Source organism: Phaeovulum vinaykumarii (assembly GCF_900156695.1).
Classification (GTDB): domain Bacteria; phylum Pseudomonadota; class Alphaproteobacteria; order Rhodobacterales; family Rhodobacteraceae; genus Bieblia_A; species Bieblia_A vinaykumarii.
The window spans coordinates 672,789-729,367 of the sequence record NZ_FTOM01000002.1; the positions used below are offsets into that span (position 1 = coordinate 672,789).

Annotated in this window: 48 protein-coding genes, 2 tRNA genes and 1 pseudogene (2 of these 51 cut by a window edge); 34 read left to right on the forward strand and 17 right to left on the reverse strand. The window is 68.6% G+C overall.

Annotated features, from left to right (window positions below; translation table 11 throughout):
- Positions 1 to 680 carry the 3' portion of an NAD(P)H-hydrate dehydratase gene (locus BW949_RS17655; protein ID WP_076364539.1) on the forward strand. Its footprint begins 184 nt before the window's first position, so only the last 680 of its 864 coding nucleotides appear in the window; its start codon lies beyond the left edge, outside the window; its stop codon occupies positions 678 to 680.
- A 24-nt stretch (positions 681 to 704) separates the two neighbouring features.
- Here the strand turns inward: BW949_RS17655 and BW949_RS07440 are convergent, their stop codons facing one another.
- Positions 705 to 1,232: a Hint domain-containing protein gene (locus BW949_RS07440; RefSeq protein ID WP_076364541.1), complete on the reverse strand. Its 528-nt coding sequence runs from the start codon at positions 1,230 to 1,232 to the stop codon at positions 705 to 707.
- Between the two features lie 195 nt (positions 1,233 to 1,427).
- Between BW949_RS07440 and BW949_RS07445 the strand changes: the two genes are divergently transcribed.
- The 18 genes and pseudogenes from BW949_RS07445 (at position 1,428) to BW949_RS07530 (ending at position 21,110) form a co-directional block, all read left to right on the forward strand.
- Positions 1,428 to 1,512, forward strand: a tRNA-Leu gene (locus BW949_RS07445).
- A 313-nt stretch (positions 1,513 to 1,825) separates the two neighbouring features.
- Positions 1,826 to 5,194, forward strand: a complete 3,369-nt coding sequence (locus BW949_RS07450) for an EAL domain-containing protein (protein ID WP_159440048.1) — start codon at positions 1,826 to 1,828, stop codon at positions 5,192 to 5,194.
- A 147-nt stretch (positions 5,195 to 5,341) separates the two neighbouring features.
- Positions 5,342 to 6,676 carry a trigger factor gene (gene tig / locus BW949_RS07455; RefSeq protein WP_076364545.1) on the forward strand — a complete coding sequence of 445 codons (1,335 nt, stop codon included), beginning with the start codon at positions 5,342 to 5,344 and terminating at the stop codon, positions 6,674 to 6,676.
- A gap of 313 nt (positions 6,677 to 6,989) precedes the next feature.
- On the forward strand, positions 6,990 to 7,517 hold the full coding sequence (locus tag BW949_RS07460) for an HD domain-containing protein (RefSeq protein ID WP_076364547.1): 528 nt from the start codon (positions 6,990 to 6,992) through the stop codon (positions 7,515 to 7,517).
- A gap of 217 nt (positions 7,518 to 7,734) precedes the next feature.
- Entirely contained in the window at positions 7,735 to 9,015 is a 1,281-nt protein-coding gene (locus BW949_RS07465) for a lipoprotein-releasing ABC transporter permease subunit (protein WP_076364549.1), read from the forward strand.
- Positions 9,008 to 9,538: pseudogene (locus tag BW949_RS07470) on the forward strand (ABC transporter ATP-binding protein); the annotation flags it as partial. The gene BW949_RS07465 and the pseudogene BW949_RS07470, both read left to right, overlap by 8 nt.
- 286 nt (positions 9,539 to 9,824) lie before the next feature.
- Positions 9,825 to 10,262 (forward strand): c-type cytochrome, encoded by a 438-nt coding sequence (locus BW949_RS07475; RefSeq protein ID WP_076364553.1) that lies wholly within the window; start codon positions 9,825 to 9,827, stop codon positions 10,260 to 10,262.
- 246 nt (positions 10,263 to 10,508) lie between these two features.
- Complete coding sequence (locus BW949_RS07480) at positions 10,509 to 11,135, forward strand: hypothetical protein (RefSeq protein ID WP_143524421.1); 627 nt, start codon at positions 10,509 to 10,511, stop codon at positions 11,133 to 11,135.
- 191 nt (positions 11,136 to 11,326) lie between these two features.
- Positions 11,327 to 11,827, forward strand: coding sequence for a type III secretion system chaperone family protein (locus BW949_RS07485; protein WP_076364555.1), 501 nt, complete (start codon positions 11,327 to 11,329; stop codon positions 11,825 to 11,827).
- Positions 11,828 to 11,849: 22 nt separating this feature from the next.
- The gene (gene proC / locus BW949_RS07490; protein WP_076364557.1) at positions 11,850 to 12,668 is read left to right on the forward strand and encodes a pyrroline-5-carboxylate reductase; all 819 of its coding nucleotides are present in this window, start codon (positions 11,850 to 11,852) and stop codon (positions 12,666 to 12,668) included.
- A 38-nt stretch (positions 12,669 to 12,706) separates the two neighbouring features.
- On the forward strand, positions 12,707 to 13,042 hold the full coding sequence (locus tag BW949_RS07495; RefSeq protein WP_076364559.1) for a tRNA-binding protein: 336 nt from the start codon (positions 12,707 to 12,709) through the stop codon (positions 13,040 to 13,042).
- On the forward strand, positions 13,042 to 13,980 hold the full coding sequence (locus BW949_RS07500; protein WP_076364561.1) for a 2-hydroxyacid dehydrogenase: 939 nt from the start codon (positions 13,042 to 13,044) through the stop codon (positions 13,978 to 13,980). The genes BW949_RS07495 and BW949_RS07500 overlap by 1 nt, the downstream gene beginning before the upstream one ends.
- Positions 13,981 to 14,097: 117 nt before the next feature.
- On the forward strand, positions 14,098 to 15,261 hold the full coding sequence (locus tag BW949_RS07505) for an acyl-CoA dehydrogenase family protein (RefSeq protein ID WP_076364563.1): 1,164 nt from the start codon (positions 14,098 to 14,100) through the stop codon (positions 15,259 to 15,261).
- A 34-nt stretch (positions 15,262 to 15,295) separates the two neighbouring features.
- On the forward strand, positions 15,296 to 15,808 hold the full coding sequence (locus BW949_RS07510; RefSeq protein WP_076364565.1) for a lysozyme inhibitor LprI family protein: 513 nt from the start codon (positions 15,296 to 15,298) through the stop codon (positions 15,806 to 15,808).
- Between the two features lie 119 nt (positions 15,809 to 15,927).
- Positions 15,928 to 17,532 (forward strand): carboxyl transferase domain-containing protein, encoded by a 1,605-nt coding sequence (locus BW949_RS07515; protein ID WP_076364567.1) that lies wholly within the window; start codon positions 15,928 to 15,930, stop codon positions 17,530 to 17,532.
- Positions 17,533 to 17,542: 10 nt separating this feature from the next.
- Positions 17,543 to 19,480, forward strand: coding sequence for an acetyl/propionyl/methylcrotonyl-CoA carboxylase subunit alpha (locus tag BW949_RS07520; RefSeq protein ID WP_076364569.1), 1,938 nt, complete (start codon positions 17,543 to 17,545; stop codon positions 19,478 to 19,480).
- Positions 19,477 to 20,343, forward strand: coding sequence for a hydroxymethylglutaryl-CoA lyase (locus BW949_RS07525; RefSeq protein WP_076364571.1), 867 nt, complete (start codon positions 19,477 to 19,479; stop codon positions 20,341 to 20,343). Before BW949_RS07520 ends, BW949_RS07525 begins: the two co-directional genes overlap by 4 nt.
- Positions 20,340 to 21,110, forward strand: a complete 771-nt coding sequence (locus BW949_RS07530) for a crotonase/enoyl-CoA hydratase family protein (protein ID WP_076364573.1) — start codon at positions 20,340 to 20,342, stop codon at positions 21,108 to 21,110. The genes BW949_RS07525 and BW949_RS07530 overlap by 4 nt, the downstream gene beginning before the upstream one ends.
- Before the next feature lie 239 nt (positions 21,111 to 21,349).
- On the opposite strand, the gene BW949_RS07535 is transcribed toward BW949_RS07530, so the two are convergent.
- The 4 genes from BW949_RS07535 to BW949_RS07550 form a co-directional block, all read right to left on the reverse strand.
- The gene (locus BW949_RS07535; RefSeq protein WP_083947633.1) at positions 21,350 to 23,617 is read right to left on the reverse strand and encodes a methyl-accepting chemotaxis protein; all 2,268 of its coding nucleotides are present in this window, start codon (positions 23,615 to 23,617) and stop codon (positions 21,350 to 21,352) included.
- Between the two features lie 170 nt (positions 23,618 to 23,787).
- The gene (locus BW949_RS17025; RefSeq protein ID WP_076364577.1) at positions 23,788 to 24,243 is read right to left on the reverse strand and encodes a hypothetical protein; all 456 of its coding nucleotides are present in this window, start codon (positions 24,241 to 24,243) and stop codon (positions 23,788 to 23,790) included.
- Positions 24,152 to 25,573 carry a zinc metalloprotease gene (locus BW949_RS07545; RefSeq protein WP_076364579.1) on the reverse strand — a complete coding sequence of 474 codons (1,422 nt, stop codon included), beginning with the start codon at positions 25,571 to 25,573 and terminating at the stop codon, positions 24,152 to 24,154. Before BW949_RS07545 ends, BW949_RS17025 begins: the two co-directional genes overlap by 92 nt.
- 195 nt (positions 25,574 to 25,768) lie before the next feature.
- Positions 25,769 to 25,843, reverse strand: a tRNA-Gln gene (locus BW949_RS07550).
- A gap of 217 nt (positions 25,844 to 26,060) precedes the next feature.
- On the opposite strand from BW949_RS07550, the gene BW949_RS07555 reads away from it, so the two are divergent.
- From BW949_RS07555 to BW949_RS07565, 3 genes are all read left to right on the forward strand, one after another.
- The gene (locus tag BW949_RS07555) at positions 26,061 to 27,260 is read left to right on the forward strand and encodes a FliM/FliN family flagellar motor switch protein (protein ID WP_076364581.1); all 1,200 of its coding nucleotides are present in this window, start codon (positions 26,061 to 26,063) and stop codon (positions 27,258 to 27,260) included.
- Between the two features lie 107 nt (positions 27,261 to 27,367).
- Positions 27,368 to 27,700: a TraR/DksA family transcriptional regulator gene (locus BW949_RS07560; RefSeq protein WP_076364583.1), complete on the forward strand. Its 333-nt coding sequence runs from the start codon at positions 27,368 to 27,370 to the stop codon at positions 27,698 to 27,700.
- A gap of 89 nt (positions 27,701 to 27,789) precedes the next feature.
- Entirely contained in the window at positions 27,790 to 29,919 is a 2,130-nt protein-coding gene (locus BW949_RS07565) for an enoyl-CoA hydratase-related protein (RefSeq protein ID WP_076364585.1), read from the forward strand.
- Positions 29,920 to 29,924: 5 nt separating this feature from the next.
- Here BW949_RS07565 and BW949_RS07570 read toward each other — a convergent pair whose 3' ends face one another.
- A complete protein-coding gene (locus tag BW949_RS07570; protein WP_076364587.1) occupies positions 29,925 to 30,140 on the reverse strand; it encodes a hypothetical protein in 216 nt (71 codons plus the stop codon).
- 127 nt (positions 30,141 to 30,267) lie between these two features.
- Between BW949_RS07570 and BW949_RS07575 the strand changes: the two genes are divergently transcribed.
- From BW949_RS07575 to BW949_RS07605, 7 genes are all read left to right on the forward strand, one after another.
- Positions 30,268 to 30,516, forward strand: a complete 249-nt coding sequence (locus BW949_RS07575) for a DUF2312 domain-containing protein (RefSeq protein ID WP_076364589.1) — start codon at positions 30,268 to 30,270, stop codon at positions 30,514 to 30,516.
- A complete protein-coding gene (locus tag BW949_RS07580; protein ID WP_076364591.1) occupies positions 30,516 to 31,931 on the forward strand; it encodes a cryptochrome/photolyase family protein in 1,416 nt (471 codons plus the stop codon). Before BW949_RS07575 ends, BW949_RS07580 begins: the two co-directional genes overlap by 1 nt.
- A 53-nt stretch (positions 31,932 to 31,984) precedes the next feature.
- Positions 31,985 to 33,202: an SAM-dependent methyltransferase gene (locus tag BW949_RS07585; protein WP_083947635.1), complete on the forward strand. Its 1,218-nt coding sequence runs from the start codon at positions 31,985 to 31,987 to the stop codon at positions 33,200 to 33,202.
- Positions 33,203 to 33,206: 4 nt separating this feature from the next.
- Positions 33,207 to 33,647 (forward strand): TrgA family protein, encoded by a 441-nt coding sequence (locus BW949_RS07590; RefSeq protein WP_076364593.1) that lies wholly within the window; start codon positions 33,207 to 33,209, stop codon positions 33,645 to 33,647.
- On the forward strand, positions 33,623 to 34,804 hold the full coding sequence (locus tag BW949_RS07595) for an NUDIX domain-containing protein (protein WP_076364595.1): 1,182 nt from the start codon (positions 33,623 to 33,625) through the stop codon (positions 34,802 to 34,804). Before BW949_RS07590 ends, BW949_RS07595 begins: the two co-directional genes overlap by 25 nt.
- 79 nt (positions 34,805 to 34,883) lie before the next feature.
- Entirely contained in the window at positions 34,884 to 35,912 is a 1,029-nt protein-coding gene (locus tag BW949_RS07600; RefSeq protein WP_076364597.1) for a cysteine synthase A, read from the forward strand.
- A gap of 143 nt (positions 35,913 to 36,055) precedes the next feature.
- Positions 36,056 to 38,500 carry a DUF3772 domain-containing protein gene (locus BW949_RS07605; protein WP_159440050.1) on the forward strand — a complete coding sequence of 815 codons (2,445 nt, stop codon included), beginning with the start codon at positions 36,056 to 36,058 and terminating at the stop codon, positions 38,498 to 38,500.
- A 29-nt stretch (positions 38,501 to 38,529) separates the two neighbouring features.
- On the opposite strand, the gene BW949_RS07610 is transcribed toward BW949_RS07605, so the two are convergent.
- A complete protein-coding gene (locus BW949_RS07610; protein ID WP_328585812.1) occupies positions 38,530 to 39,861 on the reverse strand; it encodes an AI-2E family transporter in 1,332 nt (443 codons plus the stop codon).
- Positions 39,862 to 40,094: 233 nt separating this feature from the next.
- The gene (infC, locus tag BW949_RS07615; RefSeq protein ID WP_328585813.1) at positions 40,095 to 40,697 is read right to left on the reverse strand and encodes a translation initiation factor IF-3; all 603 of its coding nucleotides are present in this window, start codon (positions 40,695 to 40,697) and stop codon (positions 40,095 to 40,097) included.
- Between the two features lie 192 nt (positions 40,698 to 40,889).
- On the opposite strand from infC, the gene fumC reads away from it, so the two are divergent.
- The 4 genes from fumC (at position 40,890) to BW949_RS07635 (ending at position 44,129) form a co-directional block, all read left to right on the forward strand.
- Positions 40,890 to 42,296, forward strand: a complete 1,407-nt coding sequence (gene fumC / locus BW949_RS07620; RefSeq protein WP_076364603.1) for a class II fumarate hydratase — start codon at positions 40,890 to 40,892, stop codon at positions 42,294 to 42,296.
- A gap of 4 nt (positions 42,297 to 42,300) precedes the next feature.
- Positions 42,301 to 42,522, forward strand: a complete 222-nt coding sequence (locus BW949_RS07625; protein WP_076364605.1) for a DUF4169 family protein — start codon at positions 42,301 to 42,303, stop codon at positions 42,520 to 42,522.
- A 69-nt stretch (positions 42,523 to 42,591) separates the two neighbouring features.
- Positions 42,592 to 42,822 (forward strand): ribbon-helix-helix domain-containing protein, encoded by a 231-nt coding sequence (locus BW949_RS07630; RefSeq protein ID WP_076364607.1) that lies wholly within the window; start codon positions 42,592 to 42,594, stop codon positions 42,820 to 42,822.
- A gap of 443 nt (positions 42,823 to 43,265) precedes the next feature.
- Positions 43,266 to 44,129: a DUF502 domain-containing protein gene (locus tag BW949_RS07635; RefSeq protein WP_076364609.1), complete on the forward strand. Its 864-nt coding sequence runs from the start codon at positions 43,266 to 43,268 to the stop codon at positions 44,127 to 44,129.
- Positions 44,130 to 44,207: 78 nt separating this feature from the next.
- On the opposite strand, the gene BW949_RS07640 is transcribed toward BW949_RS07635, so the two are convergent.
- A complete protein-coding gene (locus BW949_RS07640) occupies positions 44,208 to 44,522 on the reverse strand; it encodes a hypothetical protein (RefSeq protein ID WP_076364611.1) in 315 nt (104 codons plus the stop codon).
- 233 nt (positions 44,523 to 44,755) lie between these two features.
- Entirely contained in the window at positions 44,756 to 46,471 is a 1,716-nt protein-coding gene (locus tag BW949_RS07645; RefSeq protein ID WP_076364613.1) for an extracellular solute-binding protein, read from the reverse strand.
- A 436-nt stretch (positions 46,472 to 46,907) separates the two neighbouring features.
- Between BW949_RS07645 and BW949_RS07650 the strand changes: the two genes are divergently transcribed.
- Complete coding sequence (locus BW949_RS07650) at positions 46,908 to 47,711, forward strand: 3-hydroxybutyrate dehydrogenase (RefSeq protein ID WP_076364615.1); 804 nt, start codon at positions 46,908 to 46,910, stop codon at positions 47,709 to 47,711.
- A gap of 127 nt (positions 47,712 to 47,838) precedes the next feature.
- On the opposite strand, the gene BW949_RS07655 is transcribed toward BW949_RS07650, so the two are convergent.
- The 7 genes from BW949_RS07655 to BW949_RS07685 form a co-directional block, all read right to left on the reverse strand.
- The gene (locus tag BW949_RS07655) at positions 47,839 to 48,822 is read right to left on the reverse strand and encodes an endonuclease/exonuclease/phosphatase family protein (RefSeq protein WP_076364617.1); all 984 of its coding nucleotides are present in this window, start codon (positions 48,820 to 48,822) and stop codon (positions 47,839 to 47,841) included.
- On the reverse strand, positions 48,819 to 49,895 hold the full coding sequence (locus BW949_RS07660; RefSeq protein WP_076364619.1) for a sn-glycerol-3-phosphate import ATP-binding protein UgpC: 1,077 nt from the start codon (positions 49,893 to 49,895) through the stop codon (positions 48,819 to 48,821). The genes BW949_RS07655 and BW949_RS07660 overlap by 4 nt, the downstream gene beginning before the upstream one ends.
- The gene (ugpE, locus tag BW949_RS07665) at positions 49,895 to 50,737 is read right to left on the reverse strand and encodes a sn-glycerol-3-phosphate ABC transporter permease UgpE (protein WP_076364621.1); all 843 of its coding nucleotides are present in this window, start codon (positions 50,735 to 50,737) and stop codon (positions 49,895 to 49,897) included. Before ugpE ends, BW949_RS07660 begins: the two co-directional genes overlap by 1 nt.
- Positions 50,738 to 50,741: 4 nt before the next feature.
- Positions 50,742 to 51,707, reverse strand: a complete 966-nt coding sequence (locus BW949_RS07670; protein WP_076364623.1) for an ABC transporter permease subunit — start codon at positions 51,705 to 51,707, stop codon at positions 50,742 to 50,744.
- Positions 51,708 to 51,819: 112 nt separating this feature from the next.
- Positions 51,820 to 53,118: an extracellular solute-binding protein gene (locus tag BW949_RS07675; protein ID WP_076364625.1), complete on the reverse strand. Its 1,299-nt coding sequence runs from the start codon at positions 53,116 to 53,118 to the stop codon at positions 51,820 to 51,822.
- 217 nt (positions 53,119 to 53,335) lie between these two features.
- Positions 53,336 to 56,191, reverse strand: coding sequence for an ammonium transporter (amt, locus tag BW949_RS07680; protein ID WP_083947636.1), 2,856 nt, complete (start codon positions 56,189 to 56,191; stop codon positions 53,336 to 53,338).
- A 50-nt stretch (positions 56,192 to 56,241) separates the two neighbouring features.
- A protein-coding gene (locus BW949_RS07685) for an ABC transporter ATP-binding protein (protein ID WP_083947637.1) crosses the window boundary here: on the reverse strand, positions 56,242 to 56,579 show its 3' portion. It continues 424 nt past the right edge of the window; only the last 338 of its 762 coding nucleotides appear in the window; the start codon falls outside the window, past its right edge; its stop codon occupies positions 56,242 to 56,244.

A 56,579-nucleotide genomic window follows, 5' to 3' on the forward strand; every position in this document is an offset into this window, starting at 1 on the left:
CGCCGGTCGCGGTGGCCGAGAATGCCGCGCGGCTGGATGCGGTGATGCTGGCACCTGTGCCCGATGGCTATTCCCTGCGCGGCATGCTGGCCGATCCGCGCATCAGCGCGGTGGCGCTGGGGCCGGGCCTCGGGCTGCCGCGGGCGCGCGAGATGGTGCCGGCCGCGCTCTGGGCCAAGCGGCCGGTGGTGCTCGATGCCGATGCGCTGAGCGCCTTTGAAGAGGACACCGAGCTGCTTTTCGGCCAGCTGCGCCCCGATTGCGTGCTGACCCCGCATATGGGCGAATTCGCCCGGCTTTTCCCCGATCTGGCCGCGGCGATCCGTGCAGGCGGCGACGCTATCGCCGGACGCGCCGATGCGGTGGCCGCGGCCGCGGCGCGCAGCGGGGCGGTGGTGCTTCTGAAGGGGGCGCAGACGATCGTGGCCACCCCCGACGGTGATCTGGCGGTGAACGACGCCACCGGCGCGCAGGCTTCCCCCTGGTTGGCCACGGCCGGGGCGGGCGATGTGCTGGCGGGGATGATCGCAGGGCTTCTGGCGCGCGGCTTCGCGCCCGTTGACGCGGCCTGCGCGGGCGTCTGGCTGCATGCCGAGGCCGGGCGCAGCCTCGGCCCCGGTCTGATCGCCGAGGATCTGCCCGAGGCGCTGCCGGGGGTGTTCCGCGCGCTGGGGATCTAGAGCCGGGCGCGCCGGCTTGCGGGCTCAGGCGGCCAGCGTGTCGGCCGTCTCGATCAGGCAGCCGATCTCGACCCCGTCGGCATAGATCACCTGATCGCTGTCGAAGATCAGCCGGAACAGACGGGTCGGCGCGTCGCATTCTGTGACGAATTCGCCGTCGATCAGCCGTTCGGCGGGAACGCAGCCCTGCGCCGCGCCGCACAGCGCCTGGGCGCGCCAGTCGCGCACGAAGACCGGGGTGTCGGCGGCCAGGATCAGCGCGCGGTCGGGGCGGTTGTGCCCCAGCGCGCCCGGCGCCACGCGGACCTGGCGCCGGCTGGCGGTGCGCGTCGACAGGGCCTCGACCGCCACGACGCGGCGCATGCCGGCACGGGTGATCACCCGGTCGCACGGCACCAGATGTTCGACCGGAAGCGCGCCGTCCAGGGTCAGGATCAATGTCCCCTGCGCCAGCCCTCCGGGCAAAGACGCCACCGCCCCGCGTGCCGCCCGATGGGAAACGGGGGCATCATGGGGCGCCGGAGCGCCCGCATTCGTCATCCACACGTTCATGCTGAACCGCCTGTGAAGTTATGTCTGCTCTTTTATTGTTACCGAAAGATTAGGGCAGAAGTCGGCTCCGGGCGAGCGGAAATTTCGTCACGCAGTGCCGCCCCGCGCGACCTGTGGCCGCCGTGCCGATGGCCCGCGACGCGCGCGTCTCGGCGCTGGATTGCCCGGGGCCAAGGTGCTAAAGGCGCGGGCATCGGGGGCGTGGCGGAACTGGCAGACGCAGCGGCTTTAGGTGCCGTCTCCTTCGGGATTGTGGGTTCGAGTCCCACCGCCCCCACCAGCCTTGCGCGCCCCCTTCCGGCCCTGGGGGCCCGTCCGGAAGCCTTCGCATGCATTCTTCTCCCGGGCTTTGGCCCCTGGCTGCGCGTGTTGACTTCGCTACGTCGCCGGCCGCGATGGCGCCGCGGCTATTTACGCCGTTTTCCCCAAACCCTATGGTTACCTGACGCGAAGTTGCGTCTGTTTCATGGTCAGGAGTTGCGGTTGCGCCGATGGGCTTCCTTCGGACCCGCGAATGCGCCGTCGAGGTGTGGTTTCGCCAAGGGCGCGGCAGGTGCTGCCGGCATATCGGCGGTTTCGCCGGGGGGGCGGGGATGAGCACGCTCCCGCGCGATTTGCAGACCCTTCTCGCCGGGCTGGGCAGCCCGGCCTGGCTGTTCTCGCTCGAGGGGCGGACGCTGGGCGCCAATGCCGCGGCGCTGGCGGCGCTGGGTCTGCGCGGTGCCGGGCTGCACGCGCCGATGGTGCCCGAAGATGCGCTGCGCCTGGCCGGTGCCCTGCGCGAAGGTGGGCGGCTTGCCGGGCGCTTCCGCGGGCGCTTTCGCACCGCGGCGGGGGCGCTGCGGATGTTCGATCTGGCGCTGAGCCCGATCCGCGCGAGCGGCGGCGCCCAGGCGGTTCTGGGGCTGGCCACCGAAAGCGCCCCCGCCGGGGAGCGCGCGCCCGCCGACCGCGCGGAGGGGGCTCTTGGCGGCGGGGGGGACGACATCTTCCGCGCCGCCGCCGAGACGGCCGATTTCGGCCAGTGGTTCATGGATATCTCGACCCGCCGCCTGTGGGCCACCGACACCTATTTCCGGATGCTGGGCTTTGCCCCCGACGAGGTGGATCTGGATTCGGTCTGGATACGCGCCCGCATCCACCCCGAGGACCGCGACGCCTCGATCGGGGCGATGGAACGGCTGGTGCGCGGGGTGTCGGATCAGTTCGACATGGATTACCGCCTGCTGTGCCGCGACGGCAACTGGCGCTGGTTCCATGCCTCGGGGCGCAAGTATCACGGCGCGGGCAGCGGGCTGTCACCGATCATCTGCGGCAGCCTGATCGACATCGAGGCCCGCAAGGCCGCCGAGCAACGCGTGGCCGATGCGCTGGCCGAGGCCGAGACCGCGCGGCTGCGCGCCGAGGAGCGCGAGGAGATGTTGCGCACCTCGGCCATCTCGGGGCGGGTGGCGCATTGGAACATCTGTCCGGCAACCGAGGCGGGCTGGACGCCCGAGGAAACCTGCCGCCTGATGGGCTATGCGCCCGAGGAATTCGACAGCTCGATCTCCGGCTGGCGCCGTCTTGTCCACCCCGACGATCTTGCCGCTACCACCACCGCCCTGCGCGCGCTGGCCGTGGGCGCGATCAGCGCGCTGCATCACGAATTGCGCCTGCGCCACGGGGACGGCCGATATCACTGGTACCGCACCGTGGGGCGCAGGATCGATCGGTCGGACCGCAACCTGCCCTTCATTCTGACCGGCGCGCATATCAACATCGACGACCTGAAGGAAAACGAGCGCGGTCTGGCCGAGATGGCGCGGGCCGCGCAGACCGCGCATGAGCGTCTGGACAAGGTCACGCGCAACGTGCCGGGGGGGCTGTTCGAATACCGGGTCGAACGCAGTGGGGCGAGCGGGTTCTCGTTTTTCAACAGCAAGTTGCCCGAGATGCTGGGGGTGCCCGCCAAGACCATTGCGGCCGACGGCCAGGCCTTCCTGACCCATGTCCCGCCCGAGGATGCGCGGATGATCCGCACGCGCCTCGCGCGCGCCCGCCGGGCCGGTGCGCAGGTGGAATTCCGCCATCGGGTGAACCACCCGCAGACCGGGCTGCGCTGGGTCAATGTCTGGGCCTCGCCCCAGATCGAGCCCGACGGCGCCGTGATCTGGTTCGGCGAGGCGCTCGACATCACCGACCGGCTGCGCATCGAACAGCGCGCGCAGGAGGCCGCCGAGGAGGTGCGCCGCGCCCATGATCAGCTGAGCATGATCTCGACCGTGGCGCCGGTGGGCCTGCTCGAGGCGCGCCAGCATGCCGACGGGCGCATCGAATTCACCTACATGAACGACCATTTCTGCAAGCTGGTCGGGCTGGACCGTGACGCCATCTGCGGGCTGCCGCGCGGCCTTGTCGACATGGTCGCGCCCGAGGATCGCGCCGCCTATGCCGCCGGCCGCGCCGAAAGCGCGCGCAAGATGAAGCCCTGGACCATCCGCTTCCGGCTGATGAACCCGCAACTCGGCACGATCTGGCTGTCGGGCTCGGCGATCCCGCGGCCCGCCCCAGATGGCGCGATCATCTGGACCGGGGCGGTTTCGGATGTCACAGGCGACATGCGCCGCGAGGCCGAATTGCGCCACGCCCATCAGGTTTCGGAGGCGATGCGCGCCGAAAACGAATGGCTTGCGCTTCACGACGGGCTGACCGGCCTGCCCAACCGGCGCTATTACGACCGCGCATTGCGCGAACGGCTCGAGGAATGCGCCGCGCTGGGGGCCAAATGCGGCGCGGCGCTGATCCGCATCGACCTGGATCATTTCAAGCAGGTCAACGACACCTGGGGGCATGAGGCGGGCGACCGGGTGCTGATGCGGGTCGCCGACGTCCTGCGCGAGAGCCTGTGCGCCGATGATTTCGCCGCGCGCATCGGAGGGGATGAATTCTCGGTGATGCTGGGGGTCGATTCGCCGCGCGAGGAGGCCTGCGCGACCGTCGCGCGCATCCGCGAGGGGCTGGCGCTGCCCTTCCTCTACGACGGCCGGCCCGTGCGGCTGAGCGCCAGCTTCGGCATCGCCCATGTGGCCGACACCGACGACCCCGGCCGCGAGGTGCAGGTTTTCGCCGATGCCGCGCTCTACCGCGCCAAGGAGGCCGGGCGGAACCGGATCGAGGTGCATTCCGACACGCTGGGCTCGGATATCCGGTCGTTGCGCCGTCTGGCCGGGGAATTGCAGCAGGCGTTGACCGAGGGCGATCAGCTGGTGCCCTTCTTCCAGCCGCAGGTCGATGCGCAAAGCGGCCGGCTGGTCGGGGTCGAGGCCGTGGTGCGCTGGCGCCACCCGGTCCTGGGCCTGTTGCGCCCCGATGCCTTCATGCGGCTGGCCGAGCAGATGCGGGTGGTCGCCGATATCGACCGCATCGTGATGGACCGATCCCTGGATGCGGTGGAGCGTTGGCGCGCGCAGGGCGTGCATGTCCCCAAGATCAGCTTCAACGTCTGTTCCGGCCGGCTGCACGACCCCGGCGTGGTCACCGCGGTCGAACGTGTGGCAAAGGGGCCGACGCGGGTCACCTTCGAATTGCTCGAGACGATCCTGGTCGAGCGCGAAAGCGAGGTCTTCTGGCAGCATCTCGCCGCGATCCGGGCGGCCGGCATCGGCATCGAGATCGACGATTTCGGCGCCGGGCATGCCTCGATCCTGTCGCTGATGGAGATCGCGCCCGCGTCGATCAAGATCGACCGGCGCCTGATCGCCCCCATCGCCGGGAATTTCCGCGTCCGCGAGCTGGTGCGCAAGATCGTCGAACTGGCCCAGGTCTTCGAGATCGAGACCGTGGCCGAGGGCGTCGAGACCCCCAAGCAGGCCGAGATCCTGCGCGCGATGGGCTGTGACCTGCTTCAGGGCTATCTGTTCTCGCCACCCCTGTGCGAACGCGATCTGGCGGCCCATGTGATGGGGCTGGCCGAGGCCTGAGACCGGCCGCGGCGACGGGGCGGCGACGGGTGCGGGAAGGCCTGAAATCCCCGTTTTCACCTTGCCAGCCGCGTTTGTGGCCAATAGAAGGGCGGCTGATTTCGCATATCTGCCGCGCGGCGGCACCCAGAGGACAGAGGATCACCCATGCAGGTCACCGAGACCCTGAACGAAGGCCTCAAGCGCGGCTACACCCTGACGCTTGCTGCGGCGGAACTCGACGAGCTGGTGAACGCCAAGCTGACCGAATATGCGCCCCAGATCGAGCTGAAGGGCTTCCGCAAGGGCAAGGTGCCGATGGCGCTCCTGCGCAAGCAGTTCGGCGCGCGCGTGATGGGCGATGTGCTTCAGGAATCGATCGACAACGCGCTGCGCGATCATCTGGAAAGCACCGGCGACCGTCCGGCGATGCAGCCCAAGGTCGAGATGCAGAACGGCGAGAACTGGAAGGAAGGCGACGATGTCGTCGTGTCGGTCAGCTATGAGAAGCTGCCCGAGATCCCGGATTTCGACGCCTCGGTCGTGGAACTGGAACGCCTGGTGGTGAAAGCCGAGGAGGCCTCGGTGACCGAGGCGCTCGAGAACCTGGCCAAGGGCGCGCAGGTCTTCGAGGCCCGTCGCAAGGGCTCGAAGGCCAAGGACGGCGATCAGGTCGTGATCGACTTCGTGGGCCGCGTGGACGGCGAGGAATTCGAGGGCGGCGCCGGCGAGGATTACCCGCTGGTGCTGGGCTCGGGCTCGTTCATTCCGGGCTTCGAAGAACAGCTGGTCGGCGCCAAGGTCGGCGATGAGGTTCTGGTCAAGGTGGCCTTCCCCGAATCCTATGGAGCCAAGCATCTGGCCGGCAAGGACGCCGAATTCACCTGCACCCTCAAGGAGATCAAGGCGCCGAAAGCGGCCGAGATCGACGACGAGATGGCCAAGCGCTATGGCGCCGAGGATCTGGAGGCGCTCAAGGCCCAGGTCGCCGAACGTCTCGAGGCCGAATATGCCGGTGCCGCGCGTGCGGTGCTGAAACGCGCGCTGCTCGATCAGATCGACGCGCAGGTGCAATTCGAGCTGCCGCCGACCCTGGTCGAGGCCGAGGCCCAGCAGATTGCGCATCAGCTGTGGCACGAGGAGCACCCCGAGGTGCACGATCACAACCACGATGCGATCGAGCCCACCGACGAGCACAAGACCCTGGCCGAGCGCCGCGTGCGTCTGGGCCTGCTGCTGGCCGAGATCGGCCGCAAGCAGAAGATCGAGGTCACCGACAACGAGATGACCCGCGCGGTCATGGCGCAGGCGCGCCAGTATCCGGGTCAGGAGCAGGCGTTCTTCGAATTCGTGAAGAACAACATGGAAGTGCAGCAGCAGATCCGCGCGCCGCTCTTCGAGGACAAGGTGATCGACTACATCGTGGGCATCGCCAAGGTGACCGACAAGGACATCACCAAGGACGAGCTTCAGGCCGCGCTGGACAAGCTCGAAGAGGCGTGATCGCCCGCCCCCTCCCGGGGTGATGAAGATGCAAGGGCCGTGCCGCAAGGCGCGGCCCTTTTGCGTGCGGTGGCCCGTGGTGCGGTGTGCCCGTGGTGCGATGCGCTGAAGGGGCGGGGACGGTTGACGTCGGCGTGCAAGCGGGGCATCGTGTTCGTGCAGGGTCTGACGGCTGTGTCCGGGGCGCTGTTTTCCTGAAAATCATGATCCGTCCCGCATCGGGCGCGGCGCCGCAACGTGGTTGCCGCCGTCCGATGGGCGGTGGTGCCGGTCCCGTGGCGGACCCGATCCCGGCCGGGACAAGGAGGGCTGAATGACCGATCTCATCACCGCCGCCCGCGCCTTTGCCGAGGCGGCCCATGCCGGCCAGACCCGAAAGGGGGCCGCGCGCGAACCTTATGTCGTGCATCTCGAGGAGGTGGCGGGATATGTCGCGGGCCATGGCGGGTCCGATGTGGCGGTCGCGGCGGCCTGGCTGCACGACACGGTCGAGGATTGCGGCGTGACGCCGGATGAGATCGCGGCGCGGTTCGGTCCCGAGGTGGCGGCCGTCGTGGCCGAACTGACCGATGACAAGGCGCGCCCCAAGGCCGAACGCAAGCGCTTGCAGGAGATCAATGCGCCGGGCAAGTCCGCGGATGCGGCGCTGGTGAAGGCTTGCGACAAGCTGTCGAACCTGCGCGCGCTGGTGGAAAGCCCGCCCGTTCACTGGGACCGGGCGCGCAGGCACGCCTATGTGGATTGGGCCGAACGGGTTGTCGCGGCGCTGCCCGCGGCGGCCGATCCGGTGCGCCCGGCATTGGCCGCGGCGGTGGCCCGTGCGCGGGCGGCGCTGGGCTGAGATGCGCGGCGTTCGGGGCAGGGGGAGCCCGTCGTGCCCCCATCGAGGGGGCCCGACGGGCCGGGTCTTCCGGGGGCTCGATGCCCCCGAAGACCCGAACCCCGCGCCGTGACGCCCGCGCGCTTTTGCCGATGACGGTCCCCCGGGGCGGCGAATGCTTGACCTTCGCCGCGCTTGCCCCGAGGGTGCCCGCACCCCTCTCCAAGGACATGAGGCCATGGCCCGCACCGCCCCCTTCTCGCGTTTCGAGTTCATGATCGCCTGGCGCTATCTGCGCGCCCGCCGCGCCGAAGGCGGCGTCAGCGTGATGACCTGGATCTCGCTGATCGGCATCGCGCTGGGGGTGATGGCGCTGATCGCCACGCTGGCGGTGCGCGCAGGCTTCCGCGCCGAATTCGTCGACACGATCCTGGGCTCGAACGCCCATATCAGCGTCTATGTCTCGGGCACCGTGGATGAAAACGGCCATGCCTCGCGGCTGATCACCGACTACCCCGAACGTGTCGCCGCCATCCGCGCGCTGCCCGGCATCACCCGCGCCGCGCCGCTCGTGCGCGGGCAGGCGATGATCACCTTCGGCGACCGCTCGAACGTGGCCGAGGTCTATGGCATCTCGGCCGAGGATCTGGCCACCATCCCGCGCGTGGCCCATCCGCAGGACCACCTGGGCGACATCGCCCGCTTTGGCGCGGGCGTCGCCATCGGCTCGGGCGTCGCGCGTGACCTCGGCGTGAGCGTGGGCGACCGGGTCAAGCTCATCAACCCCAACGGCGCGCGCACCCCCTTCGGCATCACCCCGCGCGTCAACGCCTACGAGGTGGTCTATATCTTCACCGCCGGGCGCTGGGACATCGACCGCACCCGCGTCTACATGCCCTTCGCCGAGGCGCAGACCTTCTTCAACCGCGAGGGCGGCGCCGACGAGATCGAGATCTATGTCGCCGACCCCGAGCGCGTCGACGACTGGGCGATCCCGCTCTTCGGGACCGGGCCCAACACGCTTTTGTGGACCTGGCGCGACGCTTCGGGCGCCTTCCTGCGCGCGCTCGACGTCGAGGACAACGTGATGTTCGTGATCTTGTCGATCCTGGTGCTGATCGCGTCCATGAACATCACCTCGGGGCTGATCATGCTGGTCAAGAACAAGGGCCGCGACATCGGCATCTTGCGCACCATGGGCCTGACCGAAGGCGCGATCCTGCGCGTCTTCTTCCTGTGCGGCGCCTTCACCGGGGTCATCGGCACGGCCGTGGGCGTGCTCCTGGGCTGTCTCTTCGCGCTCTACATCGACCAGATCATGTCGCTGGTGAACTGGATCGCGGGCGGCGGCGTCTGGGATCCGTCGATCCGCGGCATCTACGAATTGCCGGCCGAATTGCGCGCCGCCGATGTCGGGCGCGCGGTGGGCCTGTCGCTGGGGCTGTCGTTCCTGGTCACGATCCTGCCCGCGCGGCGCGCCGCCCGCATGAACCCGGTGGAGGCCCTGCGCTATGAATGACGTGCTGAGCCTTCGCGGCATCGAGAAACGCTACAACCGCGGCACCCCGGCCGAGATCACCGTGCTGCGCGGGGTGGATCTGCGCATCGCCCGCGGCGAGGTCGTGGCGCTGGTCGCGCCTTCGGGTGCGGGCAAGTCCACGCTCCTGCATGTCGCGGGGCTTCTCGACACGCCCGATGCCGGGCAGGTGGTGCTGGGCGGGCAGGATCTGACCGGGGCGTCGGACCGGCGCCGGACCGCGGCGCGGCGGATGGACCTGGGCTTTGTCTACCAGTTCCACCACCTGCTGCCGGAATTCACCGCCGCCGAGAATATCGTCCTGCCGCAGCTGGCCAATGCCGTGCCCGCGGCCCAGGCCGAGGCCCGCGCGGCCGCACTTCTGGACCGTGTCGGCCTGGCGGCGCGGGCGAATCATCGCCCCGCCGCGCTGTCGGGGGGCGAACAGCAGCGCGTGGCCTTCTGCCGGGCGCTGGCCAATGGCCCGCAGCTTCTGCTGGCCGACGAGCCGACCGGCAATCTCGATCCCGCCACTTCGGATCAGGTCTTCGGCGTGCTGATGGAGCTGGTGCGCGAGACCGGCCTGTCGGCGCTGATCGCCACGCATAACCTCGATCTGGCGCGGCGCATGGACCGGGTGCTGCGCCTTGATGCCGGGCGGCTGGCCTGAGACCGGCCGCGGCCGGGCCGTTCGCACGGGGGGCAGGTGGGGGCGTTAAGGTGGGGCGGGCATTCCGGGTTCCCCTTGCCGGCCCGCGCGGCAGGTGGCACCTTGGGGCGGCGCAATCGGCGCCTTTGGGGGAAGACAGATCATGACCCGCGCGATCCCGCTTTCGCATCTGGTGCTTTCGGTCGTGCCGCTGGCCGTCGCGGCCGGGCTGGCCGGCTGTGCCGCGCTGGCGCCGGTGCCCAGCGGGCGGGCGGATTTCCAGAGCTTCTGCGTCTCGTGCCACGGGGCCTCGGGGCAGGGCGACGGGGCGGCCGGCGCGCTTCTCGATACCCGTCCGGCCGATCTGACCCGCATCGCGGCGCGCCGCGGCGGCGCCTTCCCCCGCGCCGAGGTGATGAGCAAGATCTGGGGCTATGCCCGCGGCTCGGCAACGCATCCCGGCATGCCCGCCTTTGGGGCGCTGCTCGAGGGGCGCACGGTGCTTTACGATTCGGGGGACGGCATCGAAACGCCCACCCCCCTGCGTCTGGTGCAATTGGCCGAATATCTCGAGACGATCCAGACGCCTGCGCAACCCTGAGATGTGCGGACGCGGCCTGGGGGCGCGGCGCATCACGGCGTCTGATATTTCATGGCATTATTTCAGTGACTTGCGGGGTGTTTGAGCCCGCCTCCGACCGGCATTCGACTCGAATTCGATAGAAATGCCCTGCCGCTGCTAACCCCTCGTTAGGGGGCTGCGTGGCTTCATCCTTCGCAGGAACGGGTGGGGTGCCCGTCCGGGGGGCCGCCAGAAGGCGGCGGAGAAATCCAGGGGTGGGTTCTCATGAAATTGAACGATTGTGGCGTGCCGGGGGCGCGCCGTGACCGTGCCATATCTGGCGCGGGGAAGGGGTCGCGTCTTGTCATGGCGGTCTCGGTGGCCGCCGCGTTGGAACTTGGCGGCCTTGGGGGGGATGCGCAGGCGCAAGCGGGGGATTATGCCAGCCCCTATGCGGTGGATGCGGTGGGCACCAACCTTGTCTTCGGCCGCGCCTCGCCGCCCGGCGGCAACCGTGTGGCCACCAATGCCGCCTCGGCGCGGCGCGTGGTGATCAGCAATGACCGCGGCGGCGTCATCGCCAACCGCGTCAAGCAGATCAACGACCTGGCCGCCAGCGGCGTGCCGGTCGAGGTGAAGGGACAGGTCTGCCTGTCCACCTGCACCATGTTCGTGGGCCTGCCCAATGCCTGCATTCACCGCTACACGACCTTCGGCTTCCACGGGCCCAGCTCCTATGGCCGCCCGCTGCCGCCCGAATCCTTCGAATACTGGTCGCAGGTGATCGCCAGCTATTATCCCGCGCCGCTGCGCGACTGGTATCTGCGCGAGGCTCGCTACGAGATCAACGATCTCTACCGCATCCGCGGCGCGGAACTGATCCGCATGGGCGTGCCCGAGTGCGGCAGCTGATCTGCGCCCAAGGGCCGGGTTTTCCCCAGCTTTCTGCCCCGCAGCCCCGGTTGCGGGGCGAAAACGGCTTGCGTTGAGGGCGCTTTCGCCCCACCATATCTTGTAAGCCCCCACGCAAGCTGCGGCGCGTGGGCGGGATGGGGCTAGGTCTGGTGGACGGGTCTGCGCCAAATGGCAGGTCAGGAGGCGGCATGGCGCTCAGCGAAGATTATCTGCACGAGGACCGTCATCCGATCGACGTGGCCGAGAGCCTGGCCGAGCGGCATGACTGGGACTTCGATCGCGTCACCGACGATCAGATCGCGCTGGTGGTCGAAGGCCAATGGCGCGGCTATTCGATCAATCTGGCCTGGTCGGATGCCGACGAGACCTTGCGCGTGATCCTGACCTTCGAGATGGAACCGCCGGCCGATCGGCGCACGGAATTCCTGGATCTGCTCAACCGCGTCAATGACGAGATGTGGACCGGCGCCTTCACCTATTGGCCCGAACAGCGGATGATGGTCTGGCGCTATGGGCTGGTGCTGGCGGGTGGCCAGCCGGCCGGGTTCGAGCAGATCGACCGCATGGTCGGTGCGGGCGTGGCCGCGGCCGAACGGTTCTATCCCGCGCTTCAGCTTTGTGCCTGGGGCGGGGAAACCCCCGAAGAGGCGCTGCGCGTCGCCATCCGCGACGCCTACGGACGCGCCTGAGCATCTGCGCAAGAGGCAATTCATGACGGATCTGGCGGTTCTGGAGCAAGGCGGGCTGGTGCTCGTCGGCTGCGGAAAGATGGGCTCGGCACTGCTGGCGGGCTGGCTCAAGGGCGGCGTGCGGCCCGCCGATGTCTGGGTGATCGAGCCCAACCCCTCGGACTGGCTGCGTGCGCAGGGCGTGCATCTGAACGCGGGTCTGCCCGACGCGCCGAAGGTCGTGGTGCTGGCGGTCAAGCCGCAGATGATGGGCGCGGCGCTGCCCGATCTGGCTGCGCGCGGCATGGGGGGCGCGCTGGTCGTGTCGATCGCGGCGGGAACGACGCTCGCCACCTTCGAGGCGGCGCTGGGCGCAGGCACGCGGCTGGTGCGCGCCATGCCCAACACGCCCGCCGCCATCGGCCGGGGCATCACCGCGATCTGTGCCAACGCGCAGGCCACACCCGCCGATCTGGACCTGGCCGAGGCGTTGCTTTGCGCCGTGGGGCAGGTGGTGCGTCTTGAGGGCGAGCATCAGATGGATGCGGTCACCGCCGTTTCGGGCTCGGGGCCGGCCTATGTCTTTCACCTGATCGAGACGCTGGCCGCCGCTGCCGAGGCCGAGGGCCTGCCCCCCGATCTGGCCGCGCAACTGGCGCAGGCCACCGTGGCCGGCGCCGGCGCGCTGGCCGAGACGGCGCAGGAAAGCCCCGCGCAGCTGCGCGTCAATGTCACCTCGCCGGGGGGGACCACCGCGGCGGGGCTGGCGGTGCTGATGGACCCTGACACGGGCTTTCCCGCGCTTGTGCGCCGTGCGGTCCATGCCGCCGCCGAACGCGGGCGCGAACTGGGCCGCGGCTAGGCCCGCGCGCGCCCCGATCCCCCTTCAGAGAGGCCGCCATGACCCTCAGCTTCGACGAATTCCTCAAGGTTGACATCCGCGCCGGTCGCGTGACCCGCGCCGAACCCTTCCCCGAGGCGCGCAAGCCCGCGATCAAGCTGTGGATCGATTTCGGGCCCGAGATCGGCGAGAAACGCTCCTCGGCGCAGATCACCGCGCATTACACCCCCGAGGATCTGGTCGGGCGCATGGTCATGGCGGTGGTGAACTTTCCGCCGCGCCAGATCGGCCCGATGATGTCCGAGGTGCTGACGCTGGGCGTGCCCGATGCGCAGGGCGAGGTGGTTTTGCTGCGCCCCGATCAGGACGTGGCCCCCGGCGCGCGGATGTTCTGATGCGCCTGCTGGTCACCCGCGCGCTGCCCCCTCGGGTCGAGACCGCGCTGGCCGCCCGGTTCGAGACCACCTTCCGCCACGCCGAGGCTCCGCTGACCCCAGATGGGGCGCGCGCTGCGCTGGCCGAATATGACGTGATCCTGCCCACGCTGGGCGACGCCTTTCGCGCCGCGGCCTTTGTTGGCCCGGTCCGGGCGCGGCTTCTGGCCAATTTCGGCGTCGGCACCGACCATATCGACGTGGCCGCGGCCCGTGCGGCCGGCGTGGCGGTCACCAACACCCCCGGCGCCGTGACCGATGCCACCGCCGATATCGCGTTGACGCTTCTGCTGATGAGCGCGCGCCGCGCCGCCGAGGGCGAACGTCTGGTCCGCCGCGGTGCCTGGGCCGGCTGGCAGCCCACGCAGATGCTGGGCGCGCATGTGACCGGCAAGCACCTGGGCGTGATCGGCATGGGCCGGATCGGGCAGGCCATCGCCCGGCGCGCGCATTTCGGCTTTGGCATGCGGGTGTCCTATTTCAACCGCTCGGAAAAGACGCTGGATTTCCCCGCTGTGCGCGTCGATCTGCCGAGCGCGATGGGCGCCGATTTCGTGGTGATCGCCGTGCCCGGTGGTCCGGCCACGCGCGGGCTGATCGGCGCGGCCGAGCTGGCCGCGATGGCGCCGCATGGGCATCTGATCAACATCGCCCGCGGGGATGTGCTGGACGAGGCGGCATTGATCGCCGCCCTCGAGGCGCGCCGGATCGGGGGCGCGGGGCTTGATGTCTATGCCCGCGAGCCCGAGGTTCCCGCAGCCCTGCGCGCGCTCGACAATGTGACGCTGCTGCCGCATCTGGGCACGGCCGCGCTCGAGGTGCGCGAGGCCATGGGCATGATGGCCCATGACAACCTGATCGCCCATCTCGAGGGCCGCCCGCTTCCCAATCCCGTCTGACCCGCCCCCCTCCGTCTGACGTGCCGTTTCGGCACGCGGGGCTTGACGGGTGCCGTTTTGTCGAATTAAATGAACGCATGTTCAAATAACGTCAACCGCCAGGGAGGAGGGCGCGCGATGTTCACGGCTTCGATGCAGTTCGATCTTGACGAGGATACCGCGGCGCTGCGCGACATGGTGCACCGCTGGGCGCAGGAGCGGGTCAAGCCGCTGGCCGCGCAGACCGACCGCGACAACAGCTTTCCCAACGAACTGTGGCCCGAGATGGGCGAGCTGGGTCTTCTGGGGATCACCGTGCCCGAGGAATTCGGCGGCGCGGGAATGGGCTATGCCGCCCATGTCGTGGCGACCGAGGAAATCAGCCGCGCCTCGGCCTCGATCGGGCTGTCCTATGGCGCGCATTCCAATCTTTGCGTCAACCAGATCAAGCTCAACGGCAGCGACGATCAGAAGCGCCGCTATCTGCCCGACCTGATCGCGGGCCGCAAGATCGGCGCCCTGGCGATGAGCGAATCCGGCGCCGGTTCGGATGTGGTGGGCATGAAGCTGCGCGCCGAGAAGAAGGGCGATCGCTACATCCTGAACGGGCACAAATACTGGATCACCAACGCGCCCGATGCCGACACGCTGGTCGTCTATGCCAAGACCGACCCCGAAGCCGGCCCCAAGGGGATCACCGCCTTCATCGTGGAACGCGGCTTTCCCGGCTTTTCGTCGGGGCCGCATTTCGACAAGCTGGGGATGCGCGGCTCGAACACGGGCGAGCTGATCTTCGACAATTGCGAAGTGCCCGCCGAGAACGTGCTGGGCGCCGAGGGGCGGGGCGTTGCCGTGCTGATGTCGGGGCTGGATTACGAACGTGTGGTCCTGTCGGGCATCGGCACCGGCATCATGGCCGCCTGTCTCGACGAGATCATGCCCTATCTGCGCGACCGCCAGCAATTCGGCCAGCCGATCGGCAGCTTCCAGTTGATGCAGGCCAAGATCGCCGACATGTATACCGCGCTGAATTCCGCGCGCGCCTATACCTATGCCGTCGCACGCGCTTGTGAGCGCGGCGCGGTGACGCGGGCGGATGCGGCGGCCTGCGTTCTCTATGCTTCGGAACAGGCGATGGTTCAGGCGCATCAGGCCGTGCAAGCCATGGGCGGCGCAGGATTTTTGAACGACAGCGTGGTCAGCCGGCTGTTCCGCGACGCCAAGCTGATGGAGATCGGCGCGGGCACCTCCGAGATCCGGCGCATGCTGGTGGGACGTGAACTCATGAAGGCGATGTCCTAAATGTGCATCAGAAAATCATCAAATAGGTGCACTCATGAGACTGACACTCGCTCTCGTTGCCACCCTGTTCGCGGCGCCGGCTCTGGCCCAGGGCTATGATTTCTCGCCCGATGCGACGCTCGAATGCATGGAAAAGCAAACCATGTATGGCGCCGACATCGCCTGCGTGGGGGAATCGGCGCGGGCCTGCTTTGGCAAGATCAAGGGCCGCACGGTGACCGATATCGCCGCCTGCCAGCAGGCCGAGGCCGAATATTGGAAGACGCGGATGGATGCGGCTTTCGAGAAGCTGGTCGAGATGGCGAAGGTGGCCGACGAGAAATTCGCCGGCAATCCCGACGAGCCGCCGCGCGCGAAGATGGCCGACGATCTGGCGCATGAACAGGACAATTGGAACAAGTGGCGCGAGACGCGCTGCTGGGTCGAGGCGATGATGCGCCGGGGCACGCCCTATCGCATGACCGCCGCCGCGAACTGCACGATGAAACATACCGCCGAGCGGGCGATGTTCCTCGAAAGCGCGGTCAAATACATGGAAAAGCACTGAACTTTCCCGTCGCAGCGCGTCTGGGGAGGGGGGCTGCGACGGGTTGAGCCGACAGGGAGGGGCGTGACGATGTGCGGGAGGGGAGAGGCGGTCCTGGGGCCGCGCGCGGGGGTGTGGGCATGCGCCTGACCTCGGGGGTTCTGGTCAATTCGGACGCGGGCCGCGCCAATCGCGCCGCCCATCTCGAGGCCCTGCGCGTGGTCGAGGAGGCCGCCGCCCTGGCTGCGGCGGGCGGCGGTGCGGCCGCGCTCGAGCGCCATCTGGCGCGCGGCAAGCTGGCGCCGCGGGCGCGGGTGGCGGGCCTTCTCGATCCCGGCGCGCCCTTCCTCGAGATCGGGGCCACCGCCGCGCATGGTCTTTATGACGGCGCGGCCCCCTGTGCCGGGGTGATTGCCGGCATCGGCCGCGTCGCCGGCACCGAGGTCATGGTGGTGGCCAACGACGCCACCGTGAAGGGCGGCAGCTATTACCCGATGACGGTCAAGAAGCATCTGCGCGCGCAGGAAATCGCCGCGGAATGCCGTCTGCCCTGCATCTATCTGGTGGATTCGGGCGGCGCCAACCTGCCCAGCCAGGACGAGGTCTTTCCCGACCGCGACCATTTCGGGCGTATCTTCTACAACCAGGCGCGCATGTCGGCCGCGGGCATTCCCCAGATTGCCGTGGTCATGGGCAGCTGCACCGCGGGCGGCGCCTATGTGCCCGCCATGTCGGATGTGACGATCATCGTGCGCGACCAGGGCACGATCTTCCTGGCCGGCCCGCCGCTGGTCAAGGCCGCCACCGGCGAGGTGGTCAGCGCCGAGGATCTGGGCGGGGGCGACGTGCACACCCGCCTTTCGGGCGTCGCCGATTACCTGGCCGAGGACGACACCCACGCCCTGGCGCTGGCGCGGCGCGCGGTCGGGGCGCTCAACTGGCGCAAGCCCCAGACCGTGGTCTGGCAAAGCCCCGAGGAGCCCGCCTATGACCCCGAGGAGATCCTATCGGTTGTGCCGGCCGATCTGCGCACGCCCTATGACATCCGCGAGCTGATCGCGCGGGTCGTGGATGGCTCGCGCTTCGACGAGTTCAAGCCCCGCTTCGGCGAGACGCTGGTGACCGGATTTGCCCATGTGATGGGCTGTCCGGTGGGGATCGTGGCCAACAACGGCGTGCTGTTCTCGGAGGCGGCGGTCAAGGGCGCCCATTTCGTCGAATTGTGCAGTCAGCGGTCCATCCCACTGATCTTCTTGCAAAATGTCACCGGCTTCATGGTCGGACGCAAATATGAAAACGAGGGTATCGCCCGGCATGGCGCCAAGATGGTGACCGCCGTCGCCACGACCGCGGTGCCCAAGATCACGATGATCGTGGGCGGCAGTTTCGGCGCGGGCAATTACGGCATGTCCGGGCGCGCCTATTCGCCCCGTTTCCTGTGGAGCTGGCCCAATTCGCGCATCTCGGTGATGGGGGGCGAACAGGCCGCGGGCGTTCTGGCCACCGTCCGGCGCGACGCGATCGAGCGCAAGGGCGGGGAATGGTCGGCCGAGGACGAGGCCGCCTTCAAGCGCCCCACCATCGAGATGTTCGAGCGTCAGAGCCACCCGCTCTATGCCTCGGCGCGGCTCTGGGATGATGGCATCGTCGATCCCCGCCGCGCGCGCCAGGTGCTGGCGCTGTCGCTTTCGGCGGCGCTGTCGGCACCCATCGACGCCACGCGCTTTGGCGTCTTTCGGATGTAAGGGGGCGGAGATGTTCAGAAAGATCCTGATCGCCAACCGCGGCGAGATCGCCTGCCGGATCATCGACACCGCCCGCCGCATGGGGGTGGCGACGGTCGCGGTCTATTCGGATGCCGATGCGGGCGCCGCGCATGTCGCCGCCGCCGATGTGGCCGTGCCGATTGGCGGGCCGGCGCCTGCCGACAGTTATCTGCGCGGCGATGTCATCATCCGCGCGGCGCTGGAGACCGGCGCCGAGGCGATCCATCCGGGCTATGGCTTTTTGTCCGAGAACCCCGATTTCGTGGATGCGGTGCGCGCGGCGGGGCTGGTGTTCATCGGTCCCTCGGCCGATGCGATCCGCGCGATGGGCCTCAAGGACGCGGCCAAGCGGCTGATGCAGGAAGCGGGCGTGCCGGTGGTGCCGGGCTATCACGGCACCGACCAGAGCCCCGCGCGCCTGGCCGCCGAGGCTGCCGCGATCGGCTATCCGGTGCTGATCAAGGCGGTGGCGGGCGGCGGCGGCAAGGGCATGCGCCGGGTCGAACGCGCCGAGGATTTCGCCGACAGCCTGCGCGCCGCCCAGGCCGAGGCCCGCAACGCCTTCGGCAATGCCGACGTGCTGATCGAGAAATACGTCGAAAAGCCCCGCCACATCGAGGTGCAGGTCTTCGGCGACGGTCAGGACGCGGTGCATCTGTTCGAACGCGACTGCTCGCTCCAGCGCCGCCACCAGAAGGTGATCGAGGAAGCCCCGGCCCCCGGCATGACCGCCGAGATGCGCGCCGCGATGGGGGCGGCGGCCGTGCGCGCGGCCCGCGCCATCGGCTATTCCGGCGCCGGCACGATCGAATTCATCGTCGACGCCAGCGCCGGGCTGCGCCCCGACCGGTTCTGGTTCATGGAGATGAACACCCGGCTTCAGGTCGAGCATCCCGTGACCGAGGCCGTGACCGGCGTGGACCTGGTGGAATGGCAGCTGCGCGTGGCCTCGGGCGAGGGGCTTCCTTGCGCGCAGGAGGCCATCGCGCTTCAGGGCCACGCCTTCGAGGCGCGCCTTTATGCCGAGGACGTGCCCGCGGGCTTCCTGCCGGCCACGGGCCAGCTGGGGCATCTGGTCTTCCCGCCCGAGGCGCGCGCCGATACCGGCGTGCGGGCCGGCGACACGATCAGCCCCTGGTATGATCCGATGATCGCCAAGATCATCGTGCACGGGCCCACGCGGGCGGTGGCGCTGGCGCGGCTGCGCCGGGCGCTGGCGCAGACCCAGGTGGCGGGCACGGTGACCAACCTCGCGTTCCTGTCGGCGCTGGCGGGGCACGCGGGCTTTGCCGCGGGCGACGTGGACACCGGGCTGATCGCGCGCGATCTTGATGCGCTGGCGCATCCGCCTGCGCCCGAACCGATGGATATCGCGCTGGCGCTGATCGCCGCCGCCGGGCTTTGGGAAGGGGCGGGCCCCTTGGGCGGGTTTGCGCTCTGGGCGCCGCTGCGCCGTCCCGTGGCGATCGCCGAGACGCGCGCCGATCTCGAGGTGCTGGCCCCCGATCATCTGCGCCTGACCCTTGCGCAGGGGGCGCATGAGTGCCGCCTGCGCCCCGATGGCTGGTGGATCGACGGCCGGCCCACGCGGGCGCGGATGCGCGTTCTGGGTGACAGCGTGACCATCTTCCGCGACGGCGCGCAGGTCTTCGCGCTTGAGGATCCGTTGGCGCGCGCGGCGGGCGGCGGGGTGGCCGAAGGGGTGACGCTTGCCCCCATGCCGGGGCTGGTGCGCGCGGTCTTCGTGGCGCCGGGCGACATGGTGGCGTCGGGCGACCGGCTGGCCCTGCTCGAGGCGATGAAGATGGAACACACGCTGGGCGCGGCGCGCGCGGGCCGCGTGGCCGAGGTGCTGGTGGCCGCCGGCGATCAGGTCGAGGCGGGCGCGGCGCTGATCCGGCTCGAGGACGAGGAGGCCCCGGCATGAGCGGTCCGGTCGAGATCGTCGAGATGGGCCCGCGCGACGGGCTCCAGAACGAGGCCCGCCTGATCCCCGCCGCCGAGAAGATCGCGCTGGTCGATGCGCTGTCCGGGGTGGGGTTCCGGCGGATCGAGGTGACCAGCTTCGTCAGCCCGCGCTGGGTGCCGCAGATGGGCGATGCGGCCGAGGTCATGGCCGGGATCACCCGGCGGGCGGGCGTGGGCTACATGGCGCTGACCCCCAATCTCAAGGGCTACGAGGCCGCGCGCGCGGCCGGCGCCGATTGGATTGCGGTCTTTGCCTCGGCCTCCGAAGGGTTTTCGCGCGCCAACCTCAATTGTTCGATTTCGGAAAGTCTTGAGCGGTTTGCCCCGATCATGGCGGCTGCGCATGCAGACGGAGTGCAAGTCCGTGGCTATGTCTCGGTGGTCACCGATTGCCCGTTCGAGGGCCATGTTTCCCCGCGGCAGGTCACGCGCGTGGCCCAGGCGCTGCATGAGATGGGCTGCGCCGAGATCGCGCTGGGGGAAACGCTGGGCCGCGGTCGGCCCGAGGCAATCGCGGCGATGCTGGACGCGGTGGGGCAGGCGGTGCCGGTCGCGGCGCTGGCGGCGCATTTCCACGACACCTCGGGCCGCGCGCTCGAGAATGTGGATGTGGCGCTCGAGGCCGGGGTGCGGGTCTTCGATGCGGCCGTGGGGGGGCTGGGTGGCTGCCCCTATGCGCCGGGCGCGGCCGGCAACCTTGCCACCGAGCGGCTGGCGGCGCATCTGCGCGGGCGCGGCTTCGACACCGGGCTTGATGAGGCGCGTCTGGCCGAGGTTGCGGAGATGGCCGCGGGCCTGAAACAGGGAGAGGTGAGGGCATGATCGAGACCGGGATCGACGCGCGCGGCGTGGCGCGGCTGACGCTGGCGCGCCCCGAAAAGCACAACGCGCTCAACGCCGAGATGATCGCGGGGCTGAGCGCGGCCATCGCGCGGCTGGGCGCCGATCAGGGCGTGCGTGTCGTGGTGCTGGCGGCCGAGGGGCGCAGTTTCTGCGCGGGGGGCGATCTCGACTGGATGCGCCAGCAGATCGCCGCCACGCCCGAGGTTCGGGCCGCGGGCGCGCGGGCGCTGGCGCAGATGCTGGGCGCGGTCAATGCCTGCCCCAAACCCGTGATCGGACGCGTGCAGGGCAATGCCTTCGGCGGCGGCGTCGGCATGATGTCGGTGTGCGACGTGGCCGTGGGCGTCACGGGCGCACGCTTCGGGCTGACCGAAACGCGGCTGGGGTTGATCCCGGCGACGATCGGCCCCTATGTCGTGGCGCGGATGGGGGCGGCGCGGGCGCGGCGGGTCTTCATGTCCTCGCGTCTGTTCGAGGCCGAGGAGGCGCGCGATCTGGGTCTTCTGGCGCGGGTGGTCGCGCCCGCGGATCTGGATGCCGCGGTCGAAGCCGAGATCGCGCCCTATCTGGCCTGCGCGCCGGGCGCTGTGGCGGCGGCCAAGGCCCAGGCGCTGCGGCTGGGCCCGGTGATCGACGCGGCGGCCATCGAGGAAAGCGTCGCCGATCTGGTCGCACGCTGGGAAAGCCCGGAGGCGGCCGAGGGGATCGCGGCGTTTTTCGAGAAGCGCGCGCCGTCCTGGGCGTGACTGGATCGTCCCGGACGTGACAGGAGGGGGCTGACCGCTGGACCGGGTGCCTTGCTCGGGGCGCGCGCGCGGGGCGTTCGCCCAGATGCGAGAGCGATGCGGAATGACATGCTGCCACTAGCCGTCTTTTCCCCGCTGCTGCGCGCAGGGGACAGCGTCGCGCGCCGCGGGGGCATGCCCCCCACTTGAGGCAGGACACCGCGCAGGCAGGGCCATCGCCGCCCCGCCTGCGCGTTTCTTCATTCGGCCGCGATCGCCCGTGCACCTGCCGCCTGGAGGCGGGTGAAATGGGCCACGGCCGCGTTGAGGCGCCGCGCTTCATCGAAGAGCGACGAGCTGGCCGCCGTGGTCTCCTCGAGGATGGCCACGTTTTCCTGCGTCGTGCGGTCGAGGCTGTGCATGGCCGAGGTCAGCTCGGTGATCGACACCGATTGCTCGGAACTGGTGTCCGCGATTTGCGAGATCCGGCTCACGATGGCACGGATGCCCTCGAGCACCGAGGTCAGCGCTTCGGCATTGGCGTCGACCAGGCCGACGCCCCGCTGCACCTCGTTCACGCTTTCCTCGATCAGGCCGTTGATCTCGCGTGCGGCTTCCGAGGAACGCTGCGCCAGCGCCCGCACCTCGGAGGCCACGACCGAGAAGCCCGCCCCGGCCGGCCCGGCCCGTGCCGCCTCGACCCCGGCGTTGAGCGCCAGGAGGTTGGTCTGGAAGGCGATATCCTCGATGATGGAGGTGGCCTTCGAGATCTTGTCCGAGGAGGCGGCGATCCGCTGGATGGCTTCGGCCGTTCGGGTGCCGATCTCCTGGCTGCTGTTGGCGCGTTCCTGCGCGTCCGACGCCAGGGTGCGGGCCTCGCCTGCGGTGCCGGCCGATGCCTTGACCGAGGCCGAGAGCTCCTCGAGCGCGGCGGCGGTTTCCTCGAGCGTCGCGGCCGAACGTTCCGAGCGCTGCGAGATGTCCGCGGCCGCGCTGGCGACCTCGCTCGAGCTTGAATCGATCGCGGCGGCGCCCTCGAGGATCTCGCCTACGATCCGGTCGAGCGCGCCGACCGTATCGTTCACCGCATCGGCGATCTGGCGGAAGATGCCGGGATGATCGGTGGCCATGCGCTGGGTCAGGTCGCCCCTGGCCAGGGCGCGCATCACCTGCATGGCATCGGTCAGACCGGTCTCGGCCGCATCGCCGATGCAGTTGATCCCCTGGGAGATCTTCACGAAGACGCCGGTCTTGTCCTCGATGCTGAGGCGGTGCGAGAAATCCCCCGCCGCGCAGGCGGCCACGACCTCGGCGATCTCGGCGGCCGCGCGGGCCTCCTGCTCGGCGCGTTCACTCAGCATCTGGCGTTCGCGTTCGGCGGCGGCGCTGCGCTCCTCGGCATGCGCGATCTGGAGCCGCTCCTGTTCGAGACGCTGCGCCTCGCTCTCGGCCTTCAGCCGTTCGCGTTCGGCCAGCCCGTCGCGGAAGGTGCCGATCGCCGCGCAGATCTCGGTGATCTCGCCCAGGTCGCTTTCGGGAACCGTGATGTTTTCTTTGCCGGCAGCCAGATCGGTGAGCGCATGGGTCACGGCTTCCATCGGTGCGCCGATCCGGCGGCAGAGGCGCCGGGCCGATATCACGAAGGCCACGACACTGCACAGCATGGCCACGGCCGAGATCGCCATCAGCAGGCCCTGCACCAGCATGGTGCGGGCCTCGATACGCGCGACATCGGCCTGGACGGCGGCGACGGTCTCGCGCAGCGGGGCTTCGGTCGCGGCGACGGTGGCGTTCATGTCCTCGACCAGAAGGGGCAGGGCCATCCGCTCGCCGACGATGGTGAAGAACGATCCCTGATAGGCCATCAGCGAATCCTCGATGGCGATCATCGTATCTTCGTCGATGCCGAGGCCGGCCAGGATATCGAGGAATTCGCCGGCCTGGGTGTCGATGTCGCCCAGAAGCGAATCATCCCCGCGAACCAGGAAGTCCTTTTCGTAGCGGCGCATCATCAGCACGCGCACCAGCATTTCGGGGTCGTCGATCGCCCGCACGCGCTGCTCGAGATCGCGTGCGGCGACGCGCATCTCGGCCTTCAGCCCGTCATCATCGGTGTGGCCCAGCCGGTTGTGGGTCTCGGCCATTTCCATGAAGGCGGCCTGATAGGTCGTGAGATGTTCGCGCAGATCGGCGATGCGGGCCTGATGTTCGGTCTCGAGCCCCAGCGCGGTCAGCTGTTCCTCGGTCCGGTCCAGCGTCTGCGCCACCTCGGCCACGATGCGGCGATGTTCCTCGATCCGGCTGCCGCGCAGCTCGATCATGAAGCTCTTCTCGGCCTCGCGCGCGGCCACGAAACCGGCCTCCACCTCGTCGATGTCTTCGACAAGGCGGCGCAATTCGGCCTTTTGCTGCTCGGCGTAGACGCCGTAGCCGGCGAATATGCCGAACGTCAGCGCCCCGACGATGATCGCCGCCATGGCGATCCAGACGATGAGGTCCAGTGCGCCGGATATTGTTCTTTGTTTCATCGCGCGTCCCCGAAACTTGTGATTCGTTCGCTTTGGACGATGTTGGCGCGTGAAGGTTTATGCGTGGGTAACCGTCTGACTATTTTCGCATCAGTTTGTCATGAAAACGGCATCTGGAGTGTGCACCGCGATGGGGGCCTGGCGCCGGCACCCCACCGCGGTGCGGGCGCTCAGGACGGCGGAAATCGCATGTGGCTGCGGGCGTCGCGGTTTTCGCGCGCGGCCTTGTCGCGGGCGTCGGGCGGCACGCAGGTGCGGTCGAAAAGCGTGGCCAGGCGGTTCGTAAATCCCTGTTTACACGTTGGGAATTCGCCCGAACGGTCGGTCCGGCTGTCGGCCAGGCGGTTCTCCTCCATCACCGCGCGGCGCCGGTCCCGCGTGACACAGACCCAATCGTTGTCGGTGGCCAGCCGCGCGGTATAGCCGTCCTTGCAGGCGTTGGGGCCGCGCACTTCGGAGGACAGGCGGTGTTCCCAGGAACTCGCATCCTCTCTGCGCGCCTTGGTCGCGGCCGAAGCCGGCACGCAGGTGCGATCATCGGCGCGCGGGTTGCGCGGATAGAAGCCGCCCTTGCAGCTGCCGTCGGCGTTGGTGCGCCCCGCGGCCAGGTCGTCTTCCTCGGCCACTTCGGCGCGCCGGGCCGGGGTGACGCAGATCCGGTCGGTGTCGCGCGCGCGCATCGCGCCACACATATCCGGCCACGCAGCGCTGGGCATAGCTGCTGCGCACGCGGATCACGGCCTGGTCGCCGTCGATCATCACAAGGTCGATCCTGACCCCGTCGTGGTTGTAGGACTGGATCGGAGTGACGAACGACCGCAGCCCGGTCCGGGTCTGGAACAGCAGCATGCTGCGCATGTTGCTGCGCGGGACGGGATCGTTGCTCCAGTCCGAGATCACCTGGTCGGGGTGGCCGATCTCGTAGATGTAGAGCCGCGGCGCCTCGATATCGGTGCGCGCGACATTGCGATATTTCGAGGCATATTCGACCAGCAAATAGCGGCTGGTGTCATGCGGGTCGATGGGAATGCGCAAGGCGTGCAGGCCATTGGCCGCGGTGGTCGGATCGGCCAGCCGGTAGACCATGTTTTCCGAGCCATAAAGCGTGCGCACCCGCTGATAGGGCATCAGCCCCAGCCGGTCCTTGTGATAGGCGCTCAGATCCACCCGGTTGCGGCCCATCACGTCATAGGCGTCGCCGTATTCATAGGGATAGGTATTCGCGGGCGGGTTGGCCATGAAGGCCGAGGAATGGCCCAGAAGCAGCGTATGCCCGATTTCATGCGCCACGGTGCCGGTTTGCAGGTTGATGCCGGCGGCGCCGGGGCCCAGCGTCTCGGCGCCGTTGTTGGTGGTGCCGAAGACCGCGATGCCGTTGCCGGCGCCATAGGTGTCATGCCAGGGGTGAAACAGCAGCAGCTTGATGCCGCCGCGCTTCAGGTCTCCGGCCTCGGTATGGGCTTGCAGGCAGGCATTGGCCTCGATGCTGCGATCGTTGGGAAAGGGGGGATTGGCCGCGGCGTCCCAGGTGATCGGGATCGGCGCCCAGTCGGTCCAGCGCAGATCCATTTCGAAAAGACGCGCATCCGACCGGCCGTTCATGTTCCAGAAGGTGATGGCCCTCTCGATGCGATCCCGATAGACGGCCTCGTCCGCCGGGGGGACATCGGGATAGCTGATGACCCCCGGCGCGGGATCGGCCGCGCTGCCGAAGGGCGGCGGACCCAGCCCCGGCCCGGCGGGTGGATCCCCCAGCCCGATGCCCGGAATGCCCGTGCCGCCCTGGGTGTCGCCCGACGATCCGGGCAGGACGGCCTTGGCGAAAAGGCACGGATAGACCGACACCTCGATGGTCCCGCGCGGCGGGAAATGCGTGTCGGCCGCGGCCGTTCCGGCCAGCGCCCCCATGAAAAGCGCCCCCATGAAAAGCGAAAGGCCCAGGCCTTGCCACCGCATCGCTGCCCCCTCCTGCCAAGCTGTCGGTGGGACGAGTGAACCGCGAAGAAAGAAAGGCGCATATGAGCCATATCATTGAATGACGCGAAAGATCGTGCTTGCGCATTCGTCAGGGTTGCGCGGCGCGAAGGGCGTGCCGGCGAAGCCACGGAAAACAGGCGTAAACCCTGCAATATAGTTGCCAAGCGGGAGAAATGGCTGGGGCGGTAGGATTCGAACCTACGGTGCGCGGTACCAAAAACCGGTGCCTTACCACTTGGCTACGCCCCAACGTGGGGCGCTGTTTAGCCAAGGGGCGGGGGCTCTGCAAGGGGAAATTTCGCCCTTTTTCGGTTTCCTGCGCAAGCGCTTGTCCCGGCGGGGGAGATGGCGCGCGGCAACGCAGGCGGCAACGCATGCGGCAACGAATTGTAAACCCTGTTCTGTCATGCCTTGGGCAGTTGCAGACGAGCAGGAAGCCATCTCCGTCAGGGGGGCGGGCAAGGGAATGACCGAGGAAATCGAGAAGAACATCCTGCGCCGCAAGGTGGGCGCCGTGCGCCCGGTCCGAGAAGGGGCGCCGATCACGCCGATGCGCACATTGGGCCAGGCGTTGGCCCATGCCGGGCAGGAACTCATGGGGTTGCCCATCCGCGCCGCCGAGGCGCGCGAGAAACGCATGAGCCTGGCAGACCTGCCCGAGGCGCTGCCCGAAAAGGCGCTTCTTGCGGTGCTTGAGGGGCCGGGCGAATCGCTGGGGCTGATCGCCTTGTCGCCGACCCTGCTGGCCACGCTGATCGAGATGCAGACCACCGGCCGCATCTCGTCGGGTGAGCCAGCCCCGCGCAAACCCACGCGCACGGATGCCACGATGTCGGCGGATTTCATCGACGAGACGCTGGGCAAGGTCGAGGAAATCATGGCGGCCCATGCCGATATCACCTGGATGGGGGGGTATCGCTACGCCTCGTTCCTGGATGATCCGCGTCCCCTGGGGCTCTTGCTCGAGGATGTGGGCTATCGCGTCTTCGATTGCCGTCTCGAACTGGGGGCGGCGGCCAACCGGCAGGGCAATTTCATCATCGCCTTGCCGGCCATCGGCCGCGGTGCCGGGCCGCGCGTCACCGCCGAGGGCGAGCAGACCACACCGCGCGATGCCGCGCAGATCCAGGCCGAATGGCAAGATCAGATGGAACGCACGCTGCTGACCACGCAGGTCGCGCTGGGGGCCACGCTGCATCGCGTGTCGCTGCCGCTGTCGGCGGTTCTGGGCTTCAAGGCGGGCACGGTGCTGCCCGTGCCGATGGCCGCGCTCGAGAATCTCACGCTCGAAGGGGCGGGCGGGCGCGTCGTGGCGCATGGGCGGCTGGGCCAGCATCGCGGGTTCTGTGCCGTGCGCCTGACGCGTCTGGGCAACGAGGAGGCCGCGCCGGACCTTCAGGCCGACGACAGCGGTGCTGCCGCTGCCATGGGGCTTGGCCCTTCCGGCGCGGCCCCCGCCGACGACATTCCGCTGACTTCGGACGCGATGGGGCTTGTCGGGCTTGGCGACGCGGGTGCGGAGGATGGCGCCCTGCCGATGGCCGATTTCGGGCAACCCATGGACGAGACCGGCGAACTTGGCGGTCTGGGCGAACTGGGGGGCCTTGGCGGTCTGGGCGAGGAAGAGGGCGAGCTGCCGCCGCTCGACATCGGCTCGGTGGCCTGATCGGCGCATGCGGTTCCCGCGCTGCCGCGCGGGGCGCGATTGACCTGTGTCATGGCCGGTTCCGTCCGATGCGCCATCCTCTGGAAAAGGTCCAAGGAGGAGCGGCCATGAAAACGCTGTCCCAGCGCAAGGCGCAGATCGAGGCGCGGCTGAACGACCTCGAATGCCGTCTCGATCATATCGCGGACGAGCTGAACGCGCATGAAACCCACGACTGGGAAGATCGCGCGACCGAGCGCGAGGATGACGAGATGCTCGAGGATCTGGGCCTGTCGGCGCAGGACGAACAGCGCATGCTGGCCGCGGCCCTCGACCGGATTGCCGATGGCAGCTATGGCGATTGTGTCTTCTGCGGCGAGAAGATCTCCGAGGAACGGCTGGATCTTCTGCCCGGAACGCCCTTTTGCCGGGCCCATGCGCGGGCTGCCGACCGGCGGTAGGCGGTGCGCCGGCCTCGCGGAATTCACGTTGCGCCTGTCTGCCCGGCCGGTAGACTCGCCCGCAGGTGGGATGCGGATGAGAAGGGCCGATGACGGCAGCGCAGAGCCTGACCAGGCTGGATCTGCACGAGGGCGTGGGCGTGCTGGATATCGGTGCGGGCCGGCAGACGGCTGCGCCGGTGGTTTCGCAATGGATTGAAGAGCTTGGCGCGGCGCTTGACCGGCTTGAGGCAGCGCCCCCCGGTGCGCTGGTCCTGCGGGCCGGGGCGGGGGGATGGCCTGCGGTGGGCGATCCGCTCGCGCTGGGCGGACCCTTGGCGCCGGGAACGGACGGGGGCGCGCTGGCCGCCCTGGCTGCGCGTCTGGCGGTGGCGCCCTTTCCGGTGGTGGCCGCGCTTTCGGGCGTGGTGACGGGCGCGGCGCTGGCACTGGCGCTGGCGGCGGATCTGCGGCTTGCGGCCTCGGGCACGCGCCTGCACCTGCCCGAATCGCGTCTGGCGGCCTTTCCCGCGGGCGGCGCCTTCGTGCGGCTGATCGGCTATTGCGGCGCGGCGCGGGTGCTGGGGTGGCTTGACGACGGCGGGCAGGTCGAGGCCGCGGCCGCCCGTGACAGCGGTCTGTTCGATGCCGAGATCCCCCCCGGTGCGGTCGACGGGGCTGCGCTGGCCCTGGCGCGGCGGTTGCTGCGGCCGCAGACGCAGACGGGCGGCGACGGGATCGGCCGTGCGATCCGGCCGCGCGACGCGGGGCTGGCCGATCCTGCCCGCGATCTGGCCGCGATCACCGCCTTTGCCGGGCGCGGGCCGGCGGGTCTGCGCCGCGCGCGCGCCCGGATCGCCGAGGTGGCCGAGGCCGCCCATCTTCTGCCCGAGCCCGCCGCGCAGGCCTTTGCCGCGGTGGCGCTGGCCGATCTGCTGGCGGCGCCCGAATGCCGGGCGGCGCGGCACCGGGCGCGGGCTGCGGCACGCATCCGGCTGGCACAGGGCGCGGCAGGGCGTCCGGCGCGTCTGGGCCTGTGGCAGCTTGGGACTGATTCGGTGCCGCTGGCGTTGGCCGCGCTTGATGCCGGGATCGCGGTCGTTCTGGGCGGTGCGGACCCCGGCCCCGTTGCCGAGGCCCTGACCGCCATCGCCCGGCGGCACGAGGCACGGGTCGCCGGCGGGACGCTCAGCCCGCAGACGCGCGAGAGGCTCTGGGCCAATGTGGATGCCGGCGGCACCCCCGAGATCCTGTCGGATTGCGACCTGGTCCTGGCGCGCTGTGCGCTGAGCGGGCCGGCTCCGCAGACCCTCGTGCATGCGCTGGGCTCGCAGACGGTTCTGGCGCTCGAGGCCGGGACCGGCCGCCCCGCCTTTCCGCCGGCCTGCCATGAGAGGCCTGAGCAGGGCTGCGGGGGCTGTGCCGCCTTTGCGCTGTCGGCGCCCGGCCTGGCCGAGGTCATGGCCCTGCCCGAGGACGACCGCCCCGCCGCGCGCATGTGTCAGCGGCTGAGCCGGGGCGCGCAGACCCGCGCGCTGCGGGCCTTTGATGCGCTGGGGCATTGTGCGGTTCCGGTCGGTCTGGCCGAACGCCCGCTGGCCGAAGGCGTGCTCTTTGCCGCCATTGCCGCGGCCGAGCGCTGCGTGATGGCCGGCGCCAGCCCTGCGGCGGTCGATGCCGCAGTTTGTGGCTGGGGCCTGGCCGAGGGCCCCCTGGCCACGGCGGACCGGCTAGGGTTGGCGCCGCTCAGTGCCGGGTTGCGCGCGCATGGTCTGGCGCCGGGGCCGCTTTTGCTGATGCTGGTGGCCGATGGCGCCCTTGGCCGCGACGCCGGGCGCGGGTTTCACGACTGGCGGGACGGGACCGCGCGCCCCTCTGAGGGGACCGCGGATCTGATTGCGGCCCTGCGCGCCGAACTGCCCCCGCGCCGGACGCCCGATGCCGCGGGCATTGTCGCGCGGGTTCTGGCCGAATGCGTGGATCTGGGGATGCGGGCGCTGCAATCGGGGCGGGTGGACCGTCCGGGCGATCTGGATCTGATCTCGGTCGCGGCGCTGGGGTTGGGCCCGGCGCATCCGGGCATCATGCGCGCCGCCGAGACGGCGGGGCTTGCGCATCTGCATGCGCTCCTGGCCGAACTGGCGCAGGAAGGGGCGCGCCCCGCGACCGAACTCTGGTCGGTGCTGCTCCGCAAGGAATTGCAGTTTTCCGACATTGACGCGGCTTCGGCAGACGTCTGACGGGGTTATCCCAGCAGAATTCCGACAACCACGCCCATCAGCCCCAGCACCGAGACGAACATCGCCCCGATGTTCAGCGCCACCAGACGCCCCATCGCGGCGCGCATCTCGGCGTCGGGCAGTGCCTTGCGGCGCAGCCGCAGAACCGCCACCACCGAGATCAGGATCCCCAAAAGCCCCAGCCCCGAGACCGCCGTCCCGACCCAGATCAGCATGTCCATGCCTTGCTCCTTCTTGGTTCGCCCCGCCCTAGCCCGAGAACCGCGCGCTCGCAAGTCCGGCGCTTGAAGCGCGGGCGTCAAGCCGCTAGCTAGGTCCGAACCGTTCCCGACATGCCGAGGAAGACCCATGTCCGACGCCAGCTATGCCATCGCCGCCGACGAACTGCGCCAGTTCATCGAGCAATACGAGCATCTCGAAGCCGAGAAGAAGGACATCACCGAACAGCAGAAGGAGGTCATGTCCGAGGCCAAGGCCCGCGGCTATGACACCAAGGTGATGAAGAAGCTGATCGCCATGCGTAAGCGCGACAAGGATGACATCGCCGAGGAGGAAGCCATCCTCGAGATGTACAAGGCCGCACTGGGCATGGGCTGATGACGGCGCCGGCGCTCTGGTGGCTGCGGCGCGACCTGCGGCTGGCCGAGAACCCGGCCCTGGCCGCGGCGCGGGCCTCGGGGCGGCCGGTGATCGCGGTCTTTGTCCATGACGAAAGCGTCGCGGCGCTGGGCGCGGCGGCGAAATGGCGGCTGGGGCAGGGGCTTGAGGTCCTTGCCCAGGCGCTGGCGGCGCGTGGCGGGCGGCTGATCCTGCGCCGCGGCCCGGCCGGGGCGGCGCTGGCGGCGCTGGCGGCCGAGACCGGCGCTGCGGAACTGCACTGGAACCGGCTCTATGATCGGGCGTCGCGGGCGCGTGACAGCGCCGTCAAGGCCGAGCTGCGCGCCGCCGGGCTGCGGGTCGAGAGCCACGCCGGCCATGTGATCTTCGAGCCGATGTCGGTCGAGACCGGGCAGGGCGGGCCCTACCGGGTCTATTCGCCCTTCTGGCGCGCGGTGAAGGATCGCCCCGTGGCCGCGCCCGAACCCGCGCCCGCCCACTGGCCCGCGCCCGAGGCCTGGCCGGTCTCGGACCGGCTTGCGGATTGGGCGATGGGGGCGGCGATGCGGCGCGGTGCCGAGGTGCTGGCCCGCCATGCCGTGGTGGGCGAAGCAGCCGCCCGAGACCGCCTGGCCGCCTTCATCACGCATCGTATCGACGGCTACCGCGCGCTGCGCGACTTTCCCGCCGAGCCCGCGACCTCGGGTCTGTCCGAGAACCTGGCCTGGGGCGAGATCGGCCCGCGCACGATCTGGCACGCCGGTCAGGCGGCGCTGGCGCAAGGCGCGCGCGGGGCCGAGCATTTCCTGAAGGAGCTGGTCTGGCGCGAATTCGCCTGGCACCTGCTTTATCACTTTCCCGACATGGACCACCAGAATTGGCGGCCGGAATGGGATGAATTCGACTGGAAACCCGATAATGACGCCGCCGAGGCCTGGCGGCGCGGGCTGACCGGCGAGCCCTTTGTCGATGCCGCCATGCGCCAGATGTATGTCACCGGCACGATGCATAATCGCGCGCGGATGATCGCGGCTTCGTATCTGACCAAACATCTGTTGACCGACTGGCGCGTGGGGCTGGCCTGGTTTGCCGATTGCCTGACCGACTGGGACCCGGCCGCGAATGCGATGGGCTGGCAATGGGTGGCCGGCTGCGGCCCCGATGCTGCGCCCTATTTCCGCATCTTCAACCCCGCCACCCAGGCCACGAAATTCGACCCCCACGGCCGCTATCGCCGTGCCTGGATCGCCGAGGGTCAGCCCGCTCCGCCCGACACCGCGCGCGCCTATTTCGACGCCGTGCCGCGGGCCTGGAACCTGTCGCCCGACCGACCCTATCCGCGCCCGCTTGTGGCGCTGGACGAGGGGCGGCGCCGCGCGCTTGCGGCTTATGAGCACTTGCCGCGCAAAAAGTGATCCGACCTCGGCGGGCCCCCGTAACCAAAGAATTAACCCTTCGGAGGCCCGCGATGCTCGACATGGAAACCCGCAAGGCGCTGTCTGACGCCGACACCCTTCCGCGCTATTTTCCCCAGGTGTTCCGGGCGGCGCAGAAGATGTCGCGCGGGCGGCTGACCTTCGTGCTGCCCGACAACGGCCGTTTCGTGGCCGCCGGTGCCGCGCCGGGCCCCGAGGCCGAGCTGATCGTGAACGACCCCGACATTTTCGCCCGTCTGGTGCGCGAGGGCGATCTGGGCTTCTGCGAGGCCTATATGGACGGCGCCTGGGACAGCCCCGACCTGATGGCGTTCATGCTGCTGGTCCATTCCGGCAACGAGGAGCTTTATGACGGCTTTCCGGGGCAAGGCCTGGTGCGCGCCTACGAACGCTTCCGCCACTGGTTGCGCGACAATTCCCGCGCTCAGGCCCGGCGCAACATCGCCCACCATTACGATCTGGGCAACGATTTCTACGCGCTCTGGCTCGACGAGACGATGAGCTATTCCTCGGCGCGTTTCACCGCACCCGATCAGCCGCTGGCCGAGGCGCAGCGCGCCAAATATGCCGCGCTGGTCGACGGGCTGGGGGTGAAGCCGGGCGATCATGTCCTCGAGATCGGCTGCGGCTGGGGCGGTTTTGCCGAATATGCCGCCGCCGAACGGGGCCTGCGCGTGACCGGCATCACCATCAGCCGCGCGCAGCTGGACTATGCCCAGGCGCGCATCCAGGCGGCGGGGCTGGCCGACCGGGTCGATCTGCGTCTTCAGGACTACCGCGACGTGCAGGGCCGCTTTGACGCCATCGCCTCGATCGAGATGTTCGAGGCCGTGGGCGAAGCCTATTGGCCGTCCTATTTCGACACGCTTTCGCGCTGTCTGGCGCCGGGCGCGCGGGCGGGGCTCCAGGTCATCACCGTGGATGATGCGCGCTTTGAAAGCTACCGCAAGAATGTTGATTTCATTCGGAAATACATCTTCCCCGGTGGCATGCTGGCGGCGCCGGGCGTGCTGGCCACGCGGGCAGGCGCGGCCGGTCTGCACACGGTCGAGACGCAGCATTTCGGCCGCGACTACGCCCGCACGCTGGTCCATTGGCACGACAATTTCCGCGCCGCCTGGCCGCAGATCGAGGCGCTGGGCTTCGATGCGCGGTTCCGGCGCATGTGGAATTTGTATCTCGCCTCTTGCTTCGGCGCCTTCGAGAGCGGACATTGTGACGTGATCCAGACCTTCCTCGAGAGACGCTGACCCCATGCCAACGGCCGCCAAACTCGTCGCAGCGCTTCTCATGGCCGCGACGGGGGCGAGCGCGGCCGAGATCGTCGTCCTGGCCATGGCCGAGGTGCGCAATGTCTCCTGGTTGCCGGGCTTCGTGGCGTTGGTCGGCCTGTTCATGGGATGGACGCTGACCGGCGACCGCGTCGGGCGCGGCTATCTGGGGGCGGTGTCGATGGGGCTTCAGGGCATGGTGATGACGGTGCTCGGCGCGCTTCTCGGCGTGTCCTTCGCCGAGATGATCGCGCTGGCGCTGCGGCGCCGCTATGACGCGCCGATGGAGGCGCTCGTGGATGTGGTGGGGCTTGCCTTGCGGTTTTCCGAATATCTGCGCGACCCGCGCGTGCTGGCCATGCTGCTGGCCGGCGGGATCGTGACGGGTGTCGCGGCTGAATGGGCGGCACGGCGGTGGCGCTGATGGGAGGGGCGGTCTTCGTTCATGGCACCTTGCGCCATGCGCCCTTGCGCGCCGCCGTTCTGGGCCATGCGCGCGCCGTGGGTCAGCCGGCGTTCCTGCCGGGGCACAGGCTGGTCGTCGAGATGGTCGATGGCGTCGAAGCCAGCTGGCCGCGCCTTGTCCCCGACCCCACGCCCGGCGCGGGGGTCGAAGGGCTGTTCATTCCCCCCCTGACGGCCGAGGATTTCGAACGGCTGACCTATTACGAGGCCGGGCACCGGGCCGAAACCGTCCGGGTCGACACGCCCGCCGGCCCTCAAGAGGCGCGTCTGTGGCGCGCCGAAGGCCCCCCGCCGCCGGATGTGCGCCCGTGGGATTTCGCGCGCTGGCAGGCCGAATGGGGCGAAACCGTCACCATCGCCGCGGCCGAATTCATGGATGGGTTCGGTCATGTGCCCGCCGCGCGGCGCATGGGGTTCTATGGGGCAATGCTGGGGCGGGCGGCTTCGGAACTGCGCGCGCGGGCGCCGCGTCCGGCCCGCCATGTTCACCGCCCCGCGCCCGATGATGTGCAGATCCGCGCGGTGACCCCCGCCTATGCGCGCTTCTTCCGGCTGGACGAGATCGACCTCTGCCATCGCCGCTTCGATGGCGGCACCGAAGGGCCGCTCGACCGGGCGTGTTTCGTGTCGGGCGACGCGGTGGTGGTGCTGCCCTATGATCCGGTGACTGACCGGGTGCTTGTGGTCGAACAGATCCGTCTGGGGCCGGTGGCGCGGCGCGACCCGGCGCCCTGGCTGCTGGAACCCATCGCCGGGCGGATGGAGGCGCGCGAGAGCCCCGAGACGACCGCGCGGCGCGAGACCGCCGAGGAAGCGGGCCTGCATCTGTCGCGCCTGATCGCGGCGCCGAACTATTACCCGACCCCCGGCGCGATGAGCGAATTCGTCTATTCCTTTGTCGGGATTGCGGATCTGTCGACGCAGGCGCCGGGGCTTGGCGGGCTGGACCACGAGGCCGAGGACATCCGCAGCCATGTGCTGAGCTTCGACGAACTGATGGCCGCCGTTACCTCGGGCGAGGTGGCGACCGGCACGCTGCTGGTGCTGGCGCTCTGGCTTGCGCGCGAACGTGCCGCCTTGCGGGCTGCGGCGGGCGGGGCGGCGGGTTTGGCTTGAGGCTTTGCGGGCATGGCCCTAAGTCTGTGAGGGGCCGAGACGATCGGTCGCGCCCTGCCAGCAATTGAGGAGCCGTCCCATGCCCCACGCCCAAGACCTTGCCGCGCTGATCGGCAACACGCCGCTGATTCGCCTGCGCGGCCCTTCCGAGGCCACGGGCTGCACCATTCTGGGCAAGGCGGAATTCATGAACCCCGGCCAGTCGGTCAAGGACCGCGCCGCGCTCTACATTATCCGCGATGCGGTGGCGCGCGGAGCCCTGCGGCCGGGCGGCACCATCGTCGAGGGCACCGCCGGCAATACCGGGATCGGGCTGGCGCTGGTGGGGGCCTCGATGGGGTTCCGCTCGGTGATCGTGATCCCCGAGACCCAGAGCCAGGAAAAGAAGGACATGCTGCGCCTGGCCGGCGCCGAACTGGTGCAGGTGCCCGCCGCGCCCTATTCGAATCCCAACAATTACGTGCGCTATTCCGGCCGTCTGGCCGAGAAACTTGCACAAACCGAACCAAACGGCGCAATCTGGGCCAATCAGTTCGACAACACCGCCAACCGCCGCGCGCATGCGGAAACGACCGGCCCCGAGATCTGGGACCAGACCGGCGGCAAGGTCGACGGCTTCATCTGCGCGGTGGGCTCGGGGGGCACGCTGGCGGGCGTGGCCGCGGCGCTGGCCCCGCGCGGGGTCAAGATCGGGCTGGCCGATCCCGATGGCGCGGCGCTCCATGCCTTCTACACCGAAGGGGAGCTGCGCTCCGAGGGCAGTTCGGTGACCGAAGGTATCGGGCAGGGGCGCATCACCGCCAATCTGGAAGGCTTCCGCCCCGATTTCTCGTGCCGCATTCCCGATGCCGAGGCGCTGCCGGTCCTGTTCGACCTGCTGGCCCACGAGGGGCTGTGCCTGGGCGGGTCGTCCGGGGTCAATGTCGCCGGGGCCATGCGCATGGCCCGCGAGATGGGTCCGGGCCACACCATTGTCACCGTGCTTTGCGACAGCGGCACGCGGTATCAGTCCAAATTGTTCAATCCGGCGTTCCTGAAGGCCCGCGACCTGCCGGTTCCGGCCTGGATGGACGGGGACGCGTCGCGCCTGCCCGAAGTGTTCCTCTGACGGCAAGAGCGCAGAAAAAGACAAATGCCGGGCGGCGAAGCGGCGTGCGGCGGAGCAGAGGTGTTCGATAGATGCAAATTCTGGCGCGAATCCTGGTTCGTGTTTTCCTGGCCCTGACGCTTGCGGCGGGGCTCTCCGCGCCGATGGCATTGCCGCTTGCGGCCGCCACCGAAAACGCCGGCCCCGACTACAGGGCCTGGGAAACCGTGGCCAAGCGCGCCGAAAGCGCCGTGGCCGATGCCCGCGCCTCGGATGCCGCCTTCAAGGAATTGCGCGACGAGATCGTCAACTGGCGGACCCAGTTCACCGCCGCGCAGGACGCCAACAAGGAGCGGATCCAGACGCTGCGCGGCCAGATCGCGGCGCTGGGCGACCCGCCCGAGGAAGGCCAGACCGAAGCCCGCGAAATCGCCCAGCGCCGCACCGCGCTGACCAAGCAATTGGCCCAGCTCGAGGCGCCGGGCCTGGCCGCGGTCGAGGCGTTCTCGCGCGCTGACGGCATCATCCGCGAGATCGACCGGATCTTGCGCGAACGTCAGGCGGATCAGCTTCTGCGCCTGTCGCCCACGCCGGCCAATCCGGCCAACTGGCCCGGCGCGCTCAAGCGGGTGAACGCGGCCGGCCAGCAGATCATGGACGAGATCCTGCGCAACGCCGCGCGGGACACCGCGCGGTCCGATCTCAAGACCAATGCGCCGGCGATCGTGGGTTTTCTGGCGCTGGCGCTGGTTCTCATGGCGCGCGGGCGGCGCTGGATCGAACGGCTGTCGTCGCGGCTGTCGCGTCTCTTTGCCCTGCGCGGGCAACGGGCGGTGGGCACGCTGGTGTCGCTGGGCCAGATCGCGCTGCCGCTGGCGGGGCTGACGCTGCTGGTGTCGGCGTTGCGCGAGACGGGGCTGTTTGGCACGCAAGGCGAGGCGCTTCTCGGGCATCTGCCGCTGGCGGGGCTGTTCCTCTTTGCCGCGATCTGGCTGGGCGGGCGGGTCTTCCCCCGCGCCGAAATGGACGAACCGCCTCTGGGGCTGTGGCCCGATCGGCGGGCCGAGGGGCGGTTCCTCGTGTCGATGATGGGCCTCGTGCTGGCGCTCCTGACGCTGGTCCAGACGGCAATCGTGCCGCTTCCCGGGGTCAGCCGCGGGGTCGCCAACCTGTGGGGCGAGGCGCGCCAGGTCGTCATGGATCAGGCCACCGAAGCCGCCGCCGCGGTCATCGAGCTGCCGCTGGTGGTGGTCGGCGGGCTGCTCCTGTTCCGCTTCGGTCTGCTGCTGCGCCGCCGCCCGCGCGGCCCCGAGGGCGAGGAACAGCCCTTCCGCGACCGGCTTGCGGGCCTGGTCGGCACCGGCACGCTGATCGTGGCCATCCTGGGCCCGCTGCTGGCCGTGATCGGCTATGTCGCGGCGGCCAATGCGCTGATCTGGCCGACCATGCTGTCGCTGGGGGTGATCGGCCTGGTCTTCGTCGTTCTGAATTTCGTCAACAATCTCTATGCCTTCGTCATGCGCCTTGAGGGCGACGAGGATTCGCTGGCCCCGGTTCTGATCGGCTTTGCGCTGTCGCTGGCCGCGGTGCCGGTGCTGGCGCTGATCTGGGGCGCGCGGCCCGACGATCTGGCCGAGGTCTGGACGCGGTTCCAGAACGGGTTTGACCTGGGTGGGGTGCGGCTGTCGCCGACGGCGCTGCTGACCTTCGGGGTCGTCTTCACGCTGGGCTACGGGCTGACGCGGCTGATGCAGGGGGCGCTGAAATCCTCGGTGCTGCCGCGCACCAAGCTCGACACCGGCGGGCGCAATGCGGTCGTGTCGGGGGTCGGCTATGTGGGGATTTTCGCCGCCGCGCTGTTGGCGATCACCTCCGCGGGGATCGACCTGTCGTCGCTGGCCATCGTCGCCGGGGCGCTGTCGGTCGGCATCGGTTTCGGCCTTCAGAACATCGTGTCGAACTTCGTCTCGGGGATCATCCTGCTGATCGAGCGTCCGATCTCGCAGGGTGACTGGATCGAGGTCGGCGGCCAGATGGGCATCGTCAAGGATATCTCGGTGCGCTCGACCCGGATCGAGACCTTCGACCGCACCGACGTGATCGTGCCCAACGCCGATCTGGTGGCGGGCCAGGTCACCAACTGGACGCGCGGCAATGTCACGGGGCGTCTGATCGTCAAGGTGGGCGTGGCCTATGGCACCGACACCCGCAAGGTCGAACGCATCCTGACCGAGATCGCCGAGGCGCATCCGCTGGTCATGGTCGACCCGCCGCCGCGCGTCTATTTCATGGGCTTCGGGGCCGACAGCCTGGACTTCGAGATCCGCGTCATGCTGTCGGACGTGAACTTCAAGCTGTCGGTCAATTCCGAGATGCACCACCAGATCGCCGAGCGGTTCAAGGCCGAGGGCATCGAGATCCCCTATGCCCAGCGCGATGTCTGGCTGCGCAATCCCGAGGCTTTGGTGTCTGCCCCGCAGGCGGTCGCGCCCGCGTCCCCCGCGCCGTCGGGGAAACCCGCGCTGCCCGACCGCGCCAGCATCGCCTTCAACAACGACCCCGATGCGGACGGCGACGGGGACGGCGACGGGGACGGCGACGGGCGCTAGGCGCGCAGCGGTGCATCAGCGCTGTCTGCTCAGCGCGGCTCGGGGGACGGGGTCTTGGGGGACGGAGCCTCGGGGGACGGAGCCTCGGGGGACGGGGCGTCGATATCGGGCGTCGCCTCGACCAGCCCCTCGCGCGACAGCGCCACGGCCAGCGGATGCAGCGCCGGGCTTTGCGTGGCCACGATCATCAGCGCGACCATGATCGGCACCGCCAGGAACATGCCCGGCAAGCCCCAGATCGCGCCCCAGAAGGCCAGCGAGATGATGATGCCGAAGCTTGAAAGCCGCAGCGCGCGGCCCATCAGCATCGGGTCGATGATGTTGCCGATCACGAATTGCACCAGCCCCAGACCGCCCAGCACCGCGATCGAGGTGCCTGGATCGCCGGTTTGCACCTGCACCACCAGCGCCGCCGCGGCGGTGGCGATGATCGAGCCCAGCGACGGGATGAAGTTCAGCGCGAAGGTCAGCACCGCCACCGGCATGGCCAGGTCGAACCCGGCGGCGCGGAAGACGGCATAGACGATGGCGCCGGTCACCGCGCTGACGCCCGTCTTGACCAGCAGATAGCGGTTGACGCGATGCATGATCGTGGCCACCACCTGCGCGGTGTGGCGCGCCTGACCCTGGTCGCCGGCCAGCCGCAGGAGCTTGGTCTCGAACCACATCCGCTCGGCGAACAGGAAGCCCACGAACAGGATCACCAGCACGCTGGCCGACAGCAGGCTCGAGGCCTGGCCGGCAAGGGTGCGCAGATAGCTGGGCAGGCCGATGGTGCGCATCGTGTCCAGCATGGCGGCTTCGACATCGGCCCCCATCCAGCCGAACATCTCGGCGATGGTCTTCTGCATCGGCTCGGCATAGCTCAGCGCCAGTGTCAGCACTTCGTTGACCTGGGCGACAACGACCGCCGCCGCGGTCAGCAGCGCCGTCGAGATCAGCAGCAGCGCCGCGATCGAGGCCAGCCAGACCGGCACATGCACCGGCCCCAGCCGCAGCCGCGCAATGATGCGGATCGCCTCCGAGGTCAGCGAGAAGATGATGATCGCCACCACCAGCGAGATCAGGATGAATCGCGCCTCGGACAGCAGGAACAGCCCCAGGATGAAGGCGATGATGCCCAGAAACAGCGTTTGCAGTTGTGCCAGCCGCGGCAGCGACGACGACGGGGCAAGAAGCCCGGCCATGCGGCCGCCGACGGGGCCGGCGCCCGTCATGCCGCCCGTGACGCTGCCTGCGCCGGCCGTTGCGTCGGTTTCGGGTGCGGTCGTCGCGGTGTCGGCGGTCCTGCCGCCCCGGTCCTGCCCGTCGCTTTGTTTCTGCCCGTCGCCGCGTGGCGTTTCGGGATGTTCGACCGTCACCTGGATCCTCCCGGATGGTCTTGCGCGCTGCGTGCCGCACGTGCCCCGCGCGGCCTTGCGCCCAAGCTAGTGAGCGCGCCGGGCGCTGACAAGCGCACGGTCTGCCGCGGCGGCGGCAGGGGCGCAGGGTCTGCCGCGGCGGCAGATGGGCGCGCAGGCGGGCACAAGGGGGGGCGGCGCATGCAAAAGGCCGCGGCACGGGCCGCGGCCTGGAAGACGCAGTGCGCGCGCGCTTAGCGGGGGGCGATCATCATCACCATCTGCCGCCCTTCCAGCTTGGGCATGCTCTCGACCTTGCCGGCCTCGCCCACGTCATCCTTGACGCGGTTGAGAAGCTCGAGCCCCAGCTGCTGGTGGGCCATCTCGCGGCCGCGGAAGCGCAGCGTGATCTTGACCTTGTCGCCCTCGGACAGGAATTTCATCACCGACCGCATCTTGACGTCATAATCATGCGTGTCGGTGCCGGGGCGGAACTTGATCTCCTTGATCTCGATGACCTTCTGCTTCTTGCGGGCTTCGGCTTCGCGTTTTTGCTGTTCATACTTGAACTTGCCGAAATCCATGATCTTGCAGACCGGCGGCTTGGCCGTGGGCGAGATCTCCACCAGATCGAGGCCCGCTTCCTGAGCCATGGCAAGCGCCTTGGCGGGGGTCACGACCCCGACGTTCTCGCCTTCCGCTCCGATCAGACGGATCTCCGGGGCGCGGATGCGGTCGTTGACGCGGGGACCGGTATCGCGCTGGGGCGGGGCGTTGTGTGGGCGACGAGCTATGGCGGCACTCCTTCTATGGCCGAAATGGATTGCCGCGGAAAATAGCTTTCGCCGTTCCGGGATTCAACCGCCTTTGACGGTGCATCCTGATGCTGACGCGCGGCATTTCGGCGGCCGGGCCGGCACGCGGTGCAGCTTCGGGTTGAGGAAACCGGAAAGTTCGAATCGCTCGACAGTTGGCATACTGTCGTATACCAATTGCAAAGACCGGCCCGCGGGACTAAAGACGCCGCGAAGGATTTCAGGAGGTTTCCCATGACCCAGACGGCGCAATCCACCCGGACCGAAACCGACAGCTTCGGCCCGCTCGAGGTTCCCGCGGACAAGTATTGGGGCGCACAGACCCAGCGCTCGATCATGAATTTCCCGATCGGCTGGGAACGCCAGCCGGTGCCGGTCATCCGCGCGCTGGGGGTGATCAAGAAGGCCTGCGCGCTGTCGAACATGGCGCTGGGCACCATGACGCCCGAGATCGGCAACGCCATCGTGGCCGCCGCCACCGAGGTGATCGAAGGCAAGTTCGACGACAACTTCCCGCTGGTGGTCTGGCAGACCGGTTCGGGCACGCAATCGAACATGAACGCCAATGAGGTGATCTCGAACCGCGCGATCGAGATCCTGGGCGGCGTGATGGGCTCGAAGACCCCGGTTCACCCCAACGATCATTGCAACATGGGGCAAAGCTCGAACGACACCTTCCCGACCGCGATGCATGTCGCCATCGGCATGCATGCGCGTGACGTGCTTCTGCCGGGGCTGCGCAAGCTGCATGCCGCGCTGGAGGCCAAGTCCGAAGAATTCAAGGATATCATCAAGATCGGCCGCACCCATACGCAGGATGCCACGCCGCTGACGCTGGGCCAGGAATTCTCGGGCTATGCGCATCAGGTCGCCATGGGCATCAAGCGCATCGAGATGTGCCTGCCGCAGATCTATGAGCTGGCGCAGGGCGGCACCGCGGTCGGCACCGGGCTGAACACCCGCAAGGGCTGGGCCGAGATGGTCGCCGCGCGCATCGCCGAGATCACCGATCTGCCCTTCGTCACCGCGCCCAACAAGTTCGAGGCGCTGGCCGCGCATGACGCGATGGTGATGTTCTCGGGCGCGCTCAAGACGGTGGCGGCCTCGCTCTTCAAGATCGCCAACGACATGCGCCTTCTGGGCTCGGGGCCGCGCTCGGGTCTGGGCGAATTGATCCTGCCGGAAAACGAACCCGGCTCGTCGATCATGCCCGGCAAGGTCAACCCGACCCAGGCCGAGGCGCTGACCATGGTCTGCGCCCATGTCATGGGCAACGATGCGGCGGTGGGCTTTGCCGGCAGCCAGGGCCATTTCGAGCTGAACGTCTACAACCCGATGATGTCCTATAACGTCCTGCAAAGCATGCAGCTTCTGGGCGATGCGGCCAGCTCGTTCACCGACAACATGGTGGTGGGCACCAAGGCCAACACCGCCCGCATCGAGAAGCTGATGAAGGAAAGCTTGATGCTGGTCACGGCGCTTGCGCCCACGATCGGCTATGATAATGCGACCAAGGTGGCCAAGACCGCGCACAAGAATGGCACCACGCTGCGCGAGGAGGCGATCAATCTGGGCTTCGTCGATGGCGAGACGTTCGATCGCATCGTGCGTCCCGAGGACATGATCGGCCCGAAGGACTGACCTCATGGCCGAGGTCGTCAACCTTCGGCAAGCACGCAAGAACCGCGCGCGCGCAGAGAAACGCGCGCGCGGGGACGAAAACGCGGCCCGCTTCGGGCGCGACAAGGCCGAGCGTCGTCTGAGCGAGGCGCAGACGGCCATGGAGAAGGCCCGGCTCGAGGCGCATCAACGCGAGCCGGCCCGTTCTGACGATGGACAGAGCGCGGAGAACCCGCGCGAGGATTGACCGAGGATCTGCGGACGGCGTCGAGGCGGCGGCATCCGCTCCAAGGACGGGCTTTGCCTCGAACGGAAGATGAATCGACCACAAAAACACTCGCTGACACTTGCGGGACACCGCACATCGGTCACGCTGGAACCCGAGTTCTGGGACGCGTTCCGGGAAATCGCTCAGGAGAATGGCAAGGGGATCAATGCCCTGGCGGCAGAGATCGACGCGGCCCGCGGCGCCCGCTGCGGATTGGCCACGGCGATCCGGCTGCATGTCCTGGCCCATTACCGCGCCCTGGTGCGCGGGGCGGCCTGAGGGCAGGGGGCCGGTTTCGCGCTGTCCCCGGCCCGGTTCGGCCTGAACCGGCGCGCCGATGGGGGCGCCGGGCAGGGGGAGTTGTGCCCATCAGATCGCGCCCGCCTTCCGCGGGGCGCGCAGGGTTATTCTTGCCGTGCGCGCGGGCTTCGTCGTGCGCGCCCCTCTCTGGCCGCGCGCGGCCAGAGAGGGCGATTCCGTGCCGCGCCCTTGTTCAGCACTGCCCCTGCAAAGGACCGTGCTTGCTCAGTCGCCCGTTTCGGCGGCAAAGCGCCCGCGCCATGCGGCACCGGCGGGCGTCGGGCCGTTCGGTGCGCGCGGCAGGCGCAGGCGTGCGACTTTGGGTTGTTTTCACCATGGCCCGGCATCAGCATTGCGGCAGGGCCGGCTGCGCCCTACATAGGATTTGCGTCACTTCGTCGCCATTCAACCGGAAATCTGACATGACCAAGCCTGTCCGACCCGCCTCTCGTCGCCGGCCGCTGTTCGCGGGTGTCCGGTCCTCGTTCTTCACGGGGCTTGTCGTGATCCTGCCCATCGGCCTGACCGGCTGGGTGATCTGGTCGCTGACCGGCTTCATCGACGGGGTGGTCCTGCCCGTCATCCCCGCCGCCTGGCAGCCCGAGCAATATATCGGTATCAACCTGCGCGGCGTGGGCGTGATCTTCTTTCTGGTCTTCACGGCCACGGTGGGCTGGCTGGCCAAGGGCTACATGGGCCGGTCGCTGATCCGCTGGGGCGAGGGGATCGTGGCGCAGATGCCGGTGGTGCGGTCGATCTACAACGGCCTCAAGCAGATCGCCGAGACCGTCCTGTCGCAGGGCGAGGAAAAATTCGACCGCGCCTGCATGATCGAATATCCGCGCAAGGGCATGTGGGCGGTGGCCTTCGTGTCCTCGTCGGCCAAGGGCGAGGTCGCCGAGGCCGGCACCCCCGAAGATCCGTTGATCTCGGTCTTCCTGCCGACGACGCCCAACCCGACCTCGGGGTTCCTGCTGTTCCTGCCGCGCTCGCAGGTGCGCTATCTGGACATGAGCGTCGAGGATGCCGCCAAGCTCATCATCTCGGCGGGGCTTGTCTATCCCAACGCCAAACCTGCCGCGCCGCCCCCGCGCCGTGGCGGGGCACCGCGTCCGGGCCGCCGTCCCGCCGCGGCCAAGCTGCCGGCGGCGCGCCCGGAAAAGGCGGCCTCGGTCGCGCCGGAACTGCCGCCGATGATCCGCGCCGATCTGCCGGTGCGCACCCCCTCCGAGACCTTTGCCGATCTGGTGGCGCGTTTCGGCCCGGTCGAACCGGCCAAGCCCTGATCCCGATCTTGCCGCCGGACATGCACAAGGCGCCCGGTCGGGGCGCCTTTGTCCTGGGGATGTCGGAGGGGGGCGGCCTCAGCCGTCGCCGAAGCGGGCATCGTCGTCGTATTCGTCCTCGCCCTCGGGGATGTATTTCGACGACAGCGCGATCGACTGGTTGTCATGGCGCGGGTCCATGACCACGTCCGAGGGCAGTTCGCCGGTCAGCCAGTCGCGGATTTCCTCGCGCGCGTCGGCGACCGACTGGCCGGTCATCTCGGCCACATAGGCGATGAAGCTGCGCTGGTCGCCGTCGATTTCCTCAAGCTCGGCCTCATCGGCATCGGGCCAGCGGTCCATGATGGCGTCGAGAAACGCCGACCAATTGTCCTGAACGTGGTGCCATTTCATCGCGCGGCCTCCCCTGCCTTGCGTCGTGAGGGGCGCCGCATGCGGGCCGCCCTGCATCCAAGGTTCGGATGCAAGGCCCCGTGGGTCAAGCACAAAACGCCGCCACGCCGCGGCGGAAAGCGCCGCTCAGAACCAGCTTTGCACGCGCCGCGCCCCGCCCGAGATGTCATCGCCCACACCGGCCACGGTGTTGCAGCCGGCCAGCGCGATCAGGGTCACCAGAAGAAGTTTCTTCATTGCTCTGCCTCATGCCACCAGACATCGGGCACGACGCCCGGCCAGTCGCCATATAGCGGAATTCGGGTCGGAAAGTGAAGATCGCGCTTGTAGGCCAGCCGCGAGACCGGCGCATACCAGATGGGGATGACATAGCGTCCCGCGGTCAGCACCCGGTCAAGCGCGCGCACCGCGGCGGTGTAATCTTCGGGGTCGGTGGCTTCGAGCATGGCCGCGATCATCGCCTCGGCGGCGGGGTCGTTCATGCCCATCAGGTTGCGGCTGCCGGGCCGGGTCACGCCTTCGGCGCCCCAATAGAGGGTCTGCTCGTTGCCCGGCGACAGCGACAGCGCGCGCGTGAACCAGGTCATGTCGAAATCATACGCATTGGTCCGGGCCACGAACTGCGCGTCGTCGATCGCGGTGATGCGCGGCGTGATCCCCAGCCGGCGCAGGCTTTCGACATAGATATCCACGATGGCGGCCTTTTCGGCGGCGCCCTGGGGCAGCAGGATCTCGAAATCGAAGGGCCGGCCGTTGGCATCGCGCAGAACGCCGTCCTCGACACGCCAGCCCGCCTGCGCCAGAAGCGCCACCGCGCGGCGCAGATTGGCCCGGTTGCGCCCGTTGCCGGCGCCTGTCGGGTAGGCATAGCCCTCCAGCGTGCCGGGCAGCAGCTGCGCGGCAAAGGGCGCCAGCAATGCGGCCACGCGCCCCGTGGCCGGGCCGGGACGCATCGCCAGGGTAGAGTTGCAGAAATACGAACAGATGCGCGGCTCGGCGCCCCCGGTCAGCGTCTTCGAGATGAATTCGAAGTCGAAGGCCAGGATCAGCGCCTCGCGGACGCGCCAGTCGGCAAACAGGGCGCGGCGGGTGTTGAAGACCAGCCCGTTCATCCCCGAGGGCCGCTCATGCGGGATCTCGGCGCGCAGCACGCGGCCGTCGCGCAGGGCGGGAAAGTCATAGGCGCGGGCCCATTGCGCGGCGTTGCCCTCGCGCCAGAGGTCGATCTCGCCGGCCTTGAAGGCCTCGAACATCACGCCGGGGTCGCCGAAATAGTCGAAGCGGATGCGGTCGAAATTGTGCCGGCCGCGGTTGAAGGGCAGATCGCGCCCCCACCAGTCGGGGTTGCGCCGCAAGGTGATCTGGCGCCCCGGCTCGACGCTTTCGACGACATAGGGCCCCGAGCCCACCGGCGCCTCCTGAAGCGTGGCCTCGAAGTCGCGCCCCTCCCAGAAGGCGCGCTCAAGCACCGGGCGCATCCCCATCAACAGCGCCAGTTCGCGGTCGGGCTCGGAAAAGGTGAAGCGGATCGTGCGCGGGCCGGTGGCCTCCATCCGCGCCACCTTGGCCCAGGCGGTGCGGTAGCGCGGGTGCCCGCGGGTGCCCAGCGTCTCATAGGACCACATCACGTCCTCGATCGTGACCGGCGCGCCGTTGGAAAAATGTGCCCCCTCGCGCAGGGTGAATTCGACATAGGAGCGCGTTTCATCCGTGGTCACTTTTTCGGCAAGCAGGCCGTAAAGCGTGAAGGGTTCGTCCAGTGAACGCCCCATCAGGGTTTCAACGGTGAATTGGGCGATGCCCGTGGCGGCGCGGCCTTTAAGAATCCAGGGATTGAGCGAATCGAATCCCCCCGTCTCGCCCAGGCGGATTTCGCCCCCTTTGGGCGCGTCCGGATTGGCATAAGGCAGGGAATCGAAGCCCGACGGCAGTGCCGGCGCGCCTTGCATTGCGATGGCAGCGCCATTCGCCGGTTGAACGGCAGGGATTGTGTTCGCCACTACTGGTTGCGTCTGGAGGGCCGTCAGCACCCAATAGAAAGTTGCTAATATCAGGAATTGCTGGAAAAACACCGATCTCCGCATCGCAACAATCCTCGCTTTCCCATAAATTTCAGGGCGGAAGCTAGCCCTCGACGCCGCTCCGCGCAAACTTTTAGCTTGGAGTGCAAGGCAGTTAGGGCTATACAGGAGTCACTGCTCGATAGGTTTCTTGCCTGTATGAAACCTGCCTCATGACTTGGCGCCCGCTTTGTGCGGGCGCTTTTTTCATGTATTCCTGAAGTTTAGCGGTGCCCTGCACCATGGTCTTTGGCGCCGGGCGCGCTAGGATCAGGGTCGAATCGTCGCGGTTTGCTGCGCGGCGGCACGGCCAGAAGGGGGTTTCATGGATATTGCGGACAAGGATGGCGCGCGCGGGGCTCTGGGCGGCAAGCGCGCGGTGGTCACGGGGTCGAATTCGGGGATCGGGCTCGGGGTCGCGCGCGAGCTGGCGCGCGCGGGCGCCGATGTCGTGCTCAACTCCTTCACCGACCGCGACGAGGATCACCAGCTGGCCGCGGACATGGCCGCCGAATTCGGCGTCACCGTGCGCTACATCAAGGCCGACATGAGCAAGGGCGACGAATGCCGCGCCCTGATCGAACAGGCGGGGGGCTGCGATATCCTGGTCAACAATGCCGGCATCCAGCATGTCGCCGCGATCGAGGATTTCCCGGTCGAGAAATGGGATGCGATCATCGCCATCAACCTGTCCTCGGCCTTCCACACCATTGCCGCCGCCCTGCCGGGGATGCGCGCATCGGGCTGGGGGCGTGTGGTCAACATCGCCTCGGCGCATGGGCTGACGGCCAGCCCGTTCAAATCGGCCTATGTCGCGGCCAAGCACGGCATCGTCGGGCTGACCAAGACCGTCGCGCTGGAAACCGCCGAGGCGCCGATCACCTGCAACGCCATCTGTCCGGGCTATGTGCTGACGCCGCTGGTCGAGGCGCAGATCCCCGACCAGATGAAGACCCACGGCATGGGCCGCGACGAGGTGATCCGCAAGGTGATGCTGGAACGCCAGCCCTCGCGCGAATTCGCCACCGTCGAGCAACTGGGTGGCACGGTGGTCTTCCTGTGCTCGGCCGCGGCCGAACAGATCACCGGCACGACGATCTCGGTCGACGGCGGCTGGACCGCGCTGTGACAGGGCCGTGGCTGTGACAGGGCCGTGGCTGTGACAGGGCCGTGGCTGTGACAGGGCCGTGGCTGTGACAGGGCCGTGGCTGTGACGGGGCCGTGGCTGTGACGGGGCCCATGGGCCGCCACCCGTCTCAGGCGGGGGCGGCCTCCAGCGCCTCGATCCGGGTCACGATCGCGTCGTGATCCGACAGCGGCGTGCCGTCGGGGCCACAGGCGGGGCGGATCTCGACCGGGCCCAGCCGCATGCCGCGCGCCAGGAACCAGTCGAGCTTCATCACCCGGTCGGGAAAGCGCGTGAGCAGCCAGGCGCGCGTGGTGGGTTGGTTCTCGGGGCCGCCATGCACCGAAAAGCCCGCCGCGCGGGCGATGTCGAACAGCGGCTCGGCGCGCCAGTCACCGCCCGCATGGTTGCCGGTGTTGAGATCGCCCCCGATCAGCACCGGCATATGCGGAAATTCGTGGTCAAGCGCTGCGATCAGCCCCTCGATCTGGGCGGCGCGATGGGCCGGGCTGGCCGCGCTTTCGAGATGGGTCGAGACCGCCAGGAACGGCCCGGCCTCGGTCTCGATCCGCGCGCCAAGGGCCACGCGCTCGCCCAGGCGGGGTTGCTCGGGGTCGGCAAACCACTGCCGATGCCCGAAGAGCCGCAGCGCGAAGGGGGCATGCAGAGCCCCGCGCGCGATCAGCGCATTGCCGTGAAAGCCGCGGGCGTTGTGGTCATCGGTGCAGAAATCCCGCTCGATCGGTGCGCCCAGACCCAGTTCGAGATATTCGACCACATAGGCATGCTGCCCGCCCAGCGCCGCGGCCATTTCGGCGGTGGTGTGGCGCTGGGCGGTGCGGGCCATGCCATTGTCCATCTCGGACAGAAGCCACAGGTCGCAATCGGCCACATGCGCGGCCGAGGCCTCGGGGAAGAGACAGCGTTCGAGGTTCCAGGCCGCCACCCCAAGCGGCAGGGCCAGCGGCGCGGCCGGGGCCAGCCCGCCGGTCTCGATCAGCCCCAGCGCGGGGATGTCGGCGGCCAGACGGTCGTGGGTTTGGCTGTCGCGGGGCCGGCCGTTCAGATCGGGCGGCACGGGAACGGGCAGGGCATCACAGGTCGCGCGGATCATGCCGGCACCCCGGTGCGGGCCGGGCGGGGCAGGGCGTCGGGCAGCCGCTTGCCGCTGGTCGTGTCGAAGAGATGCAGCGCCTCGGGGGCGATGTGCAGCGCCAGATGCGCCGGCAGCGCCGCCCCCGGCGCCAGTGCCAGCGCCACGGGCTGGCCGTCGATGGCGCCATGCACGATCCGCCCCGAGCCCAGCTCCTCGACGTAATCGACCGCCATCGGCAGCCCGGTCTCGGCCGGGTGCATGTCCTCGGCGCGAATGCCCAGCGTCACCGCCCCCTCAGGCCCGCGCGCCGGCCCCAGATCGTGGCCTGCAAGCATGACCCGCCCGCCCTCGATCCTTGCATCGAGAAGGTTCATCGCCGGGGCGCCGATGAAACCCGCGACGAAGGTCGTCGCCGGGTGGTGATAAAGCTCGAGCGGGGCGCCGATCTGTTCGACCCGGCCGCCGTTCAGCACCACCAGCCGGTCGGCCAGCGTCATCGCCTCGAGCTGGTCATGCGTGACATAGAGCGCCGTCGTCCCCAGCCGCCGTTGAAGACGCCGGATCTCGCCGCGCATGGCCACCCGCAGCTTGGCGTCCAGGTTCGAGAGCGGCTCGTCGAACAGGAACGCCGCCGGCTGGCGCACGATCGCGCGGCCCATCGCCACGCGCTGGCGCTGCCCGCCCGAAAGCGCGCGGGGCTTGCGGTCGAGATAGGGGCCCAGTTCCAGCATCCGTGCGGCGTCGTCCACGCGGCGGGCGATCTCGTCGCGCGGGGTGCGGCGGTTGCGCAGGCCATAGGCCATGTTCTCGCGCACGCTCATATGCGGGTAGAGCGCGTAATTCTGGAACACCATGGCGATGTCGCGGTCGGCCGGGTCCAGCCGGTTGACCACCCGCCCGTCGATCGAGATCTGGCCCGTGGTGATCTCCTCGAGGCCCGCAACCATGCGCAAAAGCGTGGATTTCCCGCAGCCCGACGGCCCGACCAGCACGATGAATTCGCCGTCCGCGACCTCAAGCGTGACCTCGCGCACCGCGTTGACATTGCCCGCATAGGTCTTGCCCACGCCCTGAAAGGTAATTCCGGCCATCACTTGTCGCTTTCCGTCAGGCCCTTGATGAACATGCGCTGGAACACCAGCACCACCAGAAGCGGCGGCAGCATGGCCAGCACGGCAAGGGCAAAGGCTTCGTTGTAATCGGGGATCTGGCTGCCGACCCAGACCTGCAGGATCGTCTTGATCCCGCGCATCAGGGTGAAGAACCCTTCGTCGGTGGTCATCAGCATGGGCCACAGATACTGGTTCCAGCCATAGACGAACATGATGATGAAGATCGCCGCCATCATCGTGCGCGACAGCGGCACCAGGATGTCGATGAAGAAGCGCACGGGCCCGGCGCCGTCGATGCGCGCGGCCTCGAGCAATTCATCGGGCACCGACTTGAAGAACTGCCGAAAGTAGAAGGTGCCCGTGGCCGAGGCCAGAAGCGGCACGATCAGCCCGGTGTAAGTGTTGAGCAGATGCAGCTGCGACATGACCTGATACGAGGGCATGATCCGCACCTCGAGCGGCAGCAGCAGCGTGGTGAAGATCGCCCAGAAGATCGGCGTGGCCAGGCGGAAGCGGAAATAGACCAGCGCATAGGCCGCCATCATCGACAGCACGATCTTGCCGACCGCAAAGCCCACGCCCAGGATCAGCGAATTGAGCAGCATCCGCGCCCCCGTCACCTCGCCGGTGAAGCCGCCGCGCTGGGTCAGCACCTTGTGATAGGTGGCCACGCCTTCGGAGCCCGGCGCCAGATAGAGGCCGTTCATGTGGATCTCGGCCGCGGAATGGGTCGAGGAGGCAAAGGCCATCAGCACCGGCACGATCAGGATGGCCGCGCCCAGGATCAGGATCAGATGGTCGAGAGGTTTGATCTTCTGCATGGCCTCACCCGTAATGCACGCGGCGTTCGATCAGGCGGAACTGCACGATCGTCAGCGCCGCCACGACCAGCATCAAGATCACCGATTGCGCCGAGGATCCGCCGATGTCGTTGCCCTTGAAGCCGTCCAGATAGACCTTGTAGACCAGCGTCATCGGGTTGTTCGCGGGCTTGTCCTTCACCATCACGTCGATGATGGCGAAGGTGTCGAACAGCGAATAGGTGATGTTGATGACCAGCAGGAAGAAGGCGGTCGGCGCCAGAAGCGGCAGCGTGATGTCCCGAAACCGTCGCCAGCCCGAGCGCGCATCCAGAAGGGCGGCCTCGCGCACCGCCACCGGCACCGATTGCAGCCCCGACAGGAAGAAGATGAAGTTGTAGGGGATCTGCTTCCACACCGCGACCGTCACCAGCGCCAGCGCGGTGTCGTCATAGTCGATGCCCACCCGCAGATCGTGTCCGAACAGCGCAGCCAGATCCTTGAACGGGCCGATATGCATGTCAAAGAACATCATCCCGATCAGCCCGGTGACCGGCGGCGCGATGGCATAGACCGCGATCAGCGCGGTCTTGTAGGCGCTGGCCCCGCGGATGACCTTGTCGGCCTTGACCGCAAGAAGCAGCCCGATCCCCAGCGCCAGCCCCGTGACCAGCGCACAGAACCCCGCAGTGAAGGCCGCGATCGTGCGATATTCGCGCGAGGACAGCGCCTCGCGGTAATTGTCGATCCCCACGAAGCTGGCGCCGAAGCCGAAGGGGTCTTCGAGGTAGAAGGACGAATTCACCGCCTGCACCGAGGGCCAGTAGAAGAAGATCGCCACCACCAGAAGCTGCGGCAGCACGAAGAGCCAGGGCGTGAGCGGGCGGTCGAACTGCACCCGCTTGGCTGGCGCGGCGGGTGGGTGCGGCTTGCGCGGCCGGCGGACGGCCTGCGGCGCGGGGCCGGGGGGAAGGGCGGCGGTGTCGGTCATGGGCGCGGAAAACCTGTCGGAAGGGGGCGCGGGCGGGCCGAGGGGGCGGTCCCGGAACGGGAAAGGGGCCCCGGAGATGTCTCCGGAGCCCGCGAGAACGGATCGGTCCCGATCAGCCGGCGGTCTTGGCAAAGCGCGCCAGCAGCGCGTTGCCTTCTTCCTCGATCACGTCGAAGGCCGCCTTCGGGGTGACTTCGCCCGAGAAGATGCGGTTGAATTCGCGTTCCATGATCGAGCGGATCTGCGGATAGAAGCCCATCCGATAGCCCTTGGTCCATTCGCCGCCCGGCAGCATCAGCTGCTGGATGCCGACCTCGGCGACCGGCTGCTCGTCATACCAGCCCTGCGCCTTGGCCAGCTCATAGGCGGCTTCGGTCACCGGGACATAGCCGGTGTTCTGGTGCCAGTAGACCTGGATCTCGGGCGAGGTCAGGAACGAGAAGAACTCGGCCGTGCAGGCGTTCTCGGCCTCGGGCTTGCCGGCCATGGCAAAGAGCGCCGCGCCGCCGATGAAGCTTTGCGTGCCCGCGCCCTCGATGGCGTCCCAATAGGGCATGAACACCGCCGAGAAGGGCATGACGGCGGTCTTCTGGAGGCCGCCGAAGCTGCCCGACGAGCCGATCCACATCGCCACCTTGCCTTCCTCGAAGGGCTTTTGGTTGTCCGACCAGCCCGCGCCGTAGAAGCCGTAAAGCCCCGCGTCGGCCCATTCCTTGAGCTTGTCGAACATCATCACCTGATTGTCGTCGTTGACGATCAGCTCGGTGCCCTTGATCGCGTCATAGCCGTTGTTGTTGGTGGCAAAGGGCTGGTTGTTGCGCGACTTGAAGTTCTCGACCATCATCCAGGTCAGCTGCGAGGCCGACAGCGGGATATAGCCGGCGTCCTTGAGCTTGGGCGCCACCGCCTCGAACTCCTCCCAGGTCTTGGGCGGTTCGACCCCGGCCTTCTCGAAGGCCGCGAGGTTGACATACATGATCGGCGCCGACGAGTTGAACGGCATGCCGATGAACTTGCCTTCGGAATCGGCGTAGAAATGGCGCACGCCGGCGATGAAGTCGCTGCGCTCGAAGGGTTTGCCCGCGCCCTTGATCAGATCCTCGGCGGGGATGGTCGCGCCCTTGGCGCTGATGATCGTGGCCGCGCCCGCGTCGAAGACCTGAAGGATGTTGGGATGCTCGCCCGAACGGAAGGCGGCGATGCCCGAGGCCAGCGCCTCCTCGTAGGTGCCCTTGGACAGCGGCGTCAGGTGGCAGGCCGACTGGGCTTCGTTGAATTTCTGCGAAATCTCGTTGATGACTTCGCCGTTGCGGCCACCCATCCCGTGCCACCAGGTGATGTCGGTCTGCGCGAGCGCCGCACCCGCGCTCAGGGCGAACGCCAGCGTCGAACAGGTCAGGGATTTGAGCATGAGAGCCTCCAGCTTCGGTTTGCCGGGAAACTGGGAGGGCTTTGTAACGCCGCGCTGACCGTCGTGTGAAACTCTTGCAACAGCGCCTGCGGCAGGCGGACACGGGCGCGCTCGGCCCGGCTCGAGAGGGCCGGCGTCACGAAATTCTTTTGTATTGCAATGATTAAATTCTGGGCTGCGCCGGTGGCGTTGTGCCGGGCCCGGCCGGTCCGCGGCCTCAGCCGCCGCTGGCGGCGGCGCGCGGCGGCGTGGCCAGATTGTCCGCCGCCGGGCCGGCGAAACGCGCCAGCTTCGCCAGCGCCTCGGCCGCGCTGTCTTGCAGGACATGCGCCATGCGTTCCGAGGTTTCGGCGGCGCGCAGATTGCCCAGCGCCGAGCTCTCGATCGAATTCAGATCGGCGGCGATCTTGTTCATGACCCGGATCACCTCGGCGTCGACGGCGCTGATCTCGTCCATCAGCTCGGCGGTATGCACGGCGCTGTCGAGGATGGTGTCGAGCGCCGAATCGGTCTTGCCGATTCCCTGCGAGGTATCCAGAACCTTGGTCTCGACCGCCTCGACATGGCGTTCGATCTCGCGCGAGGTGTCGGCCGACCGCGCCGCAAGGCCGCGCACCTCGCCGGCGACGACGGCAAAGCCCGCGCCGTGATCGCCCGCCCGCGCGGCCTCGACCGAGGCGTTGATGCTCAGGAGGTGGGTCTGTGCGGCCAGGTCGCCGATCTCGTCGAGCGAGGAATTGATCTCGCGCACGGCCTGCGCCGCCTCGGACATCCGCGCCACGGTCTCGCGCGAGATGGCGCGGGTTTCCTCGGCCGCCTGGCGCACGGAGGTCGCGCGGCTCTGCGCGTCGCGCACGCGGCTGCCGTTGCCCGAGGTCTTCTCGACCAGCGCCCGCACGCGCGCGGACAGGTCGGTGACCATCGATTGGTTGGCGCGCGCCGCGGCCGTGACGGCATCGTTCTGGTTGAGGATGGTGTCGGCGGTTTCGCCGACGATGCGGGTCGAGGCGGAAAGATCCGCGACAATGCCGGAGAGTTCGTCCACCATGTCGTTGACATCGCCCGCGATCTTGCGGAAGGCGCCGACATGGTCGGCCCGCATCCGCGCGTCCAGATCGCCTTGCGCGACGCGGCCCACCACCTGCGAGATATCCGACAGCCCGAAGGTGGCGATCCGGTTGATGCGATTGACGCCGTTGCACAGCTGGAACAGGAAGCCCGCGCGCCCCTCCTCGGGGAGCTGGGTGTCGAAATCGCCCGCGCTGGCCTGGCGGACGGCCTGTTCGATCTCCTCGATCACCTGGGCAATATCGGCCAGGCTGGTGTTGATCTGGGTCTGGATCGCGGCGAAGACCCCGCTTTCGGCGCCGTTGATCCGCACCGACAGGTCGCCCTGTGCCATCGCGCCGACCGAGGTCTCGATCTCGCTCAGCATGTGCTGCACCTTCTCGGCCATGTCGTCGATCGCGCGGGCCAGATCGGCGAATTCCGGGGGGATGTCCTCGGACCCGATCCGCGCGGCGAAATCGCCCTGGGCATAGCAGCCCATCACCCGTGACAGACATTCCACGAAGCTGCCGATCTGCGAGACATTCACGCTCTGGGCGCGCTCGGAGGCGTTGCGGTCGCGGATCGTGGCCATGATCTGGTTGAAGAGCGCGCCCACCTCATAGGATTCGTCGCCCGGATCGAGCGGGATATCGGCCACCTCGGCGCGCGGGTCTTCCACGATCTTGCGCATGGCGCGGACCACGTTGTCGAGCCCCAGCGGCGCGTGATGTTCGGCGATGTTGAGCCCTTCGATCTCGTCCTCGAGCGGCACCCGCAGGCCCGGCCGCCCGTCGGGGCCGCGCATCAGGACGCTGACGGTCTTGAGCACCGCGAAGGCCAGGCCAAAGGACCACAGGAACACGATCGCCACGCCCAGCGCCTGGACCCCCACCTGGGTCAGCCGGTCGGCGGCCAGAAGGGCGTCGTCGCGGGCGAAGACCCCGGTCAGGATGGTGCCCAGCGCGCCGGCAACCCCATGCACGGCCACCGCGCCCAGCGGATCGTCAAGCCGCGCGCGCCGTTCCAGCGCATTGCGCGCCAGATAGGCCACGGTGCCCCCCGCGGCCCCGATCAGCGCCGCGGAATGAGGGCCGACCGCATCGCAGCCTGCGGTGATGGCCACCAGCCCGCCCAGCATGCCGTTGATCATGAATTCGGGCTTGTGATAGCCCTCGGTCAGGCGCCCCAGCGCGAATTGCGCCAGCCCGCCGAAGGCGCCCGCCACCATGGTGTTGGCGATGATATGGGCGAAGGCGGGCGTGCCGGCGGTGGTTGAGCCGCCGTTGAAGCCGATCCAGCCCACCCACAGGATCATCGCGCCGAAGGTTGCCAGGATCGGGGAATGGCCGTGCAGCTCGACCGGGCGCCCGTTCTCGTCGAACTTGCCGTGACGCGCGCCGATCACCATGATCGCGGCCAGACCGACCCAGCCGCCGACCGAATGCACCACGGTCGAGCCGGCAAAGTCGATGAAGCCCATCTGCGCCAGGAACCCGGCATCGGCGCCGTTCAGCAGCCCGCCCCAGGCCCAATGGCCCGCGACCGGATAGATCAGACAGCCGATCAGCAGCGTGCACAGGACATAGCCCAGGATCGACATCCGCTCGGCGATGGCGCCCGACACGATGGTGGCGGCGGTGCCGCAGAAGACCAGTTGGAAGACGAAGAAGGTCAGGTTCCATTCGCCTTCGGTGTTCAGGAAGGCAAGCCGGCTGTCCCAGCCGACAAAGCCGCCCAGGCTGTCGCCGAACATCATTGCAAAGCCCACGCAGCCGAAGGCCAGCGTGGACAGGATGAAGTCCAGCATGTTCTTCTGGGCGACGTTGATGCTGTTCTTGGCGCGCACGGACCCGGCCTCGAGCAGCAGGAACCCGGCCTGCATGAAGAAGACCAGCCCCGCCGCAACCGTGGTCCACACATGGTCCAGATTGTTTTGCAGCGTGAATCGGTCGGCTTCGGCCAGGGCCGGGACGGGCAGGGCGATCAGGCCGGCCAGCAAGATCGGTAGGGTTCGGTTTCGCATGGAGCCTCCGCAATTGCAGCCACCAACGCATCGCAACCCCAAAGACGAGGTTAACGCCGCTCGTCGTTCAGGACGTTGGGCGCACCATTTTGCGGCTCTGCATAATTCGTGTGCAGGTTGCAAAGATAATATGCGCTTCCCGCGGCAGGCTGCGGGCGCCTGGCCTGCCTCAGCGTGCCGATGGCCGCGGCGTTCAACTGGCCGTGGTTCAGATGAACCTGACGGTCGGCCAGGGCGGCGGCTTCCTCGGGGTCGTGGGTGACGATCAGCGCCGACATGCCCAGCCCGCGCCGCAGCCGGTCCAGCTCGTGCCAGAGGCCGCGCTTGGTGGCGCCATCCAGCGTGGCGAAGGGCTCGTCGAGCAGGATCAGCCGCGGGCGCATCGCCA

What these genes read in the sequence shown, in the direction of transcription:
- BW949_RS07440 (WP_076364541.1), bottom strand. Translation starts at nt 1,232, where the DNA reads ATGAACGTGTGGATGACGAATGCGGGCGCTCCGGCGCCCCATGATGCC.
- BW949_RS07450 (WP_159440048.1), top strand. Translation starts at nt 1,826, where the DNA reads ATGAGCACGCTCCCGCGCGATTTGCAGACCCTTCTCGCCGGGCTGGGC.
- tig (WP_076364545.1), top strand. Translation starts at nt 5,342, where the DNA reads ATGCAGGTCACCGAGACCCTGAACGAAGGCCTCAAGCGCGGCTACACC.
- BW949_RS07460 (WP_076364547.1), top strand. Translation starts at nt 6,990, where the DNA reads ATGACCGATCTCATCACCGCCGCCCGCGCCTTTGCCGAGGCGGCCCAT.
- BW949_RS07465 (WP_076364549.1), top strand. Translation starts at nt 7,735, where the DNA reads ATGGCCCGCACCGCCCCCTTCTCGCGTTTCGAGTTCATGATCGCCTGG.
- BW949_RS07475 (WP_076364553.1), top strand. Translation starts at nt 9,825, where the DNA reads ATGACCCGCGCGATCCCGCTTTCGCATCTGGTGCTTTCGGTCGTGCCG.
- BW949_RS07480 (WP_143524421.1), top strand. Translation starts at nt 10,509, where the DNA reads ATGAAATTGAACGATTGTGGCGTGCCGGGGGCGCGCCGTGACCGTGCC.
- BW949_RS07485 (WP_076364555.1), top strand. Translation starts at nt 11,327, where the DNA reads ATGGCGCTCAGCGAAGATTATCTGCACGAGGACCGTCATCCGATCGAC.
- proC (WP_076364557.1), top strand. Translation starts at nt 11,850, where the DNA reads ATGACGGATCTGGCGGTTCTGGAGCAAGGCGGGCTGGTGCTCGTCGGC.
- BW949_RS07495 (WP_076364559.1), top strand. Translation starts at nt 12,707, where the DNA reads ATGACCCTCAGCTTCGACGAATTCCTCAAGGTTGACATCCGCGCCGGT.
- BW949_RS07500 (WP_076364561.1), top strand. Translation starts at nt 13,042, where the DNA reads ATGCGCCTGCTGGTCACCCGCGCGCTGCCCCCTCGGGTCGAGACCGCG.
- BW949_RS07505 (WP_076364563.1), top strand. Translation starts at nt 14,098, where the DNA reads ATGTTCACGGCTTCGATGCAGTTCGATCTTGACGAGGATACCGCGGCG.
- BW949_RS07510 (WP_076364565.1), top strand. Translation starts at nt 15,296, where the DNA reads ATGAGACTGACACTCGCTCTCGTTGCCACCCTGTTCGCGGCGCCGGCT.
- BW949_RS07515 (WP_076364567.1), top strand. Translation starts at nt 15,928, where the DNA reads ATGCGCCTGACCTCGGGGGTTCTGGTCAATTCGGACGCGGGCCGCGCC.
- BW949_RS07520 (WP_076364569.1), top strand. Translation starts at nt 17,543, where the DNA reads ATGTTCAGAAAGATCCTGATCGCCAACCGCGGCGAGATCGCCTGCCGG.
- BW949_RS07525 (WP_076364571.1), top strand. Translation starts at nt 19,477, where the DNA reads ATGAGCGGTCCGGTCGAGATCGTCGAGATGGGCCCGCGCGACGGGCTC.
- BW949_RS07530 (WP_076364573.1), top strand. Translation starts at nt 20,340, where the DNA reads ATGATCGAGACCGGGATCGACGCGCGCGGCGTGGCGCGGCTGACGCTG.
- BW949_RS07535 (WP_083947633.1), bottom strand. Translation starts at nt 23,617, where the DNA reads ATGAAACAAAGAACAATATCCGGCGCACTGGACCTCATCGTCTGGATC.
- BW949_RS07545 (WP_076364579.1), bottom strand. Translation starts at nt 25,573, where the DNA reads ATGCGGTGGCAAGGCCTGGGCCTTTCGCTTTTCATGGGGGCGCTTTTC.
- BW949_RS07555 (WP_076364581.1), top strand. Translation starts at nt 26,061, where the DNA reads ATGACCGAGGAAATCGAGAAGAACATCCTGCGCCGCAAGGTGGGCGCC.
- BW949_RS07560 (WP_076364583.1), top strand. Translation starts at nt 27,368, where the DNA reads ATGAAAACGCTGTCCCAGCGCAAGGCGCAGATCGAGGCGCGGCTGAAC.
- BW949_RS07565 (WP_076364585.1), top strand. Translation starts at nt 27,790, where the DNA reads ATGACGGCAGCGCAGAGCCTGACCAGGCTGGATCTGCACGAGGGCGTG.
- BW949_RS07570 (WP_076364587.1), bottom strand. Translation starts at nt 30,140, where the DNA reads ATGGACATGCTGATCTGGGTCGGGACGGCGGTCTCGGGGCTGGGGCTT.
- BW949_RS07575 (WP_076364589.1), top strand. Translation starts at nt 30,268, where the DNA reads ATGTCCGACGCCAGCTATGCCATCGCCGCCGACGAACTGCGCCAGTTC.
- BW949_RS07580 (WP_076364591.1), top strand. Translation starts at nt 30,516, where the DNA reads ATGACGGCGCCGGCGCTCTGGTGGCTGCGGCGCGACCTGCGGCTGGCC.
- BW949_RS07585 (WP_083947635.1), top strand. Translation starts at nt 31,985, where the DNA reads ATGCTCGACATGGAAACCCGCAAGGCGCTGTCTGACGCCGACACCCTT.
- BW949_RS07590 (WP_076364593.1), top strand. Translation starts at nt 33,207, where the DNA reads ATGCCAACGGCCGCCAAACTCGTCGCAGCGCTTCTCATGGCCGCGACG.
- BW949_RS07595 (WP_076364595.1), top strand. Translation starts at nt 33,623, where the DNA reads ATGGGCGGCACGGCGGTGGCGCTGATGGGAGGGGCGGTCTTCGTTCAT.
- BW949_RS07600 (WP_076364597.1), top strand. Translation starts at nt 34,884, where the DNA reads ATGCCCCACGCCCAAGACCTTGCCGCGCTGATCGGCAACACGCCGCTG.
- BW949_RS07605 (WP_159440050.1), top strand. Translation starts at nt 36,056, where the DNA reads ATGGCATTGCCGCTTGCGGCCGCCACCGAAAACGCCGGCCCCGACTAC.
- fumC (WP_076364603.1), top strand. Translation starts at nt 40,890, where the DNA reads ATGACCCAGACGGCGCAATCCACCCGGACCGAAACCGACAGCTTCGGC.
- BW949_RS07625 (WP_076364605.1), top strand. Translation starts at nt 42,301, where the DNA reads ATGGCCGAGGTCGTCAACCTTCGGCAAGCACGCAAGAACCGCGCGCGC.
- BW949_RS07630 (WP_076364607.1), top strand. Translation starts at nt 42,592, where the DNA reads ATGAATCGACCACAAAAACACTCGCTGACACTTGCGGGACACCGCACA.
- BW949_RS07635 (WP_076364609.1), top strand. Translation starts at nt 43,266, where the DNA reads ATGACCAAGCCTGTCCGACCCGCCTCTCGTCGCCGGCCGCTGTTCGCG.
- BW949_RS07640 (WP_076364611.1), bottom strand. Translation starts at nt 44,522, where the DNA reads ATGAAATGGCACCACGTTCAGGACAATTGGTCGGCGTTTCTCGACGCC.
- BW949_RS07645 (WP_076364613.1), bottom strand. Translation starts at nt 46,471, where the DNA reads ATGCAAGGCGCGCCGGCACTGCCGTCGGGCTTCGATTCCCTGCCTTAT.
- BW949_RS07650 (WP_076364615.1), top strand. Translation starts at nt 46,908, where the DNA reads ATGGATATTGCGGACAAGGATGGCGCGCGCGGGGCTCTGGGCGGCAAG.
- BW949_RS07655 (WP_076364617.1), bottom strand. Translation starts at nt 48,822, where the DNA reads ATGATCCGCGCGACCTGTGATGCCCTGCCCGTTCCCGTGCCGCCCGAT.
- BW949_RS07660 (WP_076364619.1), bottom strand. Translation starts at nt 49,895, where the DNA reads ATGGCCGGAATTACCTTTCAGGGCGTGGGCAAGACCTATGCGGGCAAT.
- ugpE (WP_076364621.1), bottom strand. Translation starts at nt 50,737, where the DNA reads ATGCAGAAGATCAAACCTCTCGACCATCTGATCCTGATCCTGGGCGCG.
- BW949_RS07670 (WP_076364623.1), bottom strand. Translation starts at nt 51,707, where the DNA reads ATGACCGACACCGCCGCCCTTCCCCCCGGCCCCGCGCCGCAGGCCGTC.
- BW949_RS07675 (WP_076364625.1), bottom strand. Translation starts at nt 53,118, where the DNA reads ATGCTCAAATCCCTGACCTGTTCGACGCTGGCGTTCGCCCTGAGCGCG.
- amt (WP_083947636.1), bottom strand. Translation starts at nt 56,191, where the DNA reads ATGCGAAACCGAACCCTACCGATCTTGCTGGCCGGCCTGATCGCCCTG.